The sequence below is a fragment of the Euzebyales bacterium genome, assembly GCA_036374135.1.
Classification (GTDB): Bacteria; Actinomycetota; Nitriliruptoria; order Euzebyales; family JAHELV01; genus JAHELV01.
The window spans coordinates 57,672-115,342 of record DASUUK010000113.1 but is presented as its reverse complement, the minus strand read 5'-3'; the positions used below and the strand labels follow the sequence as shown (position 1 = coordinate 115,342).

The window sequence follows — 57,671 nt, the reverse complement described above, 5'->3', positions numbered from 1 at the left end:
CCTGTTCTTCGTCGACTGGCTCCAGGTCGATCAGCCGTTCCAGGTGCTGACGGCCTTCGGCCTGGGTGCGAGCTCGATCGCGTTGTTCGCCCGCATCGGCGGCGGCATCTACACCAAGGCCGCCGACATGGGCGCGGACCTGGTCGGCAAGGTCGAGGCCGGCATCCCCGAGGACGACCCACGCAACCCTGCAACGATCGCCGACAACGTCGGCGACAACGTCGGTGACGTCGCCGGCATGGGCGCGGACCTGTTCGAGAGCTACGCGGGGTCGATCATCGCGCCGATCGCGCTGGCCGCGTTCGCGTTCGCCAACACCGGCGAGTTCCAGTCGCGCGCGCTGCTGTTCCCGCTGGCGATCGGCGCCCTCGGGATGATCGCATCCATCATCGGCGCCTTCCTCGTCAAGGCGTCGCCCGACGCCAGCGGCCGGCAGCTCGCCCATGCCCTGCACCGTGGGTCCAACGTCGCCCTCGGGCTGACCGTCGTGCTCTCGTTCGTGTTCGGCTTCGTGTTCTTCAACGGCGTCGAGGGCGTCGACAACTGGTGGGGCTTCCCGGTCGCGGTGACGGCGGGCCTGCTGGTCGGGACGGCGATCGGCTTCGTCAGCGAGTACTACACGTCGGACCACTACGGTCCGGTCAAGAACATCGCGCACGCGAGCGAGACGGGCGCCGCGACGAACATCGTGAGCGGGATCTCGTCGGGGATGCAGTCGGTCGCCGGCGCCGTGATCCTGATCGTCATCGCCGTCGGGGTGTCGTTCTACGCCGGTGAGCAGGCACTGCCCGGCGTCGACAACACCGGCGTCTACGGCATCGCGCTCGCCGCGATCGGCATGCTGGCCACCACCGGCGTGGTCGTGTCGGTCGACGCCTACGGTCCCATCGCCGACAACGCCGGCGGCATCGCCGAGATGGCCGAGCTGCCGCCAGAGGTCCGCGCGGTCACCGACGAGCTCGACTCGCTCGGCAACACCACCGCCGCCGTTGCGAAGGGCTTCGCGATCGGATCGGCCGCCGTCACCGCGCTCGCGCTGTTCAAGGCGTTCGAGCAGGCGATCCTCAGCGCCGGCGGAAGCATCTCGCTCGACATCGGCACGGTCGACGTGTTCGCCGGGCTGTTCATCGGCGCGATGCTGCCGTTCCTGTTCGCCGCCCTGACCATGCAGGCCGTCGGACGTGCCGCGAACAAGATGATCGAGGAGGTCCGCCGCCAGTTCAACGAGGTGCCGGGGCTGCGCGAGTCGTTGTCGGCTGGTCCAGGGGCCGTCGGCACCAAGACCGCCGTCAAGCCCGACTACGCGCGCTGCATCGACATCTCCACCGAGGCGTCGCTGCGCGAGATGGTCCTGCCCGGCGCGCTCGCCGTCATCATCCCGCTGGTCATCGGCCTCATCTCGACCGACGCGCTCGGCGGCTTCCTGGCAGGTGCCCTGGTCACCGGCTTCGCACTGGCGATCTTCATGGCCAACGCGGGCGGCGCCTGGGACAACGCCAAGAAGTACATCGAGGCCGGCCATCACGGCGGCAAGGGCTCGGAGCCGCACAAGGCGGCCGTCGTCGGCGATACCGTCGGCGACCCGTTCAAGGACACGTCCGGACCGGCGATGAACATCCTCATCAAGGTCATGACGATCGTGTCGCTGATCTTCGCCACGGCCTTCGTGTAGGAGCTGGCGCCGCACACTGTGCGGCCGGCCAGGTTGGACGGAACCCGCCTGCGTGGCGGGTTCTGTCGTGTCGGATCGGCCAATGTGGCGCACCCCGCCCGTGATGCACGATGCTTCTGCCGGCGGCCACGGACGCCGGTGTGACATCCGCAGCCGGGGGCACGGAGCACCGATGGCCACAGATCAGCGCAGCGACGCATTCCAGCTGTTCCGACAGGAGCAGGCGCCACTTCTCTTCGACCTGGCACTGCGCCACAGCGGTGACCACGTGACCGCGAGCGCCTGCGTCGACGCCGTCTTCTCCGAGCTCTCCGGGCACTGGAGCGACATCGACGACCCGCTGCGCTTCATCCGGCGGGCAGCCGTCCTGTTCGTCTGCCGCGCCCACAGGCGGGCGCTACGCCACGTCGTTCGGCGCCGGCGGGCGCCCGGGACGCGCGCCGTCGACCGCTGGTCCGCACGGACCGCTGTCGTCTAGCGACCGTGACGGCCTGCTGGACCCCACCGTCCGCGGGCGGCCACGGAGACGGTCGCGCGGGTTGTGCCTAGCACCGTCCCCAGCCGTACACCCAGGTGACCTCGGCCCGGCCCAGCGGATCTGGACGCTCCTGGATCTCGACCTGCTGGTAGCCCTGGTCGAGCAGCAGCGCCTTCAGTTCGTCGCCCGTCACGGTGGTCACGTGCACGGGACCGAGCTCCGGCTCGTCGACGAGCTGCAGGTCATCACGTCCCTCACGGAACGACACGAAGATCGGGCCCTTGCCGTGCACGCGGCGCAGTTCGCCCAGCGCCGCGCGCATCTCCCGACGTGGCAGGTGCTGCAGCGCCGCCGCCGCCCACACCCCTTCGAACACGTCATCGGCGAACGGCAACCGGCGGAGGTCCCAGCGCGCGAGCGGCCGTTTCGGGAACAGCATGTGCCCGATCCGCATCAGTGCCTCGCTGCGATCGCCCGCGAAGACGACCAGCCCCTGGTCGCGCAGCACACGCACGTCGAGCGCGGGGCCACAGGCCACGTCGATCACGCGGGCGTTGCGCCCCGCGAGGGTGCCGAACGTGCGCACCGCGTCGAGGGGCCGGCGCTCCTTCCACAGTTCGTGGTAGCGCTCGGCCGCACGGTCGTACGCCGCGATGCTCTCCTGGGTTCGCGGATCCACGCCATCCACCAGTCTGTGGGGATCAGTCCGAAGCGTCGATGATGCCAACTCATCGCACGGACCGCGACCGGCCCGTGGACAGCGTGCGCTAACCGACGCCGACCACGAAGCGCACGCGCATCGTGTCACCGTCGGGCTCGAAGCCGAACTCGTCGGTCAACCCCTCGATGAGGGTGAAGCCCAGCTTGGGGTCGAGCAGGTCGAGCAGGTCGAGCCGCATCGAGTCCTCGGCGTCGGCGGCCACGGCCGGCTCATCCAGCCCGACCACGGTGACCTCGAACCCCGCGTCCGTCACGCCGAAGTGCAGGGTGATGTGATCGGTCGCGCCCTCGGCACCCCTGCCGACGGTGGCCACTGCCAGTGCCTCGGCCACCGCGATCTTGACGTCCTCGACCCGATCCTGTGCGACCCCCGCCAGGCGCGCGCCATGCGCCACCACGAGCCGGGCCAGCCCGACGAAGGCGGGATCCCGGGGAATGCGCAGCTCGGCGCGCATGGGCGCGCTCGGGTCGACCGCTACGACAGCGCCTCCTCGAGGGTGTCGTGGATCGGGAAGACCTTCGTCAGTCCGGTGATGCGGAAGATCTTCAGGATCCGCTCCTGGTTGCACACGAGCTCGAGCGAGCCGTTGTGGGACCGCACCCGCTTGAGGCCACCGACGAGCACACCGAGACCGGTCGAGTCGAGGAACTCGACCTTCGTCATGTCGACGATGATGTCGTAGTGCCCGTCGCTGACGAGCTCCACGAGCTTCTCCCGCAGCTTGGGGGCGGTGTAGACATCGACCTCACCGGCGACGTCGAGGACGGTCTTGTCGCCCTCGGTACGGTGTTCAAGCGTCAACTCCACGTCGTACCCCTTGGTTGTTTCGAGCCGGGACGTGAGAAAGTCGTCCGGCGAGCGCTGTGTGGCGGGCACGAACCGCCGCGCCTTCTGCTGTGGTGGTCTATCCGCGCGCGAAGGGGCACAAACTTCGTGGGGCCTGGTTCCACGAACGACCGGCGGACCGGCTCCGCCGGACACCAACCCGACGTGGGGCCTGGTTCCACGAACGACCGGCGGACCGACCCGGGCCACGGAGTCCTAGCCTGGCTGCGTGGACAGCGACGCCCTGCTCAGACTGCTGGCCGCCGACGCCGCCGAGGCCCATCCCGACGCGCTCGAGCGGTCAAGGTTGGCCGCGCTCGAGGTCCTGCCCGCCAGAGCACCGCGCATGACCGACCTCCCGTCCTGGATCGGACCACTGCTCCGCTCACGACTCGAGCTGGCAGGGATCACCGCACTGTACGAACACCAGGCCGACGCAACCGAGCGCATCCGCGCAGGGCGGCACACCGTGGTCGCGACCGGCACGGCCAGTGGCAAGAGCCTCTGCTACCAGCTCCCGCTGCTGCAGGCCGTGCTCGACGACGATCGCTCGACGGCGCTGTACCTGTCCCCCACGAAGGCGCTCGCCCGTGACCAGGTCCGCGCGCTGCGCGAGTTCCGCCTGCCCCAGGTGCGCGCCGCCGCGTACGACGGCGACCTGTCCCGCGCCGAGCGCGACGCGATCCGGCGGACCGCCAACGTGATCCTCACCAACCCCGACATGCTGCACATCGGCATCCTGCCGAACCACCGGCGCTGGGGTGATTTCCTGCACCGGCTGCAACTGGTGATCGTCGACGAGTGCCACGTTGCGCGGGGCGTGTTCGGTTCACACGTGGCCGCGATCCTGCGGCGGCTCCGCCGGATCTGCTCGTACTACGGCGCCGACCCGGTGTTCGCGCTCGCCAGCGCGACCATCGGCAACCCGGCCGAGCACGCCGCGTCGTTGGTCGGCGCCCCGGTCGAGGCGGTCGCTGTCGACGGTTCGGCCCGGCCGCGATCGGTGATCGGCCTGTGGGAGCCGCCGCTCATGGACGACCAGCTGCGCACCCGCCGGTCGACCCTGGCGGAAGCGTCGGACCTGCTGGGTGCGGTGGCGGCCGCGGAGCGCTCGACGCTCGCGTTCGCCCGGTCACGCGCCGGGGTCGAGCTGCTCGCGTTGCACGCACGTCGTGTCGCGCCGGACCTGGAGGTCCGTGCCTACCGCGCCGGCCTGCTCGCCGACGAGCGACGCGCGGTCGAGCGCGGCCTGATCGACGGGACGATCCAGGCGGTCGCCGCGACCGACGCGCTGGAGCTCGGCGTCGACATCGGCCGACTCGACGCCGTCATCGTGGTCGGCTGGCCGGGCACGGCGGCGTCCTTCTGGCAGCAGGCCGGCAGGGCGGGACGTCGCGGCAACGAGGCACTCGTCATCTTCGTGGGTGACGACAACCCGCTCGACCACTACCTGCTCGCCCATCCCGAACGCCTCCTCGGCCGGCCGCTCGAGCACGCGCGCAGCGACGTCACGAACCCGTACATCCTCGGGCCGCACCTCGACTGCGCGGCGTGGGAGCTGCCGCTCGACGCCGACGACGCGTGGTTCGCGCCGGCGGACACGACCCCGCTGATCGAGGCCGGCATCGCCCAGGGCAGGTTGCGGCGACGCGCTGGACGCGTGTACTGGGCCGGTCGCGGATCACCGGCGGCCAGCGTGCACATCAGATCCACGGCGGGGGCACCGGTGACCATCGTCGAGGCCGCGACCGGCGTGGTGGTGGGTGACGTGGACGCGGCGCGCGCGCCGGCAACGGTGCATCCCGGCGCCAACTACCTCCACCAGGGCCGCAGCTGGCGTGTGTCGGAGCTTGATCTCGACCGTGGGGTCGCGGCGGTCGAGCGCGACGACGGCACCACCTACACCAGAGCGCGTAGCGACACCGACATCTACGTGCTGGCTGAGGAGCGACGCCGTCGGTGGGGCAGGTGCACGCTGTCGTCAGGTCGTGTCGAGGTGTCCACGCAGGTGCTGGCCTTCGAACGCCGGCACGTCTTCTCCGGCGAGTCGCTGGGCGTCACCGAGTTGGACCTGCCACGCCAGCGACTGGCGACGACCGCGGTGTGGCTGACCGTACCGCAAGCCGTCATGGATGCCGCAGCGCTGAGCACGCAGCGGTGGCCAGGATCCCTGCACGCCGCCGAGCACGCCGCGATCGGGCTGCTGCCGCTGTTCGCGATGTGCGACAGGTGGGACATCGGAGGAGTGTCGACGGCGTGGCACGCCGACACGGCGAACCCGACGATCTTCGTCTACGACGGCATCCCCGGTGGCGCGGGCATCACGGCCCGTGCCTTCGACACCGACGCGCTGTGGTGGCAGGCGACCCGCGATGCCATCGACGCGTGTCCGTGCGACGACGGCTGCCCGTCCTGCGTCCAGTCGCCCAAGTGTGGCAACGGCAACGAACCCCTCGACAAGCGCGGGGCGATCGCATTGCTCACGGCGGCGCTCGCCGACCACGACAGCGGCTGACGCCGACGCGAGAACGGCGATCGCGGTCCGCCGCCGGCGCGCACGGATCACAGCGCGCTTCAGGAGTCGGCGTCCGGGTGCAGTTGCGCAGCGATGGTCCTGAGCGCGTCAACGGCCTCTGGCTTTCGGTGCGCCGTGCTCAGTGACGCGATGACGATGTCGATGTGCTCAACGATCGACAGTCGTTCCCGGCGGCTCGCACCCTGCGCAGCCGCATCGCTGTACGCAGCGACGATCTCGTCCGTGCGGGCGGCGACCGAGTTCTCGACGAGGCACTGGAGCAGCAGCGCGTCACCGGCGGCGCTGCGCGTCCAGAAGTTGGAGCACGGCTGGGCATCCGCGTCGGCCCGGCACTCCTCGATGCGTGCGAGCAGATCCTCCGCATCGATCGGCTGGCTGCCGCGCACCGCCACCAGCCAGTCGAGGAGCGCCCCGTTGATCCCTGTGTAGAAGTCCAGTGACCCCCGCCGGTCGCGGTAGTGTTCGGCGGCCTCGTGGTAGGCGTCCCTGGCTTCCCGCAGCGCATGCGATGGGTCGTCGTGCACGACTGCGCGGCGCCGCCAGAAGCTGCCCTTCATGGCCAGCCGCTCGGGTGTCCCTCCGCCGACGACGAGCATGGCGTCGATGAGCTTCTCCGCATCGCGGTCGTAGCGCGCCGCGTCCGACCGCTTCATCGCCACCGTGGTGGCGTCATCCTCCACCACGCCGCGATCATCGGCGTCCCTGCGGTCCCCGTCGTCGGCACCGCCCTCGGTCCTGGCCCGCTGTTCCAGCGCATCGGCGTCCCGGCGGAGCTGGACCGCGTGCTTGGCGTAGGCGTTGGCGAGCTGTTCGACGGCCTGCAGCGGCAGCCTTCCGTCCCAACGGCTGCGTGCGATGTGGTACCGGTCGATGGCGTCCGCGTAGCGGCCGAGCGTGAAAGCGATCGCCGCCTCCGCGGCGACCTCAGCGCCCCCGCGCCAATGGTCCGGCACGACGGGGGCGAGGTCCGCGACCCGTCGCCACGTCTGCTCGACCGCGTCACCCGTCGCCTCGTCTGCGGCGCGCTGTATGGCCTTGAGCCGTTGCCCGTACTGCTTGCGGGACACGATCGTGGGGTCCTCACGCGCGCCGGCCTTCGCGGCGTGGATGCGCATGGCCGGCGGTCCGTAGACCTGGTACGCACCCCAGGTGTTGACGTGCGGATGATTGCGGTAGATCGCCGCCCGGGCTCCGTGCGTCGCGGTGCCCAGGTCATCGGTGCCCAGCAGGCGCCGGTAGAACTCGGTCGCGAAGGCCGAAGCAGCCGCATCGTCGACAGCCCAGCCGGCCGCCACGACGGCGCGCACGCCGTCATTGATCAGCTGCCGGGCGATGCTGGACGCCAGCCGGCCGGCGCGGTTGGTACGCGATGTCGCGGTGCCGTCGCCAGAGTCGCTGCGGGCGGTACGCGGCGTCACCGTGTCATCGTCCGACTCGCGCTGATCGGTGCGCGACGTTGCTGCTTCATCACCCGGTTCGCTGTCGGGGTCGAACTGCGACCGCAGCAGCATCGACCCGATGTGACAGGCGTTGAGGAACACGAGGTCCGGCGTGGAACGCATCTGACCGACCTCGGCCGCGGACAGGCGTACGCCGTCGCCGAGCAGCACGCCGTTGCGGGTCGGCGATTCGTACTCGCCGTGCGCCGCGATGTGGATGATCCGATAGTCGTGGGCGAACAGGGCGTTCATCACGCGCGTGACGGTGACCGACTGATCGTCGCCGTCGACCGAGATCAGCGCCGTCACGTCGTAACCGGCGGCGCGGAGCGTGTCCGCGACGCGCTGTGCCTCTTGGCGGGCGCCGGCCAACCGCGGCAACGGCGGCGCGACCGCCGGATCGCCGATCACCAGCGCGCGATGCCCCGCCGCGGGGCGGACGATCTGCCGGAACGTGCTGGTCTCGAGACGACGAAGCAACCCCGTTGTGACCGCCAGCGGCGTGGTGTTACCGGTCCACGCCCTCGTGCCGAGCAACTCGAGCGGCAGCGTCGAGGCATGTTGGTCGACGACGAACATCAGGTTGTCGTCCTCCGGCCCGTGGCTCTTCATCGACCGGGGGATCAACAGCTCATACAGCGTGTTGTACAGCTGTGGGTCCGGGCGCGGCTCGGCGACGCTCTGCTCGATCAGCGCGCTGATGATCTTCCGCTGGGTCGTTGTCACGAGCTGCTCTGCGCGCGCAGCCCGGCCGACACTGGTGAACGACAGGTCCACCAGGTCGTCCTGGGGGTCAGCGTCGGGGACGGCGACGACGCGCACGGTGCGCCACGCGTCGGACTGGTAGTCGGGCGGCGGCAGTCCTGGCCGACCGCCGCACCCGTCGAGCAGGATCTGCTCAGCCACCACGGTCGGACCGTCCGCGGACGGCTGCCTGGCCAGAGCGATGGCCGCCTCGGCCGCCTCGATCGCGCGGTCCTCGTACAGCTCGATGATCTGCAGCGTTTCCACGCGGATGTCGAGGTCGGCGTCCGCGAGCGACCGGTTCGCACGATGCACGCCGTTGACGACGCTCGTCAGCGAGACGGGTACGGGCAGTCCGCCGCTGCTGCCGGCACCGACCAGCACCGTCGACACGGTCAGCGCCTGCACATCGCTGTTCGCGTCGCGGAAGGCGAGAGCGAGGTTGACGATGCCGTTCGTGACACCGGCTGCAAGGCCGTTGGCCGACAGATCGCCAGGGTTGCCCATGCCGACGACGACGCCCGCGGCGCCCGAGCTGTCCGGTCCGATCACGTCAGCGGAGCCCAATGGACCCGCCAGCTGCCCCAGCGCCAGCCGATGGCTGATCGCACCACCGAACTGGCGGTCCAGCGCCTGCTCGGCGCCGCCGATCGGCGTACCGTCGTACACCCCCACCAGCACGGGGCCTTCGACCTGCTGCAGGTCGCCGTGCACGACAGCCAGCGACACCGCGTCCCGTTGACTGGCCGGCGCGAACACACTGAGATCGAGCGCCGCATCGGCGACGTCGGTGTCGGTCGGGAAGTCGACGCGATGGGCAGCCGGGCGGAACAGGCCGTTGCGGACCGCCGCGACCGGCGCCGACCGCAGCAGGCCGTCGGAAGTGCCGTCGCTCAACAGGCCAGAGACGAATGCCAACCCCCGAGGCTCGACCAACATGCTCGCGTACGGCATGGGGGCGTACCGGACGGTGGCTTCCGCGAGCCGCTCTGCGGCGACCGTCGCGTACCCGTCACCTGAGGTCGTGACGTACCGTTCGTCGTCCGTCGACCATCCACTGATCGTGGCGACGCCCGATCCGAACAGTACGACGCAGCCGCTCCCGTCGGTCGCCAACACGTCACGCAGCCGACGACCGGCGTCCAGAACCTCATCGTCAAAGGGTGCGCCCTCTGGCACGAGCTCGGCGAGGCCACGCGCGGCACCGAGCGTCGCGCCGATCTGTTCGGCGTCGCACGCCGGATCGACGAGCGCGAGCTGTGCGGCGAGCTCGTGGTGGCCGGACAGGACGCTGGCCATCCGCCACGACCCATCGACCGGCGGACTGAGGAGCAGCGTGCGTCCTCCGCTGGCCTTCACGCCGGCCGGGAGGCTCGGCAGCGACGCGTACGCCGCGAGCACACGAAGCCCGCCGCCACCCAGTGCCACGACATGCACCGGACCCGTCGCGCCGTCGAGGATCTCATGCAGACGCCCCGCCATTCGGGCGGCCGTGTCCTGAGCGCCCTCCCGCCAGTCATATGCGAGCGCCTGTACCGTGAACTGTGCGCTGAGCTGCTCGATCAACGGGTCGTGGACGCCCGCCAGCTCGGCGGTCGCCTGGGTCGTGGCTTCCAGCAGACGCGCAACCCCGCCGACGAGTGGTCGAACCGCCGGCCACACGGGCTCGTTGTTGCGTGCGAGCACCGTGCCGAAGACGTCGGGGACGACGACCACGGTGCCGCCGTCCGCCACGCCGGCGCTTCGCTGTCGCGCGCGGGAGACGATCGGTGGGCCGCCGGGCGCAACGAACTCGTCCACCTCGGCGCCGGCCTCGGCCTCAAGCCAGCGGATCACCGCGCGCCGCGTCGCCGCGCGCATGAAGTAGGCGGAGTGCACGACCTCCGGGCCCCGGTAGAACGCCTGACGGGCGGTCCTGCGTGGCACCCCGCCGGCCATCGCGGTGGTGTTGACCACGAAGTCGTGGTCCTCCCGATAGAAGAGATCGGCGCCGAAGACCTTCAGACGGTGGAAGATCCCACCCGCCTCGACGTCACCGGAGATCGCCGCCATGCCGTCATCGATCGACTGCGCGGTGTTGAGCAGCGCGACGAACGTCGACTCCGGCATCATCGCCTCGACGCCGGGCACCAGCCGTGGATCGGAACGCTTGTCGAGCAGTGCCAGCAGCAACTTCTTGACGACAGCGGCGACGCCCGCCGCACGCACGGCGGGAATCATGTTCAAGGCGTTGAAGAGATAGCTCGCGTAGCGGTCGAGGCGACGTGACGCCAGCGTCGTCCCGCGCGCGGGACACGCGACCCGCGCGAAGCGCGTGACTTCGATCCCCTTGCCCCCGACGAGTTCGCGCAGCCGACGAAGCGCCGCGACGTCGGGATGGCCGTGCTGATCACGCTGCTCGTACAGGGACGTCCCGGGCCACGCCTCCGCGGCTGCCAGCGAGAGCGCCTCACCGACCAGGCCTCCGCGGCTGTGGCTGACGATGTGCAGCGTCGCGCCGTCGGGCAACAGGTCGGCGGCCATCACGGCGTTCTCGGACGGTGTCAACCCCAGAGTGGCGTGCTCGAGCGCGATGATGCGATCGCCGTACGCGCGCGCGAACCGACCGAAGTCCACGCCCCGGATACCCCCGAACCCGGCTTCCGTGTGCGAGAACGTGCCATGGATCAGGAGCAGATACGGCTTGCGGGACGGCGGGAGGTCCCCCGCCTCGACGCGGTTCGACGCCGTCAGCCGTATGTCCGGTCCGATCCGGTAGATCCCGCGCGGCTTGGGCTTGTCGTGCCAGTGCTCGTCGCCCTCCTCCGCCGGTCGGTCCACCCACTTCGTGATCTCGCTGGCCGCCTTCTTCAGCGCCGGGTCGATGACCATGTCGACGAGGCGATCACGCGCCGCATCGGTCAGCAGCTCGTGAATCTTGTTGGCCGCCGCAACGATGTCGTCCGGCAACGACACCCGGGCACGTCGCACGCTGGCGACCCGGCCGAGTCCGTCGCGGGTCGCCGCACGATGTACCGCCGTCTCGGCTGCGCGAGCGTCGCCGTCGCCCGCATCCGCCAGCATCGAATCGGCACGCCGGAAGGTCGTGAAGCCATCCACATCCTGAATCTCGACGACGTCGTCAGGCGCGGGCTCGAACGACACCTCCTCGACGGCGTCGCGCGCAGACACCGACCGGATCTCGTCGACCACCTCGTAGTCGACGTCATCGAGCAGCCGATCAACGTCATTGTCGGCGCGCGGTTCCGTCCGCCGGCCCAGGAACCTGATCGTCTCAGACATTCGCACCATCTCCGAACGATGCCAACCCGCCACCGGAACGCCGAGAGGTCAACGAGCTCGTCACAACCTCAAACGGACACAGGTGCGTCCGATCATTCATCAGGGAACCCCGACAGTCAACATGCAACAAGGACCCAATCCGCACACGATCGCATAAATGGTGTATCGCTGACTGATTCTACCGATTTCTGAGTGCGATCTGCCTTCACGGGCGAAACGAGAAGGGTCGCCCTGCAATCAGGGCGCGGTGACGATGCCGGCTCCACGGTCGACGGCGTCATGTCCGTCTTCGAACACGTCGATGCGGGCGTTGGCGCGCAGCTTCGCCGCCACCGTCGGGGCGAACGTCCGCAATCCCAGCGACTGCACGGACTCCCACCAGAGCGCGGCAACACCTGCCACGTGTGGCGTGGCCATGCTCGTGCCGTTGAGGCTGCGCAACCCTCCTCCGGCATTCGCGGACAGCACATCGACGCCAGGAGCGCTCACGACCGGGAACGTGTTCGAGAACGGCGCGACCGAGAGCACGGAGCCGCTACGGCCCAGCGCACCGACAGACACCATTCCCTCCGCGGCGGCCGGCAGGGACGCGGCGATCTCGAAGTCAGCGCTCACGTCGCGGCGGCTCTCGTTGCCCGCCGCGGCCACCAGCACCGTGCCCGCCCCGAACGCCTCACGGGCCCTCACCATCGCCATGAGCGAGTCGAAGACCCGCAGGTTGCTGCGGTACGCCTCGAGCGCCTGTGACGTGGCGAGCTCGACCGGCATTCCCTGATCCGTCAGGAACTTGACGTACCCCGGGAAGTCGAAACCGAGCGACATGGAGATGATGTTCGCACCCTGGTCGACCGCCCAGGTGATGCCGCGGAAGATCATGTCAGAGTTCCCGCGGCCGTCGTCGCCCAGCACCTTGCCGATCAGCGCCTTCGTCACGCCACGCGCGATGCCGATCCTCGTGCCGTCGACGTCGCGCCCGAAGATCGTGCCGGCACAGTGCGTACCGTGCCCTTGGACATCGCCGTTCCCGCTTCCGCTGAAGTCTTTCTGGACCAGTTGCACGCCGTCGAAGGCGGGATGCGACGCGTCGATGCCCGTGTCGAGCACCGAGACCACGACACCATCGCCCGTGAACTCCGATCCGTCGGCCTTCACGGCGGAGATGCCCCACGCAGCGCCATTCTCGGCGGTACTGCCGCCGTCGCCGCTGGCTGTGCTGGCGAACGGCGCTATCAACCGGGTCGGCATCTGACGCGCGATTCCAGCAACCTCAGGATCACGCATCAGGTCGGCGCGCTCTCGGCGTTCGAGTGTCTCGACCTCGACCCGCGGTTCCGGTGGGGGTGCGGGCGCACCACGCGTACCTCCCGCCGGTCCGAGGAGAGGTCCGCCAGACGGGTCACCGGCGGGGGCACGCTCGAGGTTGCGCAGAATCACATAGCTGTCCATCATCCACTCCCATGTGGCCGGATGTCGGTGGCGAACAGCCGGCATTCACTGCGCGTGGAGGCGCGCGGTCAGCTGCATGCCCGGTCGACTCGATGAGATCGCAGACCCGTCGGGTGATACATGATCGGTCGAAACGTCTCAGCGGTGACCTGACCGCTGTGGCGGCGTCAGGGCAGCCAGGTGTGGGGGTCGGTGGGGCCGGCGGCGGTGCGGACCTCGAAGTGCAGGTGCGGCCCGGTTGACAGGCCGGTCGACCCGACCAGGCCGATGCCCTGCCCGGCGGCGACCCGTTGTCCGCCGCGCACCAGGATGCGCGACAGGTGCGCGTACCGGGTCGTCGTCCCGTCGGGGTGTCGGACATCGATGGCGTTGCCGTAGCCTCCCATCCACCCAGCGGACGCGACGACACCCGCCGCGGCCGCGGCCACCGGCGTGCCGGACGGCGCGCCGAGGTCCAGACCCGTGTGCAACCGCACCTCACCAGTGATCGGGTGCGTCCGCGTGCCGAACCCGCTGGTCACCGGCGCCGAGAGCGGCCACACCCGACCCCCGGTTGCCGCGCCCGCCCCGACGGGCGTCGCGCCCGACCGCGCCGCCGGCGCCGCGGCGACCGAAGGCGGCGCGACCAGCCCAGCGGCGGCCCGCGCCTCGATCCATGGCACGACCGCGGCGAGCAGCCGCGACGCTGACCTGACGGCAACGGTCACCTCCCGCCGGTCGGGCCGGTCGCCACAGCACGACACCAGACGCCCACCGTTGGCCTTCGCCAACTCCCGCGCCGCGCGGCGACCGCCGCCGAGCGGATCAGCCATCGCCGCGAGCGCGGCGGCATCCGCCGCCGTCTGCGCCCGCGCACGCGTCACCACCAGATCGCCGACGACCACCAACGGCACCAAGGCGACGAACAGGACCAGACCGCCTCCGAGCAGCGCCAGCAGCCCCACCGACCCGTCATCGGCGCCCTGCCGGCGGCGATCAGCCACCGCCGGCCTCCGCTCCGAAGGGCGTCTCCCGCCGGAACGTCGCCCGCGCGGGCAGCCACAGATCCACCCCGAACGCCGCGAACGCGCCGGTCGCCAGCTCGAGGCGGACCTCGACCGCGCCGCCGTCATCGTCGAGGTCAATGCGCACCCCGCGATCACCCGCCAGGCGTTCGGCGACCCTCCTCGCCTGCGCATCACCGTCGACCGCGGCCGTGCGTCCCACCTCGCGGGCGATGCCCTGCGCCACCACCACGTCCGTCAACAGCAACCCGGTCTGGATCACCAGACCCAGCAGCAGCCCCAGCAACGGCACCACCATGGCGAACTCCAACGCCTGGCTGCCCGACTCGCCTCCCGCCTGCGGCAACCGGCAGGAGGTGGGGGCATGGCCGAGACCGGCCACACCCCCGGGCGGCCTCGTCAGAACCATCCCTCGATGACCCTGCCGAGCGTGCCGATCACTGCATCGACCAACACCCGCAACGTCTCCCTGTTCTTGAACAGGGCGACGAGGCCTGTGCAGGCGGCAGCGCTGACGCCGCCGAGCATCGCGTACTCCGCGGCCTGCGCACCGCGCTCCGACCGGGCACGCAGCGCGGCGACGCGGCGTTCGAGCGCGGTGCCTGCGCCCGCAGCGCCGATCCGTGACGCGGCGTCGACGCGCCGCACGATCGTGGTCAGGCTCATGCTGTTCCTTTCATGTCGGGCCGACGCCTCACGGCGACAACGCGGCCCACACCAGCGGCGGGACGATCGCGATGACGAATGCCGGAAGCGTCAGCAGGGTGGTGGGGAAGACGAGAGCAAGTTGGACGCGCTCGGCGGCGGTCTCCGCGGCGGCGCGTTGACGGGCACGGAACGTCTCACCGAGCCGTCGCAGCGGTTCCCCGGCCGCCACGCCCCAGCGCTCGGAGATGGCCAGGACGGCACCGATCTCGGCGAGCCCGGAGGCGTCGAAGGAGGGTTCGACATCCTCTCCCGCCCGAAGGCGGCGCGCGACCGCGCGCAACCGGGCGTCGACGGGCGCCTGCACGACCGCGGCGAGGTCGTCGAGCGCAGCGGGCAGGGCGATGCCCACACCGAGCAGCATCCGCAGCAGTTCCACCATCTCGACGGCGCCGAGCGGTGACGGCGTGCCGGCGGTACGGGGCCGGCCACTGAGCGCGGCGATCGCCGCACCGACGGCGAGTCCCGCGACCGGCCCCGCCACGAGCACCGCCGTCACGAAGGCAGGGCCGGCGGCCACGGCCGCCCGCATGCGGTCGAACCCGGTCGGCGCGACGGCCAGCGGATCGGCCAGCGCCGCGGCGCGCTCGGCGCGTGCGACCAGTCGCCGCGACCACCACCTCGCCGCGACGGTCAACACGACGGTGGCGGTGGCGCACACCCAACCGGGCGGTGCCGCATAGAAGCGCAGCGCGCTGGGATCCAGCGCCACCAGCAGCGCCCAGGCGACGACCGGCAGCACAGCGAGCAGGCGTGCCGTGCCGGTGGCCTGCGCGGAGCGGGCCCGCAACCTCTGGTCATCGGCCACGGCGTCCTGCCGCGTGCCCAGGGCCACGTCGACCGCATCGACGGCACCGTGCCCGCAGCGCTCGGCCAGCGCCAGCGCGCGCAGCAACGGGCCGGCGCCCAGGGGGCCGGGTGCCTGCGTGGACGCGCGCGCCGCGTCCGCCAGCCCGCGGCCCAGGGCGACCTGACGCCCGACGTCAGCGAGCGCGGCACCGGTCGCGGCGCGCAACGCGTGCGATGGTGGGACCCCGACCGCCAACGCAGCACGGACGCGCAGCAGATCGGTCGTCGACACCGACGTCACCGCCCACCTCCGGCCACCGGCTGCCGACGCCAGACGTCCCGCCAGTCGAGTCGACCGTCGGCCGTCAGCCCCTCGACCTCAGCGATCTGACGGACCCCGCGGGCGCCATCGCTGTCACGGTCGAGGACGACCAGCAGGTCCAGGCTCACGGCCAGCTGGGCGCGGATGGCCGCCAGCGGCAACCCCGCGAGCAGCGCCATGCCCTCGAGACGCACCAACGCCTCGTCGGCGGCGCGCGCGTGCACCGTGGTCATGCACCCCTCGTGGCCGGTCGCGAGTGCGGCGAGCACGTCGACGACCTCGGTACCGCGCACCTCGCCGACCACGATGCGGTCGGGCCGCATCCGCAACGCCTGGCGCACCAGGTCGCGGAAGTCGATCGCTGCCGTACCCTCCCCGGTCGCCGGGCGCGTCTCGAGGCGGACCGCATGCGGGCAACGCAGCGCGAGCTCGGGCGCGTCCTCGACGACGACGACCCGCTCGGCCGCTGACACCTCTGAGAGCAGCACGCCGAGCAGCGTGGTCTTGCCCGTCCCGGTACGTCCGCAGCACACGATGGCGCGACGATCGGCGACTGCTTCCGTGAGCAGGCGGCGCGCTACGGGAGGCACGGCGTCGCCGGCCTCGAGGTCGTCCCACGAGTGGGCCACCGTCGCGAATCTGCGTACGGTCACAAGTGGGCCAGCCGACGTCAGCGGCGCTCCCACGGCGTGCAGGCGGCTACCGTCGGCGAGACGCGTGTCGACGGTCGGGTGGGCGCGGTCGAAGCGCAGACCCTGCGGGCCGACGACACGCAGGACGGCCGCGCGCACCGCGTCGGCGTCCGGATAGGTGACGTCGGTGCGTTCCAGCCGACCCGCACGCTCGATCCACACCTCACCGGGCCCGTTGATCATCACGTCGGTGACATCGGGTGCGCGGAGCAGGCGCTCGGCGGGACCCAGTCCGGTGAACAGATCGGTCACGTCCCGGACGACGGCGGCGAGCCCGCGGTCGTCGAGCAGCAGCTGCTCGGCACGCACCGCGCGGGCGATCGCCGCGCGCAGCGCAGGTCCGCGCGCCGCCGCCGGCCCCGCGGCCTGCAGGGCGGGATCGTCGGCCACCCGTCGGCGGATGCGATCGAGGTCGACGCTCATCGCGCCCACCCGTCCACCCGGCGCAGCCCGTCACCGAGGTCGCGAAGCCACCGGCCGGGCAGAGCCGACGGCACGCGTCCCGCGACGGCGGCCCGCGCCACGCGCGCCGACCACGGCAGGTGCGCGATGGGCGGCCTGCCGAGCAGACGGCGGACGTCGGCGGCCACGACCGGCCGGTCACCGTTGACGACCACAGGGTGGTCGCCGCGGGCGGCCCGACGCAGCGCGCCGTCCGGGCGTGCGACGACCAGGGTGGTCGACGGTGTCACCCGCGTGCCGGCGTCGACCACCACGACGTCGCCGCTCCACGCCGCCGGCGCGGTCGCGCCGTGGCGGCCGGCGACGGACAGCCGTGGCACGCCGTCGACAGCGACGTGGGTCCCGCCACCAGCACGTCGCCCCGCGTCGCCGACGAGCGCCAGCATGCCGTCACCGCCGACCACGAGCGCCGCGGCGCCACCCCACGCCAGCAACCCGCCCAACGCGAGTGCCAGGGTCGACGTGCCCACGCCACCGGCGACGCCGGCGATCTCCAGCCGGGCGCCCCGCGGCGCCACGCGGCGGTGCACGTCGATCCGCGTGGCGATCAGCGGGATCCGCTCGCGGTCGTCCGGCCAGCCGACGACATCCTCGGCGCCGGCCGTCAGCAACGCCGTGACCGCCACATCGCCCGGGACCCCGTCGACGATGGCGATCCACGGATCGCCACCCTGCGGCGCGTCGGCCAGCGCGAGCACCGGTGCCAGCGACCCGCCCGCATCGACGACCTGCCAGCCGAGGTCGCCCTCTACCCACGCGACCACCTCGGCGTCGAGCGGCGCGGGCAGCGCCACCGACACCGGAAGGTCGTCGATCATGCTGGCTCCTGCCGTGCAGTCCGTCGTGACGGCAGCGCACGGTAGGAGCGATCGGCGAGCTACGCCCGTCGACGGGCTGCCCGCCTGTGGATGACGACGTCAGGAGTGCGGGCGGTCGACCGTCAGCATTCGTGTGTCAGGACAGGCGCGTTCGCCGGGGCGACCCGGTCGCCTCGAGCGCCGGAGAGTCGAACCTCGGGACCTAGTAGTAGTCGCGGTGGTAGCGGATCCCACCCGAGTCGACCTCGATCCAACTGCTGCGTGGCAGGCTCGACCACCGTCGTCCCGCCGCCGTGTAGCTCATCTTCCACTCGACCGCGACCGTCGAGCCGTCCTCGGACTCGAGGATGCGCTCGACGGTGATGTCGAGATCCTCGCGGGCCTGCATCCAGGAGTTCAGATACGACCGGATGAGCGTGCGGCCCTCGTGCGGCGGGTTGTTGGGCTCGAGGAACATCGACTCGGTCGCGTAGAGCTCGGCGACGGCGGTGTCGTCATGCTTCTCCATCGCAGCGCTGAGCTGCTCCCACAGTTCCCGTGCTCGACCCATCGCATCTCCTCGGCGTGCCGCGTCCGCTGATGGTCGCGGCCGTTGGATTGCCAGCCCGCGCCGCCGTGGACCACGACACCGCGTCAGGCCGCAACGATATCCGCGGCACCGCGCCCGGCCAAAGGCCGTGCCCACCGACACCGTCGAACGCGCCGGACGCCCGCCTGGCGCGCTCGACCTCCCTACAGGTACTGACCCGTCGGGCTGTCGTCGCGCTGACCGGCCGCGCGTCCGGCCTGCATGCCGGGCGGCAGACCGCGCCGCATCCGCTCGAGCTGTTGGCGCGCGCTCATCTGCTGGCTGGCGATCGCAGCCTGGATGCCCTGGAACAGGCCCTCGAGCCAGCCGATGAGCTGCGCCTGCGCGATGCGGATCTCCGACTCGGTGGGCGTCTCGCTGTCGAACGGCAGGGTGAGCGCGTCCAGCTCCTCCTGCAGGCCACCGGTCAGCACGGACCGCATCTGGCTCAACGAGGTCTCGTGGATCTGGCGCAGCCGCTGCCGGCCCGCCTCGTCGGGATCGGCGCGGCGCACCTCCTCCTGCATCTCGCGCAGCATGAGGGCGATCCGCAGCAGCTTGCCCGGCTCTGTGATGGCGTCGGGCTGCTCCTCGTCGACGACCTCGACCTGTTGCGCATCGTCGTCGCCGGCGGTGTCGCCGTCCAGGCCGGGGTCGGCACCGGCGGACACCGCGTCCGGCTCGATCGGAGGGTGGGGCTGATCGGTCACGGTCTCATCCTTGTCGTCCGCGGTTCACGCTACCCCGGTGCCTGACATTGTGTGGCCGTCCGGGGGGCGTGCGCCCGCGCCGCGTAGCGTGCGGCGCGTGACGCTCAGGCGAACAGGGCGCTGGCCAGCCGCGGGCGTGTGCGCCGGGTGATGTCGTGCTGGTCGCCAAGTACCCGGAACAGGTCGAGCAGCAACGTGCGGGCCTCGTCACGCGTCTCGGGCACGGTCACGGCGTCGAGCAGGACGTCGGCGGCCTTGTCGTGGCGACCAGCGGCGACCAACGCGCGGCCGTAGGCCACCCGGTCCTGCGGGGAGCGGTCGGCGTGGGCGGCCAGCGCGTCGAGGTCGGACCCGTCTCCATTGTCCGCCAACCGCAGCTCCGCCAGCAGGCGCTGCGCCTCGTCATGCTCGGACGCCCGTGCCAGCAGCGCCCGCGCCTCGTCGAGGCTGCCCTGATCACGGCGCAGCCGCGCCAGGGCGATCAGCGCGCCGGGGTGCGCCGGCTCGGCGTCGAGCGCCTCACCGAGCAACGCCTCGGCTCGCTCCGGCTCCGCGGCCGCGCGGGTGACCAGCCGGTCCGCCGTGCTGGGCGCCAGCGCGGCGAAGAACTGCTCGATCGCCGGCGCCGGCTGCAACCCGACGAACTCGTCGACGACGCGCCCGTCGCGGAACGCCTTGACGGAGGGGATGCCCTGCACCCGGAACTGCTGCGCCAGGCGCGGCGCCTCGTCGACGTTCAGCTTGACGACCGCCACGTCGCCGGCGAAACGCTGCGCCATCTGCTCGAGCAAGGGGGACAGCTGCCGGCACGGGCCGCACCACGGCGCCCAGAAGTCGACGACGACGGGCCGTGTGGCGCTCGCCTCGACCACATCGCGCGTGAAGCTCGCCTCGGTGACGGCGGGGACGGTGACGGTGGACATTGGTTACCAGAACCTCGTTGCGTTGCGGTCAGTGGTCAATGTTCGCCAGGCGGAGCTGGCCCCGTGCGACCAGCTTCCCGTCAGGCCGTGTGATGCGGACCTCCCAGACCTGCTGGGTGCGGCCCTGGTGCACCGGCGCCGCCTCGACGTCGAGCGCACCGTCGACGACGGGCCGGAAGAACTCCGTGAGGTTGGAGACGCCGACGACCGTCTGGCCGTCCTCGCTGGCCTTGAGGTGTGCGCCGAGGCTGCCGACGGTCTCGACCACGGCCGCGTGCCAGCCGCCGTGGAGGATGCCGGCCTCCTGGTGGTGCTCCGGGCCGATCTCGGCCGTCGCGCGGGCTTTGGTCGGCGTCAGGTCGACCAGGGTGAGCCCAAGGCCGGTCGTGAAGCCGCGACCGTGCGGATGGCCGTCGAGCGCGACCGGCAGCATGTCGCCCAGGTCGCCGACCTCAGTCATCGCTGTTGGCCTCGAGGAACAACTCGATCTCGGCGGCGAGGTCGTCGCCGGTCGGCAGTTCCTCCTCGTCGTCGTCCGCGTCGACCATCTCCTCGAGCGCGCTGACCATCGACGCCGCCTCCTCGTGCTCGGCGACCGCCTCAGCGACCTGCTCGAGGTGCAGGGTGGCCGCGGCGCGCAGCTCGGTGGTATCGATGTCGACGCCGAGGGCGCCGGCGATGCGCTCGGCCAACGCCAGCGCCGCGGGCGGGTGGGGGTTGGTCGCGATGTAGTGCGGCACCTCCGCCCACAGTCCGACAGCCGGGATGTCGTGGTCGGTCAACGCCACCTGCAGCACGGTGCTGGCGTTGATCGGACCCGTGTAGCCACCCACGTCGGTGGCGTTGAACTCGAGCGCCTGGTCGACGCGGTTGCGCGCGCACGTCACCGACACCGGCCGGGTGTGGGGGGCAGCCGCGGGATACGACCCGAGCTGCACGACCTGCTCAACGCCGAGGTCCGCACACAGCCGTGCCACCTCGTCGGCGAAGGCGTGCCAGCGCATGTCGGGCTCAGGGCCCAGCAGCATGAGGACGTCGTGGGATGCGTCCTCGAGTGGTGCGGCCAGCAGTTCGAGCTCCGGCCAGTCGATGCGGCGGACCACGCCGGAGTCGACCACGGCGGTCGGCCGGCGCGCGCGGTAGTCGATCAGCTCGTCGCCGTCGAACCGTCCGATCAGCTCCGCCCGCCAGCGGTGGCGGAGGAAGGCCGAAGCGTTCGAGGCGGCCGAGCCGGTGTCGACGAAGCCGTCGAGCGCGACGATCAGGACCGCGCGGCGCACGGTCGGCGGTTGACGGACCCAATGCAGCAACTCGGACATGCCCGCCAGGCTAGCGGCGGTGACGACCGGTGGAGAGCGCCGGTCGTCACGACCGGCGGGCTCAGGCCCGGCGGGCCGCGACGCTCTCCACGGATGCACGGCCGCCGCGCAGGCCGGGCGTCATCCGGCGATCAGGCGTCGGTGTCCGAGGCCCCGGATGCCCCACGCCGTGCGGCGGCGCGGCCGCGCAGCGACGTGGCACGACGGGGCTGCTCCGGCGTGGAACCGCGTGCGAGGCGGCTTCCGGTCGTCCCGCTGTCGCTGCCGTTGCCACGCGCCTCATCGGCCTGCGCCGGCCGCACGTCGGCATCGGAGGCGTCCCGGCGCGCCGCCCGGCCGCGCCGGTTCGCGCGGCGCGACCGCCGCGACGTCCCGTCGCCGTCCGACGTGACCGCCTGCGGACGGTCAGACCCCTCCTGGTCGACCACCGGCTCGACGTCCGTCACACGCTCGTCGGGAGGTTCGGGCCGCACGGGCGGCGCGGGTTGTGACAGCGATGCCTGGAGGCTACGAAGAACACCGAGCGCGATCCCGGCGAGCAGCGCGTAGCCCAACACACCCACGAGCGTCGTGAGCACGTAGTCCTGGTCACCGAACATGCCCTGGAACGGCACCAGGAAGACGACTGAGAGCACTCGGACGACGGCGACGATGACATTGTCCTCGTTGGCCTCGAGCAGCCGGAAGAGCGCATCGAACGCGAGGACGCCGACAATGAAGACCAACAGGGTGTTGATCCAACGGCCCACACTGTCCCAATAGTTCATCGAAGCTCCTCGACCTGCCTTCCGCCGGCAGCCGGGTGATGCTGCGCGTACCCCGTGTGGCTGCGCGTCCCCAGGCTAGTCGGTTTGTGGTGCCAGCGGAACGCCCGATCCAGACCGATGTGACTGTGCGCCCTCGACCGGTCCGGACTACGTGTGCCGGGGGCGACGACGCATCGCGCGGCTCGGAACGTCAGCCGCCGGGTGCGTGGTGGCGGTCGGTCAACGGACCGCGGCCTGCGAGCTCGAACGCGACCTCGTCGACATAGCACCACCACCAGGCCTCACCCGGCTCGTAGGAGCGGACCAGCGGATGCCCGCCGTGCCGCGCGTGTGCGGACGCATGGCGGCTGGGCGACGAGTCGCAGCAGCCGACATGGCCACACACCGCACACATGCGCAGGTGCACCCATGTGCCGCCCGTCTCCTGACACTCCGCACAGCCGTCCGGAGGTCGTGGCGCCACGCCGTCCGCATCGACGTCGGCCAGATGCGTGCATACGATCTCGGCCACGGTGGCCCCCTGGTCGCCCTGCGCGAACGATAGCGGTGCGCTGGCCGCCTCACCGCACCGTGGTCGAGGAGGCGCGCGAGCTCGGCGCGGTAGGCGTCGAACGCGACGCCGCGGTACTCCACGTGTCCACACCGGCCGGATGCACCAGCGTGCAGGCGCTCGTCCCGGCCGCCTGCTCGTGGCAGCGGATCCGAGGTGCTCCGCCAGCGCGGCGACCACGCCCGCGAGGACGCGCACCGCGCGCCGACACGCTGTGTCAGCCGGCGGCGTAGTGCTCACCCGGCAGATCGCGGAGGCGGGCCGCGGCGTCCTCCGCCGTGAGGTCGCGCTGCGCCCCGCCGAGCATCTCGAAGCCGACCATGAACTTGCGCACCGTCGCCGGGCACCGGCGCCCCGCCGGCGTCGCGCAGCACCCACTCGGGGTGGTCGGCGTACAGCTGCGACGACTCTGCTCGTCACCGGACCCTCCGCACCGGTCGACGAGCTGGACCGGCTCGAGGCCCAGGGCCTGGCCGTCGACGTCGTGGAGGTCGCGGGATAGCGACGAACCCCTTGCGCACGCCACGCGGGTGGTGAAGGCTGCCCAATTGGGCCGGTCATGATCCACCGGCGTGGACGGCGCAAGAGGGAGCCCCACGATGCGGAGAACGCTGTTCGTCTGTTGTCTCGTGATCGCCATGCTCGCCGCACTGATGCCGGCGGCGGGCGCCAGTCACCACAAGGGCAAGGGACCCGCGCCGACGAAGGATCCGGTCGCGGAGGGAGGCGGTGGCGCGGTGTCGACCGTCGACCCCGTCGCGACCGAGGCCGGCCTGAAGGTCCTGCGCAACGGCGGCAACGCCGTCGACGCGGCGGTGGCCGCTGCCGCGACGCTCGGCGTGACCGAGCCGTACTCGGCGGGTATCGGCGGCGGCGGCTTCATGCTCGTCCGCCTGGCCGACTCCGGTGAGGTGGTCGTCATCGACGGTCGCGAGGAGGCGCCGGATGACCACCGGTTCGACCTCGACGTCTTCGCGCCGTTCACCGACGACTTCTTTGACGCCGTCAACAGCGGATTGTCGGTCGGCGTCCCCGGCACGCTCGACACGTGGGTCGAGGCGCTGGACCAGTACGGGACGATCTCGCTGCGACAGGCGCTGCAACCGGGGATCCGCGCCGCACAGCGCGGGTTCGTCGTCGATGAGACCTACGCAGCGCAGACCGCAGGCAACCTCGAACGCTTCCGCCAGATCACCTCGACCGCCGAGACGTACCTGGTCGACGGCGAGGTGCCGGAGGTCGGGTCGCGGGTGCGCAACCGCGACCTGGCGCGCACCTACCGCGAGCTGGCGCGCCGTGGGCCGGACTGGTTCTACGGGGGCGAGCTCGGCGAGGAGGTCGTGGCGACGGTCCAGGATCCACCAACCGCCGACGTCACGCTCGAGGAGTGGCAGCCCGGGTTCATGGACATCCGCGATCTGGCCGACTACGACGTGCAGGACCTCGCGCCGACCGAGAGCACGTTCGGCGGCTACGAGGTGTTCGGGATGCCCCCGCCGTCCAGCGGCGGCATCACCGTCGGCGAGACGCTCAACATCATGGAGGAGGGCTCGTGGTCGGGTGACATCGACTTCTACCACCTGTTCCTCGAGGCCACGGCCCACGCGTTCGCCGACCGCAACGCCTACATCGGCGACGACCGGTACGTGTACGTGCCGCAGGACGGGCTGCTGTCGCAGGAGTTCGCCGCGGAGCGCCTCGCGCAGATCGATCCGACGATGGCCAGCGACAAGCCGGTGGCGCCAGGCGATCCGTGCGACGAGGACGGTGGCGTCAACTGCGTGACCGACCCTGACGCCGTCGACGTGGCCGAGGGTGCGTCGACCACGCACCTGGTGACGGCCGACCGCTGGGGCAACGTCGTGAGCTACACGCTGACGATCGAGCAGACCGGCGGCAGCGCGCTCACGGTGCCCGGACGCGGGTTCCTGCTGAACAACGAGCTCACGGACTTCAACTTCACGGGGCCCAGCCCCAACCTGCCGGCACCGGGCAAGCGCCCGCGGTCGAGCATGAGCCCGACCATCGTGACCGAGGACGGCGCGCCCTTCCTGGCCGTCGGCACGCCGGGTGGATCGACGATCATCACGACGGTCGCGCAGATCCTGGCCAACCGCCTGGGACGTGACATGCCGCTGCCCGAGGCGATGGAGGAGCCGCGCGCGACGCAGCGCAACACGCCACAGGTGCGGGGCGAGGAGGCGTTCGTCGCGGCGTACGGCGCTGAGCTCGAAGCACTCGGCCATGTCTTCGAGGACCCGCCGACCGACGAGCTGGGCGCCGCGACGGCGATCGAACTGCTCGACGGTGGTCGCTTCCTCGCGGTCGCCGAGGCGGAGCGCCGCGGCGGCGGCGATGCCGGCGTCGTGCAGGGACACCGCTGAGCGAACGCCCACCGACCCCGCCACCCGCCGCGGTGGCGGGGTCGCCCCGCACCTCCCGCCGGCCGGTAGGGTTGCGCGCGGAGGCGTCTGGATTCCTGGTGGGTCCCACGGTCTTCAAAACCGATGAACCGGTGTCACACACCGGTTGGCGGGTTCGATTCCCGTTCGCCTCCGCGACACGGCGACCGCTGTCACCGACCACCGTCCCGACGGCGCGCGCCCGACCCGCCGCCGACCTGCCGGGGAGGACCACGGCCCTGCCGATCAGTGAGGTGTTCGCGCTGCCCGCTGTGCTCGCGGGCGGCGCCGGTGTGGTGTTGGGCACCGCCGCCCTGCTGTCGACCCGTGCGGCGGCCCGCCCCGACCTGCCCGCCGCACGGTGGTACCGCCAGCTGCCACCCACGCTGGCCGGACTGGTCGACAGCGCCACCACGCTGCGCCTGCTACGGACGTGCGCCGTCGTGGCACTGGTCGGTCTGGTCGGTGCGCTGGTCATGGCCACGGCGCCCGTCGACGCCCGCGTCGTCGTCCCAGCGGTGACGTCGGCGGCGCTGGTGGGCGGCACAGTGATCATCGGCACCGATCACCCGGCCACCGCGGCGACGGCGCCCGTTCCCGGGTCGGCCGTGCCCGGATGGACCGCAGTGGCCTGGTTCGTGGCACTCGCGTTGATCGCGCTGTCGACGAGCACCGGACCGGTGCTGGCGGGCGTGCTCGTCGCCCACGTCGCACTGCTGCTCGCGCTGGCGCGGCGGACGCCGCCCACGCCGGTCGCCCACCACGGGCCACTGGCGGCGTTGATGGCGATCGTCGGACACCTCGCGCCGCTCGGGCGTGACCAGCAGGGACGTCCGGCCTGGCGCAACCCCGTCGTCAACGCGGCACACGCGGCGCTGCCGCACCCGGCGCTGTGGCTGACCGCAGTCGTCGCCGGACTGGCGCTGGCCGGTCACGCGCCCACGCCACCCGGCCCGACGCTGGCGGCCGCGACCCTCGGCGCCGGGGCGGTCCTGCGCGTGGGGATCTTCCGCCCCTACTTCACGGGGGTTCTTGCCCCCGTCGCGGCGGCGTACGGCCTGATCGCGGCCGGCCGCTGGCTGGCTCCGGTGGATCTGCTGGCCTTCGTCGCCCTCCACGCGGTCGCGATCGCCGTGCTCCACCGGCAGGCGATCGCCCGGCACGATCCCCGGACCGCGCGTGCGGTGCAGTTCCTCCCACGGACCGCGGTGGTCATCTCGGTGCTCACGGGCCTGTGGGTGCTGGCGACCTGACGTCACGCCCCCCGACCCAGCAGCTACGCTGCTCCGCATGCAGCCGCCCGAGCGCCCCTATCCCGGCTACCTCGAACGGATCGCAGATCGCATCCGCCGCGCCGATCCACCGCCGATCACCTCTGACCACGAGGGCGCGGCACCGCAGATCGGTGACCGCATCGCCGAGCTCGTCGACGGGATGCGCGGGACGCTGCTCGAGCTGTCACACGACGTGCACGCCAACCCGGAGCTCGGCTTCGCCGAGCGGGGCGCGGTGGATGCCGTCAGCCGAACACTTGCCGGACACGGCGTCGAGGCAGAGGGCGGCGGATGGGGGCTCGACACCGCGCTGCGCGCGACCACCGGCGAGGGCGAGCCCACGATCGCGCTGATCGCGGAGTACGACGCGCTGCCCGAGATCGGGCACGCGTGTGGGCACAACGTCATCTGCGCCGCAGCCGTCGGCGCCTTCCTCGCCCTGCACCGCCTCGGCGACGAGTGCCCGGGGACGGTGGAGCTGATCGGGACGCCGGCCGAGGAGGGCGGTGGCGGCAAGGAGCTGATCGCCCGTGCCGGAGGCTTCGACGGCGTGACGGCCGCGCTGATGGTGCACCCGTTCGGGATGGACGTCGCCGACCACCCGTGGCTGGGTGTCCGCCAGGTCGAGGTGACCTACCACGGCCTGTCGGCGCACGCGTCGATGATGCCCTTCCTCGGTCGCAACGCCCTGGACGCCGCCGTGCTCGCCTACACCGGTGTCGGGCAGCTGCGCCAGCACATGCTCTCCGACGACCGCGTCCACGGGATCATCACCGACGGCGGCCAGGCACCCAACATCGTCCCGGAACGCGCGACGGCGCGCTTCTACGTGCGCTCCGCGGAGCCCGAGACCCTCATGACGCTGGCCGACCGGGTCGACGACGTGCTGCGGTCGGCGGCCACCGCGACAGGCACGACGGCGGAGGTGACATGGGACCCGTGCCCGGTGTACCTGCCGGTCCGCACCAACCACCCGTTGGCGGCGCGGTACGCCGTGAACCTGGTGGACCGTGGCAGACAGGTGCTGCCGCGGGGTGTCGCGCCGACCTCGCTGGCCGCGTCCACCGACATGGGCAACATCTCGGTGCGCGTGCCGTCCATCCACCCGCTGCTGGCGGTCGCGCCGGCCGACGTCACCATCCACACCGCCCAGTTCGCCGAGTGGGCCGCGTCCGAGCGCGCCGACGACGCAACGGTCGACGCCGCGATCGGCCTCGCGCGCACGGCCGCGGACATCTGCGTCGACGCCGATCTGCGCGCCGGGATGACCAGCGACTTCGACGCGGAAGGCGGCGTGATGGACGTCCTCGGACTGCTGTCGTAGCTGGTCATCCGGATATTTGACGTGCATGATCGACTGATTGTGGGCACAATGTCGCCGCTGGCGCTTCCCCGCCACCGCAGCTCGTGCTACACGGAACCGTGCGACACCTGGCACGAACTGGCCCACGCCGAGCACTGCAGTCGATGACCGACGAGCACGGCAAGCCAAGGAGTTGTTCACGTTGAATGGCGTCGCTTGACAGCGCGCGACCACACACCGCCGACCCCGCCGCGGGATGCATCCCACGGCTGAGGTCTCGGCCGCGTCGTTCACAGTGAGCCGTCCCGGGGAGGTTGCGCATGCCTGAGACCATCGCAGGCAGATATGCGTTGCTCACCAACATCGGCGCAGGCGGAAGCGCAGATGTGTGGCAGGCGAGGGACACCGTGCTGCAGCGGGACGTGGCGATCAAGCGCTTCGCCCGCGGGCACGAGATGGACGAGAACATGACGCGCGAGCTCGGCGCCCTGTCGAGCCTCGATCATCCGGGGATCGTCCGGCTGTATGACGCGGGGGTCGAGGACGAACGACCCTATCTCGTCGTCGAGCTGGTCTGCGGTCCGACCCTCCGCGAACGGCTGACCTACGGCCCGCTGACGCTGGAGCAGGCGCGCATCCTCGGGCGCGACATCGCCGAGGCGCTGGCCCACGCCCACGAGCACAACCTCGTGCACCAGGACGTCACGCCCACGAACATCCTGCTCGACGACGAGGACGGCCGGGCCAGACTGACCGACTTCGGCATCTGCACGCCACCACGCATCGATGCCGAGGCCGACACGTCACTGGTGACCACCTCGGGCTACACCGCCGTCGAGCAACTGCTGGGCGGGCCCATCTGCCCCGCCGCCGACGTGCACGCGCTGGGACTCGTGCTGCTCGAGGCGCTCACCGGTCACAAGGAGTTCGACGGCTCGCCGCTGGCTGCGGCCGTGGCACGGGTGCGTCGTCAGCCGACGATCCCGACCGACCTGCCCTCCCCCTGGCCGCAGCTGCTGTCGGCGATGACGGCACGGGATCCGGCCAAGCGGCCGAGCGCCGCGACGGTCGCCGCCTACCTCGACGCGTACCAGGCGATGGAGCTCCCGCCGCTCGAGCACACGGCCGACGAACAACAGCAGCAGGCCGACGACGACCAGGGCGCAGGGCTCGGCGGCTTCGTGCGCCGGCATCCACGCATCTCGGTGACGGTCGCCGCGGCCATCGCGGGATTCGTCGTGTCGTGGCCGATCGCGGCCATGTCGGAGCCACCGCAGGCCGAGATCACGCCAGGCGTCATGGCGTCCGAGATCCCCCCCGACCAGGCGGACGACGCGAATTAGGGTCGGTCTCCAGGACCGGTCGTGCACCGAGGGTGCAGCGGCGAGCGCGCGGCCCACGGCGCCGTCCTACAGCCTCGCCGACGGGTGCGCTCAGCGGTCGGCGTCGGCCAGCACGCGGCCGGACGGCAGGATCACGCCGTCGGCGCAGCGCGCCTCGACCTCGCCACCGCTGAACTGCTCCTCGTACAGTTGCGCGTAACGCCCTCCGCGAGCCAGCAACTCGGTGTGGGTGCCCTGCTCGACCAGCACACCGTCGACGAGCACGAAGATTACGTCGGCCGCCAGGATCGTCGACAGCCGGTGTGCGATGGCGAGCGTCGTCCGCTGGGCCATCAGCGGCTCGAGCGCCTGCTGGACCAGTCGCTCACTCGTCGTGTCGAGCGCCGAGGTCGCCTCGTCGAGGATCAGGATCTTCGGATCCGCAAGGATCACGCGTGCGATCGACAGGCGCTGCTTCTCGCCGCCGGACATGCGGTAGCCGCGTTCGCCGACCACCGTGTCGTACCCGTCGGCGAAGCGCATGATCGTGTCGTGGATGTTCGCCGCGCGGGCCGCCGCGATCAGTTCGTCGTCGGTCGCGTCCGGGTTCGCGTAGCGGAGGTTCTCGCGGACCGAGGCGTGGAACAGGTACGTGTCCTGGGTCACCATGCCGATCAGGCCTGCCAGCGACGCCAGCGTGACGTCGCGCACGTCGGTCCCGTCGACGGTCACGTGCCCGCGGGTGACGTCGTACAGCCGAGGGATCAGGTACGACGTGGTCGTCTTGCCCGATCCCGAGGGACCGACGAGCGCGGCCAGCTGTCCTGGCTGCACGCGCAGGCTCAGATCCCGCAGCACCCACGGGTCGGTCGGCGCCTGCCCACCCGCCTGACCGTCCTGCGTCCCGGCCTGACCGTCGCCGGCCACGCGCTGGCCGGTCGGCACGCCCGGTTGTGCGTCCGGCGCCTCGACGGCGACGCGTGGCGCCGCGGGGTAGCGGAACCACACCCGGTCGAAGCGCACGTCACCGGTCACCGCATCCGCGTCGAGCGCCACCGCGTCCTCACGGTCGACGATCTGCGGCTCCAGATCCAGGTACTCGAAGATCCGGCCGAACAGGGCGAACGACGTCTGCACCTCGACCGAGACCTGCAGCAGGCGGATCAACGGGAACAGCACACGGCTCTGCAGGGTCGTGAACGCCACGACCGTGCCGGGTGTCAGCGTCCCGGCGCTGCCCGACAGCGTGACCCCGGCCAGCACGAGGCCCGTGACGAGGTAGATGATGGCCGGCAGCAGCGAGAAGAACGAACGCACGACGGCGAAGAACCACTGCCCCGTCATCGTCTGACTGACCTGCAGATCCGCCTGCCGGGCGTTCTCCGCCCGGTAGCGCGCGATCTCGGCGGCCTGGCGGTTGAAGATCTTCGACAGCAGCATGCCCGAGATCGACAGCGACTCCTCGGTGATCGCCGTCATCTCGGCCAGCGAGGACTGCGTGTCCGAGGCCACGGCACGTCGCGCGCGGCCGACGCGCAGCTGCAGGTAGATGAACAACGGCAGCAGCACCAGTGACACGACCGTCAGCTGCCACGACAGCACGAACATCGTGACGAGCGCGCCCGCGACGATCACGATGTTGGACAGCACGGTCGATGCCGTGTCGGTGACGACGGTCTGCACGCCCCCGACGTCGTTGCCGAGCCGCGACTGGATCTGCCCGGTCCGCGTCGCCGTGAAGAATGCCAGGTCCATACCCTGCAGGTGCGCGAACAGGCGGTCGCGCAACTCCTGCATCACGCGATTGCCCAGCCGGTTGGCGATCAACGTCTGCCAGACGCCCAGCACGGCCGACGTCAGCGTGACCGTCGCCATCGCCGCCACCAGAGTGACCAGCAGACCGAGGTACGGGCCGCCGTCGACGAACAGCGCGCGGTCGAAGATCCACTTGGTCAGGATGGGGTTGACCAGCTCCATCGCCCCGGTGATGACGATGAGCACCGCGACCAGGGCGGCCTGCGCGCGGTGGGGTGCGAACAACCGGACGACCCGGCGCAGGGTTGCGCGGCGGTCGAGTTCGGTGTCTCGGGCGGGCACGTCACAAGCCTATGGCCGGAGGTGGACGATGGCGTCGGGTCCGACACCTCCGGCACCATCCCGATCGGGCGCTTGAACTCTCGGGCAGCCGTGTCAGACTCTCATTGGCCGGCCCGGACCGAGCCCGGGGTCGGCAGGCCTACGGATCGGGAGGCGTCCCTTTGTCGACGTACGTGCTGCACCGACCACGCCTGCGGGGCTGGCTGCACGCGATGGCCGTACCGGTCGCCCTCGTCGGGGCGGCGGTGCTGTGGCAGTCCGGCACGCACCTCGACACCGCCGGCAGGATCGCCGTCATGGTGTTCGGCGCGAGCATGGTGGGGCTGTACGTCGTCAGCTCGCTGTACCACGTGCCGTCGTGGAATGCGCGCGCCCGGCGGATCCTCTCGCGATGCGACGGCGCGATGATCCAGATCATGATCGCGGGGACCTTCACACCGATCGCGTTCCACACGCTGTCCGGGACGTGGCGGACCGTGAGCCTGGTGATCGCATGGGTGGTCGCGGCCACCGGCGCCGGCTTCGCCCTGTCACCGATGGAGCCGCCGCGCTGGCTCGGCACCGTGGCGGCAGCGTCGACCGGCTGGCTGCTCGTCGTGCCGCTGGTCAAGATCATGACGGTCCTGCCGTGGCAGGCCACCGGGCTGATCGTGCTCGGTGGCGTGCTGTACACGATCGGCGCCGTGATCTACGGCATGCGCCGCCCCAATCCGATCCCTGGCTGGTTCGGGTTCCACGAGGTGTTCCACGTCTTCGTGGTCGCCGCCTCGACCGCCCACTACCTGGCGATCTGGCGCTACATCCTGCCGCCCTGATCGTCGGCGGCGGGACCGCCCGTGTGCCGCCGTATCCACTCGTACATCGCGATGCCCGACGCGACCCCGGCATTGATCGACCGGGTGGAGCCGAACTGGGGGATCGACACCACGGTGCTGACGGCGTCGCGGGCCGCGGCTGACAGCCCCGGACCCTCCTGACCGAACAGCAGCACGCACGCCACCGGAATGTGCGCGGTGCGCAGGTCGACGGCTCCCGGCAGGTTGTCGATCCCGATCAGCGGGAGGCGTTGCGCGCCGGCCCAGGCCGCGAGCGCGTCGACATCGGCGTGGTGGCGCACGTGCTGGTACCGCTCGGTGACCATCGCTCCGCGACGGTTCCACCGGCGTCGCCCCACGATGTGGACCGCCGCCGCCAGGAACGCGTTCGCGTTGCGTACGACGGCGCCGATGTTGCGATCGTTCTGCCAGTTCTCCACAGCGACATGGAACGGGTGACGACGGCGGTCGAGATCAGCGACGATCGCCTCGACCCTCCAGTAGCGGTAGTCGTCGATCACGTTGCGGCGGTCGCCGTCGGCGAGCAGTCCGGGATCCAGGCGGGGGTCGTCGGGCCACGGCGTCGGGTGCGGCCCGACGCCGACGGGCGTGCTGGCGGACGGGTCCTCGGGCGGCACCATGGCCCGCATCGTAGGAGGACGACGGCGTCCTCGGCACACACGGCCACCGCCGTCGATCACACCGATGAGGGCCCACGCCGACGGGATGCCACAGAGGCCGTTCTGGATACCATCGGACCACGGGTCGACAACGACGCGTAACGGTTGTGCGCTGCGCGGTCGAACACCTCTGCGAACGGGAACGATGTCGACGACCGCGAGCACGATCGGTGGAGCGCCCAATGGCGGACAGGCAGCAGTTCGGAGCCAACCTCTGGCTCGTCGACGAGATGTATCAGCAGTACCTCGAGCAGCCGGAGTCGGTGAGCGACACCTGGCAGGAGTTCTTCAGCGACTACCGGCCGGCATGGGAGCCCCGCGAGGGTCGTGCGGCGCGCGACGGCGCTGCTGAAGGCCGCTACGACGGGCGGAGCGGGCTCGCGACGTCCGGCGGGAAGGCGCGGCCGTCCACCGCGGACGACACCGCCTCGTCGAGCGGGACCGACGACGGCGCGGCCGCGGTGCCCGACGATGCGTCGCCGTTGCGCGGTGTGGCGTCGACCATCGCCGAGAACATGAGCGAGAGCCTCTCGGTGCCCACCGCCACGTCGATCCGCGTGGTCCCCGCCAAGCTGCTCGAGGTCAACCGCAAGATCATCAACAACCAGTTGCGGCGGACCCGTGGCGGCAAGGTCAGCTTCACGCATCTGATCGGCTGGGCGATGGTGCAGGGGATGCGCCAGATGCCGGCCATGACATCCAGCTACCACGAGGACGCCGACGGCAAGGGCTACGTCCGACGACCGGACCAGATCAACCTGGGTCTGGCGATGGACCTCGAGCGCAAGGACGGCTCGCGGACCCTGCTCGTGCCGAACATCAAGGACGTCGGGACCCTGGATTTCGGCGGGTTCTTCCGTACGTACGAGGAGGTCGTGCGCAAGGTCCGGCGCAACGAGCTGTCGATGGAGCTGTTCGCGGACACGACGGCGACGCTGACCAACCCGGGCACCGTCGGCACGGTCGGCAGCGTGCCGCGGTTGATGTCGGGTCAGAGCATGATCCTCGGGGTCGGCGCGATCGGCCACCCCAGCGAGTACCAGGCCACCGACCCGCGCACACTGGCCGAGCTGGGCGTCGGCAAGGTCGTCACGTTGACGTCGACCTACGACCACCGCGTGATCCAGGGGGCCGAGTCCGGCCTGTTCCTGTCGTACATCGAGGAGCTGCTGCTCGGTGAGCACAAGTTCTACGACGAGATCTTCACGAGCCTGCGGATCCCCTACGAGCCGGCGCGATGGCGCACCGACGACAACCCCCGGGTCGCCGACCGCGGACACGACAACCTCGGCGCCAAGCAGATCGCGGTGCAGCAGCTGATCAACATGTACCGCGTGCGCGGGCACCTGATCGCCAACCTCAACCCGCTGATGCACGACTTCCAGCGCCTGCACCCGGAGCTGGACATCCTGACCTACGGGCTGACGATCTGGGACCTCGACCGCGAGTACCTGACCGGCCTGCCCGCCGGTGAACCACTGATGCGCCTGGGCGACCTGCTGGGTCTGCTGCGCGACGCCTACTGCCGGACCATCGGCATCGAGTACATGCACATCCAGGAGCCCGAGCAGAAGGCCTGGATCCAGGAGCGGGTCGAGGGTGTGTCGACCGAGCTCGACGTCGCCGGACAGCGTCACATCCTGGGCCGGTTGAACAACGCGGAAGCCTTCGAGAAGTTCCTCCACACCAAGTTCCTGGGACAGAAGCGGTTCTCGCTCGAGGGTGCCGAGTCGGTCATCCCCATGCTCGACGCGCTGTTCTCCGCCGCGGCCGACGTCGGGATCGGCGACGCGGTGATGGGCATGGCCCACCGTGGGCGGCTCAACGTGCTGACCAACATCCTGGGCAAGAGCTACGAGAAGATCTTCACCGAGTTCGAGGGTCACATCGATCCCGACACCGTGCAGGGCTCCGGCGACGTCAAGTACCACATGGGGACGCGGGGCCGGCACACGTCGCCGGCGGGCAACACCATCGATGTCTTCCTGTCGGGCAACCCGAGCCACCTCGAGGCCGTGGACCCCGTGGTCGTCGGCATGGCCCGCGCCAAGCTCGACGTGCTCGGGCACCACGACCAGTACCCGGTGCTACCCGTGCTCGTCCACGGTGACGCCGCGTTCGCCGGCCAGGGCGTGGTGTTCGAGACCATGTCGATGAGCCAGCTGCGTGGCTACCGGGTCGGCGGGACGGTGCACATCATCGTCAACAACCAGCTGGGCTTCACCACCGCACCCCACCAGAGCAGGTCCAGCCAGTACGCCACCGACGTGGCCAAGACCGTGCAGGCACCGATCTTCCACGTCAACGGGGACGACCCCGAGGCGTGCGTGCGTGTCATCCGGCTGGCGTTCGAGTTCCGCCAGGCGTTCGGCAAGGACGTCGTGGTCGACATGGTGTGCTACCGCCGTCACGGCCACAACGAGAGCGACGAGCCCAGCTACACGCAGCCGATCATGTACGAGGCCATCGAGAACCGGCGCAGCGTCCGCAAGCTGTACACCGAGGAACTGGTGACGCGCGGTGACCTCACGCTGGACGAGGCCGAGGAGGCGCTCGAGGACTTCCGCGCCCAGCTGGACACCGCGCTCGAGGAGACGCGCGAGTCCGCACCGCATGCGCCGGAGGTCTCGCTCGAGGTCGACGTGGACGGCGTGCTGCCGCACGTCGACACCGGTGTCGACAGGGAGCGCCTCGATCACATCGCCCGCACGATCACCTCGTGGCCGGACGACTTCTCCGCACACCCCAAGCTGGGCAGGCAACTGGAGAAGCGCCGCGACCTGCTCGACCGTGACGCGGTCGACTGGGCGATGGCCGAGGCGCTGGCGTTCGGGTCGCTGCTGATGGAGGGCACGCCGGTGCGCATGACCGGGCAGGACTCGCGGCGCGGCACCTTCAGCCAGCGACACGCCGTGCTGATCGACCACGAGACCGCGGCCGAGTACGTGCCGCTCGCGCACCTGTCGGACGATCAGGCGACCCTGAAGATCTACGACTCGCCGCTCAACGAGTTCGCCGCGCTCGGCTTCGAGTACGGCTATTCGGTCACGCGCAACGACACGCTGGTGATCTGGGAGGCACAGTTCGGCGACTTCGTCAACGGCGCACAGGTGATCATCGACCAGTTCATCACCGCCGCCCGGGACAAGTGGGGGCAGACCAGCGGGCTGGTGATGTTCCTCCCGCACGGTTACGAGGGGCAGGGTCCCGAGCACTCGTCGGCCCACATCGAGCGGTTCCTGCAGGCCGCGGCAGAGGACAACATCCAGATCGCCCAGCCGAGCACGGCCGCGCAGTTGTTCCACCTCTTGCGCCGCCAGATGCACCGCGACGTGCGCAGACCGCTCATCGTGTTCACGCCGAAGGGGATGCTGCGGGCCAGGCCGGCGACCAGCCCGGCCAAGGACTTCCTCGAAGGCAGCTTCGCGGAGGTGCTCGACGACGCCGACGCGCCCGAGGACGTGGGACGCGTCGTCCTGTGCTCGGGCAAGCTCGCGCACCAGCTGCGCGCCGAACGCACGTCCCGTGAGGCGCCGGCGGCCGTCGTGCGGGTCGAGCAGTTGTACCCGTGGCCGGCCGGGCAGCTCGCCGAGATCCTCGACCGCTACGACGCGCGCGAGGTGGTGTGGGTGCAGGACGAACCCGAGAACATGGGTCCGTGGCCGTTCGTCCAGGCGCGCCTGCACGAGCTCGTCAGCGACGCGGGCGGAGCAGCGCGCGTGCTGACGCACCGCACGCGCGCCGAGAGCGCGAGCCCGGCCGCCGGCGGCTCCCAGATCCACAAGCAGGAGGAGCAGCTGCTGCTGGACGCCGCATTCGCCGACCTGGACTAGCGAGCGGCGTCCAGCAACTGGGCGAAAGCGTCAGCGGCGGAGGGCCTCGATGAAGAGTCGGTCGAGCCTGGCCACCTGCGGTGACGAGATGACCCGTCCACCGACGACCTCGCTGATGTCGGCGAGCTTGTCCAGGTCGGGTCCCTCCCCGTATGCGATCGACACGACGTCGATCGGCTGACCGGGCTTGCCCATCGACTGCAACCGCCGCAGCATCTGCTCGTGGCCGATGCTGTTGTCATCGTCGTTGCGCCCGTCGGTGAGCAGCACGATGGTGTGCTGCGAACCCGGTTCGTACCGTCGCCGCATCGACCGGTACGCCGCGACCACCGTGTCGTTGAGTGCCGTGTCGTTCTCGGGGTCGAGCGCATCGAGCTCGTCGACGATCACGCGCTTGCGCTGGCGGCCGTCCACGATCTCGTTGAGCGGCCCCGGCGCCGCGAGCTCGCGATAGTCGCCGCCGTGCTGACCGCCCGGCAGGTCGGTCGAGAACTCCCACAGGCCGACGTCACTGCCGTTCGGGATGACGTCGAGGCTGCGCTGCGCCGCGCGCACGGTGGCTTCCAACCGCGTCTTCCTGCCGTCCGCGACCAGCACGTTCATCGAGCCGGACACGTCGACCAGGAACAGCGTGCGGCTGAAGCGCGGGACGGTCACCCACGACGAGCGCAGCTTGCGGAACGAATCGACGTCCGGCAGATCTCCCGGTGGCTCCGCGGCGATCTGATCCATCGCGCGCATGCAGTCCTCGTCGCGCAGGACGTCGCTGGCCTCGTTGTCACGGGTGCGGAACCCGGCGTCTGTGAACATCTTCACGCCGGCGTCGCTGAGGAGGTAGTCGCCGAACTCGTCGGCGACCTGCAGCACGTCGTTGCTCACCCACGACGTGTTGAGCAGCACGTAGGGATAGTTGGACTCCATCGCGATGTCGTCGCGGCCACTGTCGGGGTACATCGCCACGAGCTCGGGCAGCTCGGAGGACGCGCTCGGAGGACTCACGGAGCTCTCCGACGGCTCGTCGGGCGCAGGTGCACCACTCTGGTTGAAGCGCCAGACCTCGCGCTCCTCCAGCGGCGTCGCCGACAACGCGCTGAGGGGCGCGTCCGCCGAGGCGTATCGCTCGAGCGTCTCGACCGAGCTCGCGTCGATGTTCGACAGGACGCGTTGCACCCGGAACAGGCTGAGCGGCGTCGCCGACTGGGAACGCGAACCGCCGTTTGCGGCATCGAGCGCCAGCAGCGCCTGCAGCCCGGTGGTCGTGTAGCGGGGATCGGTCATCTCGAGTCGGAACGAACCCCACTCGCGCTTGCCGTACTCGCTCCACCCCGCGTCGGAATCGGCGAGGTCGAAGAACTGCTTCCAGTTCAACCGCTCGTCCGGCCAGCCGAGCTCCTCGGCCATCGGTCGAGGCACCGCGAGCACCGTGGGCGACCGCGCGAGCACCGTGGGATCGTCCGGGAGGATCGTCGGGTCGTCGAGCTGGAGTCGAGCCAGCTCCGTCCACAGCGTCGACTGCGGGATCCAGACGTCCGGCCGTGGGCCGTGCGTGTCCGAGCGCCATCCGTTGATCAGTCGGCCCACGACCGCCGACGAGCTGACCGGTCGGACCCTGATCGGGATGCAGTCCCGCCCGGAGGCGCGCAGGTCGGCCGTGTAGCCGTCGGCCAGCTCCCGGACGATCGGCACGACGGCGTCGTCGGCCGCGATGTCGATTGTCTCGTTGCCGGCGTCGCAGTCGGCCGCGACCTCGGATGGTTCGTCCTTCGGTGTCGGTTCGTCCCCCGTGATCACGTTGCCCAGCCCGACACCCAGTGCCATGCCGGTCAACAGGATGAGGACAGCGACGCCGGCCTTCGGCCACACGCCGACGAATCCTCGGGACCCCTCTCGCGATGATGACAAAGCTACGCCCGCCATAGTAGATACGCCGTCGCGCAACGGCCCCCAACGGTACCCCACCGCGCACCCTGCGCAGCGGCCCGTCCCAAACGGCTCGCGCGATCCGGCCGGTTTGCGAATGGGCATGGACTCTACAAACCGAATCGGCGACCCGCGAATCGGCGACCCGCGATGTGGGGACGACCGCCGTGACCGGCTCCGTTCTATCCTGCTCCGTCATGGATCCAGCCGATGACCTGTTGGCCTTCATCGCCGCCGCGCCGTCGCCCTACCACGCGGTCGCCGAGATGGCCCGCCGCCTCGACCGTGCAGGCTTCGCCCCGCTGTCCGAGACCACGCCGTGGAACCTCGCGCCCGGCGACCGACGGTACGTGGTCCGCGACGGCGGCAGCCTGATCGCCCTGCGCGTGGGTGGCCAACCCCTCGCCGACGCCGGCGTGCGACTGATCGGCACCCACACCGACAGCCCGACGTTGAAGGTCCGGCCGATCGAGGACGTCAGGCGTCACGGGTACGCGCAGGTGGGCGTCGAACCGTACGGCGGACTGCTCGCCCACACCTGGCTGGACCGCGACCTGACGCTTGCCGGGCGCCTGGCGGTGCTCGACGACGACGGCGTCGTGTCGACCCGACTCGTGCACCTCGAGCGTCCCGTCCTGCGGGTGCCCTCACTGGCGATCCATCTGTTTCGCGAGTTGCGCGACACCGGCCTGCGCCTCGACCCACAGAAGCACCTGGTGCCGGTGCTCGGTCCCCCCAGCGCGCCCGCGCTGCGCAGCGTCGTCGCGGAGTCCGCCGGCGTCGACGCCGACGCCGTGGTCGGTCACGACCTGGTGACCGCCGACACCCAGCCGCCGGCCCGGGGCGGGATCGACGGCACCGCGATCCACGCGCCGCGGCTGGACAACCTGGCGTCGTGCCACGCGGCGCTGTTGGCGCTGTGCAACGCCGACGACGGGGATGCGACGCAGGTGCTCGTGGCCAACGACCACGAGGAGGTCGGGAGCACGACCGCCGAGGGCGCGCGCGGGTCGTTCCTCGACGACACGATCATGCGCCTCGTCCAGGTCGTCGACGGACCGGATCCACAGGCGCGGGCGCGCGCGCTCGCGCGATCCCTGCTGGTGTCGTGCGACATGGCCCACGCGGTGCACCCCAACTACGCGGACCGCCACGAGACCGAGCACCGGCCCCGCCTCGGAGGCGGTCCCGTGATCAAGCTCAACGCCAACCAGTCGTACGCCTCCGACGCTGGGTCGATCGGCTGGTTCACGGCCCGGGCGCGCGACGTCGGCGTCGACGTCCAGCACTTCGTCGTGCGCGCCGACCTGCCCTGCGGCTCGACGATCGGACCGCTGACCGCGGCGCGCCTGGGCGTGCAGACCGTCGACGTGGGCAACCCGATGCTGTCGATGCACTCGTGCCGCGAGCAGGCGAGCACAGCGGACGTCGCCCCGCTCGTCCGCGTGCTCGGCGCACACCTCGAGGCGTCGGTGCCCTAGGCTGCACCGACAGTGCGTGCCGCACGTGACCGCGTAGCGGTCGGGGTGGCTGCGCGTGGACCGCACGGCGGTGGGGGTACGTTGCAGCGGTCCAAACGCCGCCGACCCGTGACGGCGACCGACCCGACGGGGAGATCGAAGCCGTGCAGTTCCGACGACGCGAGCGCACCGCTGCCGCCGGTCGTGAGGCCGACGGAGACGTGGTCGACGCCGACCACGGTCCCGATGGCGGTGACGAGGCCGAGCAGGACGGGAACGCCGCCGGCAGGGGTGGCGACGCGGTGCACCGTCGGTCGAGGTCGCGCGAGACCCCCGTCCCATTGAGCCAACGCGCGACCGTCCGCGTCGGCGCGTACGCGTGGGCGGTCGTCGGCGTGGTGGTCGTCCTGATCATCCTCGGGCAGATCATCGGCCGCGTGTCTATCGTCGCGATCCCCCTCGTCCTCGCGTTGTTCCCGGCCGCGGTGCTGACGCCGCTGGCGGACCGGCTGAAGGAACGCGGGATGCGCGATGCGCTCGTCGCGACGCTGCTGGTGGTCGGCACGGTGCTGGTGATCAGCGGCATCATCACGGTGCTCGTGCCCGTGGTGGCCGATCAGATCGATGACATCACGGAGGATTTCCGCGAAGGCGTCGACGAGCTGCGCAACTACCTCGCGCGCGGCCCGTTCGGGCTCGACCCGTTCGACCTCGACGAGCTCATCGATCGTGCCCGCGAGCAGGTGCAGTCGGCCGACGTGGTCAGCTCCGGCACCGTCGGCAGCGTGGCGGGTCAGGCCGGCCGGTTCCTGGCAGGGCTCATCGCGTTCATCATCGCCCTGTTCTTCTACCTGAAGGACGGACCGGCCCTCGCCGCCTGGCTACGCCGCCTGTTCCCGTCCGGCGCGCGCGACGACGCGTCCGCCATCGGTGGGCTGGTGTGGACGACCATCGGCTCATACTTCCGCGGGCAGCTGCTCGTGGCGTTGATCGACGCGGTCGGCATCACGATCGGCCTGCTCGTGCTCCGTGTGCCGCTCGCACTGCCGATCGGCGTCCTCGTCCTGTTCGGCAGCCTGTTCCCGGTCGTCGGTGCCTTCGTCAGCGGGCTGCTGGCCGTGCTGGTCGCGCTGGCCACGCAGGGGTTGGTCACCGCGCTGATCGTGCTGGCCATCGTGCTCGGCGTGCAGCAGCTCGAGGGCAACCTGCTGCAACCGCTCATCCTCGGCCGCGCGACACAACTGCACCCCCTGGCGGTCGTCGCGGCGCTGCTCGCAGGTGGTTCGCTGCTCGGCATCCTGGGCGCGTTCATCGCGGTCCCGGTCGCCGCCAGCGCCTGGCGGGCGATCTCCTACCTGCGGTGGGGATCGGTGGCCTGACCCACGCCTGCACGCAGGCGTGTCGTCGTGTCGAGGAGCACGGCGAGGCGGGCTGACTCGGGCAGCCGCAGCCAGTCCCGCGCGCGGCCGTGATCGGCGACCAGCGCCGTGAGGTGGCGGAGCCGCCCCTGCCCCAGGTCGTCGAGCGCCGCATGGGCGTCGATCACCGCCACGAGCACATCGCGGTGGTCGGGATGGCGGGGTGCGAGCGCCGCCAGCAGCAGACAGAAGGCGCGGTCACGGATGTCGTCCGGGTCATCGCTGCGCCGCCACGATGGTGCGGCGACGTCGAGGCGTGAGCCGGTCTGCTGGGCGATCGCGCGCAACCAGCCGGCCATCGCCGCGTCCGGGGCACCGGCGCGGATCGCCGTCTCCGTCGCGTCGGCGGGCGCAGCGGCGTCGCTGCGTCCACCGGGATCGTCCCCGGCGGGCTCGAGCTCCGCGCTGCTGACCACCACGGTCCCCGCGACCCGGTCGTGCGGGCCGCGCCGCTCCGGTCCCGCCAGCAGCGACGGCCGCACGGCGAGCGCGACGGCGACAGCGGCACGGACACACGAACGGATCGCGGCCGCCCGCCGGCCCGGCAGTCCACCTCCGACGTCACGGACCTCGATCCCCATGACGCGTCGACCCGCCGTGCCGCCCCAGGCCGCGATGCTCAACGCGTCATACGCCAGCCAGCCGACCAGCACGACCACCGCCCACACCAGCGCCCGGGGCGCCCACGGCCGGGGCGCCGTCCCGAGCTCTCCGGACTCGACCAGCCAGATCACGCCGCCCATCCAGACGACCCAGAAGATCGCGGCGTCGATCACGAAGGCGACCGCCCGGTCGGACACGCCCGCGATCGCGAACAGCGTCCAGCGCGCCTTCCTGGTCCTCATCCGACGCTCCGACCGGGAAAGGTCGAGGACCTACCTCGCGACATCTGACGGGTCGATCGACACGAGCAGGTCTCCCTCGAGCACGGTGTCACCGACCTGTACGCCGACCTTCGCGATGCGTCCGGCGACCACCGCCAGCACGGGAATCTCCATCTTCATCGACTCGAGCACGACCAGCGGCTGCTCGACGGTGACCTGCTCACCCTCGGCGACGGCGATCCGCACGACGCTGGCGGCGATGTCCGCGGTGACGTGGCGCGTCACGGGCCGTCCCCACGGCCACGGCGCCAGTGGTCGAGCGCCGCGGCGAGGCGGTTCGTGACGGGCGTCGCGGTCGGCAGCTCGCAGCGGTCGATGCTCGCGAGCGGATGTACGGGGCGCACCGACGAACAGGTGAGCACCTCGTCGGCCGACAGGACCGCGTCACGCTCGTAGTCGCCCGTGTGGCAGACGGTCCCGTCGGCCACCGCGAGCTCGACGATGCTGCGCCTGCTGATCGAGTCGACGAGCCCCAGGTCGAGCGCGGGCGCGTACAGTTCGCCGTCACGGATCCACAGCACCGTGAACGTGGGGCCCTCCAGCACCAGGTGCTCGAGCGAGATCAGCAGGGCGTCGTCCCCACCGGCCGCCTGCGCCGCTCGTGACGCGGCCATGTTGGGACCGTACGACATCGTCTTCGCCGACGCGGGCCCGTAGCTGCCGAGCGGTCGGATCCACGGTGCCGGCTGACTGACCAGACGTCGCAGCGTGGCCCGCGCCGGCGGCTCGGTGACCGTCACGATGCGTGTGCCGGTCGCGGTCACGAACAGGCGTAGCGCGCCGTCGCCCCGCTGCCCGTCGAGCACGCGTGCGATGTCGTCACGTAGCACCGCGGACGGTGCGGGGGAAAGACCGATCGAGCGCAATGACCGGTCCAGCCGTTCGAGGTGGTCGTCGAGGCGGAACGGTGCCCCGTCCCAGATGCCGACCGTCTCGAACGCGCCGTCACCGCGCGCGACGCCGGCGTCAGTGATCGCCAGCGATGCCCGCTCGAGCGGCGATGAGGCGCCATCGACCAGCGCGATCTGCGTGACCATCGGTCGCGTTAGCTTAGACCAGCGCGGTCCAGGACCGACGCCTCAGTCCGGGAGTCTGATCCCGCTCGCACTCGTCGGTGGGGTGACGGGACCCGCATCCGAGGAGAACCCCTCCCACCAGACCGCGCGGCGCGGGTGGAACGTCAGGCTGGGATCCACATGGCCCCGTAGCAGCACGCCCACCTTGCTCGACGGCCGCGCGTCGTCGTGCGCGTCGATGACCACGCAGGCCGGCGTCGGTGCCTCGGGGACCGCGCTGGCGCCGACGTCGAGTGCGAAGCCGGCGTTCCACACGGCGGGCTGCACCGACAACGCGTCGCCGCGCTGGAGCGCCAGAGTCACCAGCCGTGCCCCCGTGACGGCGCGCCGCACCGCCGCGGGCAGTTCGGAGGGCAGCAGCGGCCCGACACCGCTGCGGCGCTGTGGCGCCAGCCGGCTGCGCGCACGGTCGACGCGGACCCGGATGAGCACCCGGCTGTGCGGACGCCACCGTCCCGGCAGCTGGGACAGGTCGCGCACGTAACCCGTCAGCGCTGTCCGGTGGGTCACGGCCATGGCCGCGAGGGCCGCGGAGATGGTCGGTGCGTGCAGCGCGAGCCCGAGCGGATCGGACAGGTCGTGGACGCGTGCGGTGCCGTCCACCGCGACGCCAGGATCCGACGGGTCGTCGGGTTCGATCCACAGCGCACATCGCGGGTCACGGCGCAGCGCCGCCACCTTGGCCGCGTGGCGGGACGTGGTCATCCACAACCCACCGCCGTCGGACCAGCAGGCCATCGGCGTCATCGCCGGCCCGTCACTGACCCGGTACGCGATCAGGCAGCGGGTGGCCCGGGCGAGCAGGGTGTGGGAGGCAGCCATCCCGGGGTACGTGCCCAGCGCACCGACCACCCATGCACCCGACGACGCCGGGCTGGACACCGGCGCGGGCTACGGTGGCCGCCGGGCAGTGACCGCGGTGGCCGCTGTGTGACGGATGCCGACGTCGCCCGATCACCGCCGACACCGTGCGCCCCGGTGCCCGCGACGTGGCACGATCGTCGGTGTCCCCCCACGAGCTGCAGGAGCGCTGCCATGGCCTTCGTCGCGATCAACGTCCTCACCGTCCCAGCCGAGCGCCGGGACGTGTTGGAGCAGCGGTTCGCGAGCCGCGCCGGTGAGGTCGACCGCACGCCCGGCTTCCAGGCGTTCGAGCTGCTGCGTCCGGTCGACGGCGAGGACCGCTATCTGGTCTACACGCGCTGGGACTCCAGAGAGGCGTTCACCGCATGGACCGAGTCGCAGGCGTTCGGGCGGGGGCACGCACGGCAGCAGGCCGACGGACCAGCGGCGACCGGCGCCGAGCTGTGGACGTTCGAGGTCGCCGAGCGCAGCGAGCGGGCGTAGCGGGCCGCCGGTGGGCGTAGCGCGTGACGGCGTGGGGCACTGGGTGCTCCACCTCGACGGTGACCTCGACGAGGTGGACCGCCACTGGGCGGCGCTGACGGCGGCCGGCATGATCGGCACGGCGGAGGTCGACGGACGCGCCGGCGTCTACTTCCCCCACCGGCTCGACGACCTCGCTGTGCCCGGGACGTGGGAGCACATACCCGACCGCGACTGGCACGAACAGTGGCGTGACGGCCTCACGCCGGTGCGTGCGGGGCGCTGGACCGTGACGCCTTCGTGGCTGGCGACTGGGACGGCGGACGAGTTGGTGCTCGACCCCGGACAGGCGTTCGGCACCGGCCATCACGAGACGACGCAGGCGTGCCTCGATGCGCTCGCCACGATCGCGTTGGACGGTCGCACAGTGCTCGACGTCGGCACCGGCAGCGGCGTGCTGGCGATCGCCGCCGCCGACGCCGGCGCGACGGTCACAGCGGTCGACACCGATCCGTTGGCGGTGGCTGCCGCGTCCGCCAACGCCGTCCGCAACGGTGCGGAGGTGACGGTGGCACACGGCAGCATCGACGCCGTCCGCGGCCGCACGTTCGACGTGGTGGTGGCCAACCTCGACACCGCCACCCTCGTCGCGTCGGCCGCTGACCTCGCGCGGGCCGTCGCAGCCGGGGGGACGTTGCTGGCCAGCGGCGTCGGCAACGAGCGCAGCGACCAGGTGGGCGCCGCCCTGACCCGTGTCGGCATGGACGTGACCGTGGCACCCGGGGCCGAGTGGACGCTGGTCAGAGCGCGGCGGCGGCCCGCATGACCGCTGGGGCGGATCGGACCGGGCCGGTCGAGATGACGCTCGACGGGTTCGCCCACGGGGGCCGCGCCGTCGGGCGACTGCCCGATGGACGCGCCTGCTTCGTGGCCTACGGCATCCCGGGAGAGCGGGTGATGGTGGAGGTCACCGACGTACGCCGCCGCTGGGCGCGCGGGACCGTCGTGGAGGTGCTGGACGCGTCACCCGACCGCGTGGCACCTCCGTGCCCGCTGTTCGGCCCGGGGCGCTGTGGGGGCTGCACCATGCAGCACATCGCGGTCGACCGCCAGGCCGCGCTGCTTGGCGAGGTGATCTCCGATCAGGTGCAGCGCATCGCGCGGCTCGAGGTCCCGGGTGGCGTGGTCGACGTGCTGACGCCCCACACCGGGGATGGTCTGGGCTACCGCAACCGCGCGCGCTTCACCGTCACCGACGATGGTCGCCTGGCGTTCCGCCGGGCACGCAGCCACGACCCGATCGTGGTCGAGGATTGTCCGCTGCTGACCGCGCGGGCGCGCGAGTTGCAGGCCGTGATGACGCAGGGATGGCGCGACGTCACCGAGGTGCAGCTGCAGGTCGGTTCGGACGGATCCGGCACCCTGGCCGTCACCGCGACCGGCCGCGACCCTGTCGTGCCGTCGACGCTGCCGGTGCACGTGGCGCGCCGCGGCCGCCGCCGGCGGGTGTCGCGTGACGCGCGCGTGCGTCACGCGGTCGGCGGCCGCACGTTCGTTGCGGGTGCCACCAGCTTCTTCCAGGCCAGCGTCGCCGCGGCTGAGGTGCTCGTCGACCGGGTCGTGCGCATCGCGGACGTCTCGCACGGGGATCGGGTGATCGACTGCTACGCGGGTGTCGGGCTGTTCTCGGTGGCCCTGGCCGCACGGGGCGCGCGGGTGACGGCCATCGAGAGCGACGCCGAGGCCTGCGCCGACGCGCGCCGCAACACACAGGGCATGCCGGTCGACGTCGTGTGCGCGCGCGTGGGTGACGTCCCGGTGACGCCGACCGGTGTCGCGGCCGTGGTGCTCGACCCACCACGGACCGGCGCAGGTGCCGACGCCATCGCGTGGATCGTCGACCGGTCGCCGGCACGCATCGCGTACGTGTCATGTGATCCGGCCACGTTCGCACGCGACGCGCGGCAGCTCGACGCCTCGGGCTACCGCCTGACGAGCCTCGTCGGCGTCGACCAGTTCACCCACACCGGCCACGTCGAGCTCGTCGGCGGCTTCACCCGGTCCGCATGAGGGTGCGTCGCTCCGCCATCGCACGGACGCTCGCGGGTGTCATGACCGCGGTGGTCCTCGCCACGGCCGGGGCACCGTCGGCCGGAGCCGCCGACGACGTGGAACCGCTGGATCTGCCTCCCCCTCCGCCGGCGCGTGTGGCGCCGTCTCCACCCGAGCAGCCGACGCCGACCGGTCTGGTCACCTTGCTCGACCGGTTGCACGGCTTCGGTCAGACGTCACCGGATGGCACGACCGGCGTGGCGGTCATCGACGCCACCGGCCGGTCGTTGAACTCGGTGCGCGCGCAGCGACCACTGCTGCCGGCGTCGACGATGAAGCTGCTCACGGCCGCGGCCGCCCTGCGCATACTCGGTCCCGACCACCGCTTCGTCACACGGGTGTACGCGACGGGCCCGATCGACGATGCGGGCACCCTCGACGGTGATCTGGTCCTGGTCGGCGGTGGTGACCCGGTACTCGCGACGCCGGCGTTCCGGCGCCGGGTCGACATGGCACGCCCGGCAACGTCGTTGCAGCGCCTGGCCCGCCGTGTCGCCGACGCGAGGGTGACGCGCGTGCGTGGACGGATCGTGGGTGACGGATCGATCCTCGCACGGCAGCCGCTGGCCACCGGTTGGCTGCCGGCCTACCTGACGAGTCGCGATGCGACCCGCAGCTCTGGCCTGACAGTCGACGCCGGCCTGCGGCTGTTCCGCCGCTCCGGCCAGCTCAACGGCGCCGCGGCCGCCGACCCGACGGCACGCGCCGCCGCCGAACTGCGCCGGCTGCTCGACGGGACGGACGTCGTGATCACCGGCACCCACCGGACGGGCCTCCTCCCCGACGACGCCACGGAGGTGGCGCGGGTCGCGAGTCCACCACTGACCGTGCTGCTGGCGCACATGCTGCGCGAGAGCGACAACCACCTCGCCGACGGCGTGTTCCGCATGCTCGGCGCCGCCACCGGCGACCCGACCTGGCGTGGCGGCGAGCGGGCCGTCCGCGCTGCGCTCGCCGACGTCGACGCCACGTGGCGCGGCACCCGCCTGGCCGACGGGTCCGGGCTGTCACGCGCCAATCGCCTGACCGCCGACGTGCTCGTCGAACTGCTGCGGACGATGGCGAACGGTCCTCAACGCGAGCCGTGGCTCCGCCTGCTCCCGGTCACGGGACGCTCGGGAACCGTCGCGTCACGACTGAGCGGCACGCAGGCCGTCGGCCGTGTGCGCGCCAAGACGGGCACGCTGCGCGACGTCCGCGCGCTGGCCGGCACGGTCCCCGGCACCGGCGGCGTCGATCACCACCTCGCCGTCCTCGCCAACGGGTTGCACAGCTACACGGGCGTGCTCGCAGCGCGGCGGTTGGCCGATGTCCTCGCCCTGGCGTTGGTGACGGCGCAGGACGGCTGCCGCGGTTCCATCGCCCCGCCCCATGACGAGCGCCCGCGCAGGTCTCCGGAACGGCGGATCTGCGGCGCTCCACGGCCATCGGCGCCGCCGGCGTAGTGGTCAGCTCGAGCCCGGGTCGCGTCCGCAGTCCGGACACGAATGAGCCGCAGATGATGCGGCGGAGGGGTCGTTCGTTGGCACCATCTGCGGCTGGCCCGCTCACGCGGACTCGCCCAAGTATGTACCCCATCGCCACTGTTATCAATCATTAGTTCCTCCCACGGTACAGTTGTCTGTAGACCGCTTTACGGCTGCCGTCGTGGGCGGTTGAATAGGTCCAACGGCAGAGGAGCCCAGCCGGTAGATGGCGCAACAGCCGCAGGACATGGCTCACCGCGCGGAAGGGCCGTCGGTCGGTCCGGGCGGCGGGCGACTCCTGACGCTCCATGAGGCGGCGGAGCACCTCAACGTGCACTACATGACGGCGTACCGGTGGGTGCGGCGCGGCGAGCTTCCGGCCTTCAAGACCGGCGGTCGCCTGCGCGTCCGCGCCAGCGACGTCGACCGGTTCCTCGCCGCTCGGCGGGTCGACGTGGCGGTCGACACCGATGCCGCCACCGACACCGACTGGGACCGGCACGTCGATCGGCTGACCCAGACGCTGCTGGGTGGGGACGCGACCTCGGCCCGCAACGAGGTGCGCAGCGTCATCTCCGACGGCGCGACGGCCGGCAACGCGTACGTCCGCCTGATCACGCCGTCGCTGCACCGCGTCGGCCACGCGTGGGAGCGGGGCGACATCAACGTCGCCGTCGAGCACCGCGCGCACCAGATCTGCGTCGCAATCGTCAGCCAGCTCGGCGACATGTTCCGCCGGCACGGTCCGGCCCGCGGCATTGCGATCACCGTGACCCCGCCGGGCGAGCAGCACGACCTCGCGTCAGCCATGGTGTCGGACTTCCTGCGGGCCGCCGGGTACATGGTGCACCACCTCGGCGGCGACGTGCCGATCACCGACCTGCAGATGTTCATCAACGTCGTGCCCGCCGACCTCGTCTGCTTCTCGGTCACCCAGGCGATGGTCGCCGAGGACTACGTCGCGCTTGTCACCGCGTGCCGCGAGGTCGAGCCCGGAACCGACGTCGTCTTCGGTGGTCAGGGCGTCGACAGTGACGCGGTGGCCAACGCCGGCGCGATCGCGATCACCGACCTGGCGGACCTGATGGATCACGTGTCCGTCGGTTGAGGGACGCCCTCCCTCGACAGCACGCCGCCGGTGACGCCGGATCGACCGTGGGCGTCCGGCACGTTTCGCGGTCGGCGGACGACGCAACCATGTCGGTGACGGGCGCCCCACGCACGTGCGGTCACCGGCGACGACCTCGACGAGGACGGACGGTGTGTAGTGCAACGAATCGCAGTCCTGACCAGCGGTGGCGACTCGCCGGGCATGAACGCCGCCATCCGTTCGGTCGTGCGCTCCGCCGACGCGCGCGACGTCGACGTCTACGGGGTGCACCGCGGGTACGAGGGACTGATCGACGGTCGGATGTCGTACCTCAGCCCGCGTAGCGTCTCGGGGATCCTGCACCAGGGCGGCACGATGCTCGGCTCCGCACGGTCGGAACGCTTCGAGACCTTCGACGGACGCCGGCAGGCCATCAGCCAGCTCGAACGTCACGAGATCGAAGGACTGGTCGTGATCGGTGGCGACGGTTCGTTCCGCGGCGCCGACGCACTGTCGCGCGAGAGCGACGTGGCCGTCGTGGGCGTACCCGGCACGATCGACAACGACCTGTCCGGATGCGACTACACGCTCGGGTTCGACACCGCGGTCAACACCGCGCTCGAGGCGATCGACCGCATCCGCGACACCGCCGCCAGCCACCAGCGGGCCTTCTTCATCGAGGTGATGGGCCGAGCCAGCGGATGGATCGCGTTGTGCTCGGCGATCGCCGGTGGCGCCACCGAGGTGCTGGTCCCCGAGCGACCGACAGATGTCGAGGTTCTCCAGGAACGCATCCACAAGGCCTTCGAGATCGGCAAGCGCTACTGCCTCGTGGTCGTCGCCGAGGGAAACGACGCGGGCGGCGCCTTCGAGGTCGCCCGTCAGTGTGGCGAGAAGCTGTCGAGCCTCAGCCACCGCGTCACGACACTGGGCCACGTTCAGCGTGGCGGTCCACCATCGATGCGCGACCGCATCCTCGCCGCGCGCCTCGGCGACGCGGCCGTCACCGCGCTGCTCGACGGCGATGATCGGGTCATGGTCGGGGAGATCCACCAGAGCGTCGTGCGGACCGATCTGGAGGAGGCGTGGAGCACGGTGCACAGCACGCCTCCGGAACTGCTCGACCTGATGGACCGCCTCGCGCGCTAGGCGGGCATCGGGTCCGCACCGACCCCCACCTCAGCGCCTGCGTGACGCCCCCAGCTCGGGCTTGCCGCAGATGTCTGAGAGCTTCGGGGCGGAGCGAGGTCGTCCGTTCCGCGCTGGAACGTGGCGTCAGCTCGACAGCGCGTCGAGCCGCTGCTCCAGGTCCTCGCGGGACAGCGCACCGAGCACCCGCTCCCCCTCGCCGGTCTCCGCGTCGAGGAACACCCACGCGGGCTGGGCCACCACGCCGAACCGCTGCCAGATCTCGCCCTCGACGTCGGCCACGTTGACCATGTCCTCGAGCCCGTGGCGGGCCACGAACTCCTGCATGGCCGGCACCTGGTCACGGCTGGCGACGCCGATGATGTCGATCTTGCCGTCGTACTGCTGCACCACCTGTGCAACCTCGGGAGCCTCCCGATTGCACGTCGTTCACCAGGGGGCCCAGAACCACAGCGCAAGGCTCTCGCCCGCGTACACCGACCCGTCGAGGTTCTCACCGGCGACGGTCGTGACGGTCCCGAACGGCGCTCGGGCCTCGGCCGTGTCGGACCCCTGGCCGGAATCGGACTCCTCGCCGCGATCGGATTCCTCCTGAGCCGCCGCCGGCGTCGACACCTCATCACCGGCCGGGGCGGAGGGGGCGTCGTCGGTGTCACCCACATCGACGGCCGCGGTGTCCGATGTGGCGGATCCCCCGCAGCCCACGAGGACGAAACCGACGACCGTGAGCAGCAGCAGTCGTCGCACGGTCGGAAGGATACCGGCGCGGTCATCGAGCGTTCCGGACTGATCGCAACGCATGTGACAGTGTGACGGTCGCCGGGGCCGTGTCAGGTCTCCCAGGCGCGGCCCGCCACGACCGCACCGATCTCGTCGAGAGGATCGTCGCCGCTCACCGGCACGATCACCGGAACCGCGCCTGCGGAACGGTACGCGGCGCAGCGGGCAGCGAGGCCGTCGGGATCGACGTAGAAGGCGTCGACCATCCCGTCGGGCAGCGTGGCGGGCGCCTCGCGCAACCGGCCCTCGGTGTGGAGCGCGAGCACGCGGTCGACCGCGTCGCCGTAGCCCTGCCGGCGGTAGTGACGGGCGTACGGCGGCGCCATGATGTACGACGTCAGATCGCGCCGGGCCCTGGCGGGACCGTCCGCGGTCGTCGTGACCCAGACGAACGCGAGGACCTCGGCACCGGGCAGCGCGGCCGGCACCAGGTCGGCCGGCACGTGGTTGACCACGACGCCGTCGGCCGCCTCGAACGCGAGCTCCGTCATTCTCGGACCGAGCGCCGCCAACAGCACCCTCGCCTGCGAAGCCGCCGGGACCGGCAGGCGGAAGGCACCGCGACGTCCTCCGTCGAGCATCGCGCGCAGTGTCACGAGCCGGCGCCTGGTCGTGTCGATGGTCGCGTCGTGTGGACGACCGTGCCAGTCGCGCAGGATCCGCGGCGACGACGTGCCGACCCCCAACAGGAACGGCGCGCCCGAGATCTGCGACACGGTCGTCGCGGCCATGGCCATCGTCGCCGACGTGCGCGAGCCCAGGGGCAGGATCGCGGTGCCGAGCCGGTGGCCGGGGCGGCGCGCCGCCAGCGCCGAGGCCAGTGCAGGAGCGTGGAAGCCGCAGACCTCCGTGAACAGCACGGGATCGAAGCCGGCGTCCACCACATGCTCCAGCAGTCCGAGCGCGGTGCCGGCGTCGAGACGCAACACCCCGGGCAGCGCGAAACCGACCGAGCCTGCGTCGAGGGTGGTCGTGGCTGTCATCCGCACCTCCGGGGACGAGTTGCGGGCCGATCAACCCTATCCGGCCGCCCGACCGGCCAGGCGCGCGTTGGCGTGTCCGCGTGCCCAGCCCCGAACAGCCACGCCGGAGGCGCGCAACCCGCGCGACCACCCCGTCCTGCTGGCGGCGTCGTCAGGTGGCGGTCAAGCGGGCGGCGATCAGACCGATGACACCGCCGAGCAGGATCAGCAGGCCGATGAACACGAACCGCGGGCGGCGCTGCTCGGCCTCGCCCACGGGGCCCTCGACGCGCACGCCCTTGCGGCGCGCCCACGGTTCGATCGCCGCGGTGACCGAGCCGCCGTCCGCGCGCCAGAACGGGTTGATGGGTATTGGTCGATCGTCGCGCACACGGAGGTACGGACTCCGGAGCCCGGACTTCGACGTCACACCGACCAGCGCCTCGATCCCCGACCACGGGACCTGCCGGGTCGCCAGGAACGTGAAGGCCACGCCGTCGCTGTCGACGACCAGGCGCGAGCGCCAGATCAGCACGACGACGAGCACCGGCCAGATGCCCAGCAGGATCATCCCCGGCCCGCCCTGTCCGGTGACGACCGCGGCGACCGGCGGCCACACCAGCAGCACCACCAGACCGATCGAACCGAAGAGCATCCACCGCGGCGGCCGCGCGATCACCGGGTCGGGCTCCGGCTTCCGCCTGCGACGTGCCATCGGCTGCACCTCCTGTCGGCCTGCGCGTGCCACCGCCGGCAATGTACCAACGGAGAGGTGCCACGATCGTGCCCGTGCCGAACACCCCGGTCGTGACGGACTTCACCCCCATGTGCCCGCGCTGCGGCGCCGCGGCGTCAGGCGCGCATGCGCGAGCCCGAGGGATCGAACAGGCAGGCGTCCCGGCGGATCGCCTGCCGGCGCACGCCGACGACCTCGATCGAGAAGCCGTCGTCGGCGTCGGCGAGGGCGGACGGCACGTAGCCCAGCGCGACGGACGCCTCAGACGGATGCGCGTAGCCGCCCGAGGTCACCCAGCCGACGACCTCCTCGTCGTGCCAGATCGGTTCGTCGCCGATGACGTCAGCGTCGTCGGCGTCGACGGCGAACGTGACCAGCCGCCGCTGCGGTCCCTCGTCCCGGATCCGCTTGGCGGCGTCGCGCCCGACGAACGGCCCCTTGTCCACCTTGACGAACACGCCGAGGCCGGCTTCGTACGGGTCGAAGATCGGCCGGAACTCCGTCGCCCAGGCACCGAACGACTTCTCCAGCCGCAACGCGTCGAGCGCCCGCAGACCGAACAGGCGCAGGCCATGGCGTTCACCGGCCCGCGTGAGGATGTCGTACAACCGCGGCTGGTAGGCCGGCTCGACCCAGAACTCGTAGCCGAGGTCGCCGGTGAACGTCAGGCGGCCGCACAGCACAGGCACGTCCTCGATGTGCAGGCGACGTATGTCGAACAACCGGAAGGCCGTGCCGGAGACGTCGGCGGTGGTCACGTCCGCGAGCAGGTCGCGTGCCGACGGGCCGGCGATCGACAGGCCGCACAGGTTGGGGCCCAGGGTCGTGTAGCGCACCGAACCGTCGCCGGGCAGGTGGGCGTCGAACCAGCGCTCGTAGTAGCGCTCGGCCGCACCGGTGCCGAACACCATGAACCGCTCGGTCGCCCCGTCCGCGGCGTCGGCGGGCGTGGCAGGCAGCGCCGCGACGGTCAGATCCCCGGCGAGCTTGCCGTGCGGGCCGAGCAGCGGCGCGAGTGCGACGCGACCCACGGCGGGCACACGGTTGGTCACGAGGCCGTCGAGGAACGTCCGCGCGCCGAACCCGGTGAACAGGAACTTGGCGAAGCCGGTGGTCTCGGTCAGCCCTACCCCGTCGCGCACGGCGCGGCTCTCCTCGGCGACGTGGTCCCACGCGTTCGACCGCCGCAGCGTGGGTGTCTCGTAGCGCTGCTCACCGTCGCGCTGGAACCACAACGCGTACTCCAGGCCGTACGCGGCGCCCCACACGGCGTTGGCGTCGTCGAGGCGACCGTGGATCGGCGACGTCAGCAGCGGCCGACCGGCGGGCAGTTCCTCGTTCGGGTACGCGATGCGGAAGCGCCGCCCGTAGTTCTCGCGGACCTTCGCGTTGGTGTAGGCCGGTGTGGCGAAGTCGCCGAACCGTGCGACGTCCATCCCCCACACGTCGAAGCCCGGATCGCCGTCGGCGATCCAGTTCGCCAGCGCCAGCCCGACCCCGCCACCCTGCGACAGGCCCGCCATCACCCCGCACGCGACCCAGTGGCCGCGCTGCCCGCGGACAGGACCGATCAGCGGGTTGCCGTCGGGCGCGAACGTGAACGGCCCGTTGATCACGGTCTTGATGCCGACCTCGTAGAAGATCGGGAAGTGTGAGAAGGCGGTCTCGAGGTTGTCGGCGATGCGGTCCAGGTCGGGCGCCAGCAGCTGGTGGCCGAAGTCCCACGGCGTGGTCTGCGGGGACCACGGCACGCCGTGCGGTTCGTACGTGCCGAGCAGGAGGCCCGTGCCCTCCTTGCGCATGTAGACCTCGCCGGCGAAGTCCATGGCATGCAGGCCGCTGGCGCGCCCGGTGCCGCGCCAGTCCTCCAGCTCGGGCACCGACTCGGTCAGCAGGTACATGTGCTCCATCGCGAGCACCGGTAGCTCGATGCCGCACATGCGGCCGACCTCACGCGCCCACAGGCCGCCCGCATTGACGAAGTGCTCGCAGGTGACGACGCCCGCTTGCCCGCAGTCGAGCTCCCACTCGCCGTCAGGCAGCCGTCGGATCGCCCCGACGCGGGTGTGCTGGGCGACCTCGGCACCGGCCAGCTGCGCGGCGCGGGCGTACGCCCACGTCACGCCCGAGGGGTCCACATGGCCTTCCATCGGGTCGTACAGCGCCCCGACGAAGTGGCGCTCGTCCATGAACGGCAGGATCCGCTTGGCCTCGCCGACGCTGATCACCTCGGTGTCCATGCCGAGGTACCGGCCGCGGGCATGGGCCATGCGCAGCCAGTCGAGGCGCTCCTCGGTGTCGGCGAGCATCAGCCCGCCTGTGAGGTGGATGCCGCAGTCGTGCCCGGAGATCCGCTCGATCTCCTCGTAGAGCCCGACCGTGTACTGCTGCAGCGCCGCGACGTTGGGATCGCCGTTGAGCGTGTGCATGCCACCGGCGGCGTGCCAGGTCGAGCCCGACGTCAGCTCGGAGCGCTCCAGCAGCAGCGCGTCGGTGATCCCCACCTTCGTCAGGTGGTACAGCACGCTCGCGCCGACCACACCGCCCCCGATGACCACGACCTGCGCGCTGGACCTCATGACGCCCCTCAGTAGTCGGTCGGTACGCCTCCCTCGGCGACCCGCCGCTCGACGAACGCGTCGAGCTCGGCGACGACGTCGGGGTCGAGCGTCGGCGGCACATGGCCGTCGAGCAGTGCGCGGACCCGCGCGCCGGCGTGGTCCTGCGCCGTCGGGCCACCGGCCTCCTCCCACGTCTCGTAGTTGCGCCAGTCGGAGATCGTCGGGCGGAAGAACGCGTCGCGGAAGCGCTCCTGGGTGTGCGGCGCCCCGAAGAAGTGCCCTCCGGGACCGACGCCGGCGATCGCGTCGACGGCCAGCGCGGCGTCGTCGACCTCGAGCGGTTCCATGAAGGCCGACACCATCGCCAGCAGGTCGGCGTCGAGCGCGAACTTCTCGAACGACGCGCGCAGGCCGCCCTCCATCCAGCCCGCGCCGTGCAGCACGATGTGTGCCCCGCCCATCACGGCGCCCCACAGCGAGAACACGGTCTCGTACCCGGCCTGCGCGTCGACCGCGTTCGCCGTGCACACGCCTGACGAACGGTAGGGCACACCGGTGCGTCTGGCGAGCTGGCCGCCGACGAGCGCCGCGCGCATGAACTCGGGCGTCCCGAACGCCGGGGCACCGGACTGCATGTCCACGTTGGAGGTGAACCCCCCGTAGACGACGGGTGCGCCCGGACGGACCAGCTGGGTGAAGGCGATGCCCGCCAGCGCCTCCGCGTGCTGCTGGACCAGTGCGCCCGCGACCGTGACCGGCGCCATCGCCCCGGCGAGCGTGAACGGGGTGATGATCACCACCTGGTTGCGCGCGGAGAACTCCATGACGCCCTCCAGCATCGGCGCGTCGTAGCGCAACGGCGAGCTCGCGTTGATCACCGTGTGGATCGACGGCTGGGCCTCCAGCGTCGCGTCGTCGACCTGGCGGACGATGCGGGCCATCTCCAGGCAGTCGCGGTTGCGCTGGGCGCCCAGGCTGTAGGCGTGCGGCACCTTGTCGGTGATCGTGAGCATCGCCCGCGTGGCATGCAGGTGCCGCACCGAGGGGTGCCAGTCGACGGGCTCCACCGGGTAGCCGCCGTGCAGGTGGACGGCGTTGACCGCCTGGGTCAGCCGCAGCAGGTCGACGTAGTCGCGCGCGTTGCCCTGCCGCCGCCCACCGGCGACATCACTGACGTAGGGCGCGCTGGCGACTGCCGTGAAGGCGACGGCGTCGCCGCCGACCTGCAGGTCGCGTGACGGCGCAGGCGCGTGGAGGGTGAACTGTTCGGGCGCGTGGCCGACGAGATCGGTGACGAGGCCGGCATCCAGGCGAACCCGCGCGCCGTCGACGTCGGCCCCCGCGTCCGCCCACTGCGCGCGCGCATCGGGGTGGAGGAAGTCCAGGCCCGTCTCGGCGAGGACACGCAGCGCCGCGCGGTGGATCGCCTCGAGCTCATCGTCGGACACACCGGCGACGGGTGCGAACGTGCGCCGTGGCTGCCCCCACGGCGGCTGCGGCGGTCCGGTCGGGCGCTGCCCGCGCTGGCGACGTCGTCCGGAACGCCGCTCTCGCCGCCGCGCGGTGGATGCGCCGACCGCGGTCGTGTCGGCGGTGTGCTCGTCGGTGTTCACTGGTCCCCACCCGGTCGCGGCGCGCCGGTCCAGGCGCGCGAGATGCGGTCCGCGACATCGCGGACGTGGTGCTCGACCCTGCGCCGGTCCGCCGCGGACGACAGCCGGTACGACGGCCCGTACACGTACACTGCGGCGATCGCCCGCCCCGACGCATCGAGGATCGGGCTGGCCACGCTCGACAGTTCGTCCACGTAGTCGCCGTCGCTCCAGGACACGCCGTGGGCCCGCGCCCCCCCGACGCCCGCCCGGACGCGATCGGGATCGGGCGCGCGCTGCGCGACCCGCTCGACCTCCGACTCGGGCCACGTCGACATGAGCGCGTAGCCCGAGCCCCCGCCCAGGATCGACCACCGCGTGCCGTACCAGTCCTCGGCCTGGACGGGCCGTGGCGCGTCGACCTGCGCGATCGTGACCGTCCTGTCACCGACGGGGATCGACAGGCCCACGGCCTCGTCCACCTCGGCGACCAGTTCGAGCATGTAGGGGTGCGCGACGTCCCGAAGCACCGGTTCGATGTCGCCCGTCGTCACCAGGGCCGCGATGGACGGGCCGATGCGGTAGACCCCGTCCGCGTCGCGCGACAACGCGTCGAGGTCGCTGAGCGTCCCGAGCAGGCG

At 71.4% G+C, this 57,671-nt stretch carries 51 protein-coding genes and 1 tRNA gene (2 of these 52 cut by a window edge); 19 read left to right on the top strand and 33 right to left on the bottom strand.

Features of this window, described 5'->3' with window-relative positions:
* Together VFZ70_18465 and VFZ70_18460 are read left to right on the top strand one after the other, a co-directional pair.
* Nucleotides 1-1,672, top strand: the 3' portion of a protein-coding gene (locus VFZ70_18465; protein HEX6257799.1) for a sodium-translocating pyrophosphatase. The gene continues 440 nt to the left of window position 1, outside the view; only the last 1,672 of its 2,112 coding nucleotides appear in the window; its start codon lies beyond the left edge, outside the window; the stop codon is at nucleotides 1,670-1,672.
* A gap of 172 nt (nucleotides 1,673-1,844) precedes the next feature.
* Nucleotides 1,845-2,150: a hypothetical protein gene (locus tag VFZ70_18460; protein ID HEX6257798.1), complete on the top strand. Its 306-nt coding sequence runs from the start codon at nucleotides 1,845-1,847 to the stop codon at nucleotides 2,148-2,150.
* Nucleotides 2,151-2,217: 67 nt separating this feature from the next.
* Here VFZ70_18460 and VFZ70_18455 read toward each other — a convergent pair whose 3' ends face one another.
* The 3 genes from VFZ70_18455 to VFZ70_18445 all read right to left on the bottom strand — a co-directional run bounded on the left by VFZ70_18455 (nucleotide 2,218) and on the right by VFZ70_18445 (nucleotide 3,747).
* Complete coding sequence (locus VFZ70_18455) at nucleotides 2,218-2,829, bottom strand: class I SAM-dependent methyltransferase (protein ID HEX6257797.1); 612 nt, start codon at nucleotides 2,827-2,829, stop codon at nucleotides 2,218-2,220.
* Between the two features lie 88 nt (nucleotides 2,830-2,917).
* Nucleotides 2,918-3,325 (bottom strand): ATP-binding protein, encoded by a 408-nt coding sequence (locus VFZ70_18450; GenBank protein ID HEX6257796.1) that lies wholly within the window; start codon nucleotides 3,323-3,325, stop codon nucleotides 2,918-2,920.
* A gap of 20 nt (nucleotides 3,326-3,345) precedes the next feature.
* Entirely contained in the window at nucleotides 3,346-3,747 is a 402-nt protein-coding gene (locus VFZ70_18445; protein ID HEX6257795.1) for an STAS domain-containing protein, read from the bottom strand.
* Nucleotides 3,748-3,925: 178 nt separating this feature from the next.
* Between VFZ70_18445 and VFZ70_18440 the strand changes: the two genes are divergently transcribed.
* Nucleotides 3,926-6,211, top strand: coding sequence for a DEAD/DEAH box helicase (locus VFZ70_18440; protein ID HEX6257794.1), 2,286 nt, complete (start codon nucleotides 3,926-3,928; stop codon nucleotides 6,209-6,211).
* A 59-nt stretch (nucleotides 6,212-6,270) separates the two neighbouring features.
* Here the strand turns inward: VFZ70_18440 and VFZ70_18435 are convergent, their stop codons facing one another.
* The 16 genes from VFZ70_18435 to VFZ70_18360 all read right to left on the bottom strand — a co-directional run bounded on the left by VFZ70_18435 (nucleotide 6,271) and on the right by VFZ70_18360 (nucleotide 23,106).
* Nucleotides 6,271-11,697 carry a CHAT domain-containing protein gene (locus VFZ70_18435; GenBank protein ID HEX6257793.1) on the bottom strand — a complete coding sequence of 1,809 codons (5,427 nt, stop codon included), beginning with the start codon at nucleotides 11,695-11,697 and terminating at the stop codon, nucleotides 6,271-6,273.
* Between the two features lie 237 nt (nucleotides 11,698-11,934).
* On the bottom strand, nucleotides 11,935-12,942 hold the full coding sequence (locus VFZ70_18430; protein HEX6257792.1) for a S8 family serine peptidase: 1,008 nt from the start codon (nucleotides 12,940-12,942) through the stop codon (nucleotides 11,935-11,937).
* Between the two features lie 368 nt (nucleotides 12,943-13,310).
* Nucleotides 13,311-14,126, bottom strand: a complete 816-nt coding sequence (locus VFZ70_18425) for a M23 family metallopeptidase (GenBank protein HEX6257791.1) — start codon at nucleotides 14,124-14,126, stop codon at nucleotides 13,311-13,313.
* On the bottom strand, nucleotides 14,119-14,556 hold the full coding sequence (locus VFZ70_18420) for a TadE/TadG family type IV pilus assembly protein (protein ID HEX6257790.1): 438 nt from the start codon (nucleotides 14,554-14,556) through the stop codon (nucleotides 14,119-14,121). Before VFZ70_18420 ends, VFZ70_18425 begins: the two co-directional genes overlap by 8 nt.
* On the bottom strand, nucleotides 14,547-14,813 hold the full coding sequence (locus VFZ70_18415) for a hypothetical protein (protein HEX6257789.1): 267 nt from the start codon (nucleotides 14,811-14,813) through the stop codon (nucleotides 14,547-14,549). The genes VFZ70_18420 and VFZ70_18415 overlap by 10 nt, the downstream gene beginning before the upstream one ends.
* 28 nt (nucleotides 14,814-14,841) lie before the next feature.
* Entirely contained in the window at nucleotides 14,842-15,942 is a 1,101-nt protein-coding gene (locus VFZ70_18410) for a type II secretion system F family protein (protein HEX6257788.1), read from the bottom strand.
* On the bottom strand, nucleotides 15,939-17,078 hold the full coding sequence (locus VFZ70_18405) for an ATPase, T2SS/T4P/T4SS family (protein ID HEX6257787.1): 1,140 nt from the start codon (nucleotides 17,076-17,078) through the stop codon (nucleotides 15,939-15,941). The genes VFZ70_18410 and VFZ70_18405 overlap by 4 nt, the downstream gene beginning before the upstream one ends.
* The gene (locus VFZ70_18400; protein ID HEX6257786.1) at nucleotides 17,075-17,935 is read right to left on the bottom strand and encodes a hypothetical protein; all 861 of its coding nucleotides are present in this window, start codon (nucleotides 17,933-17,935) and stop codon (nucleotides 17,075-17,077) included. The genes VFZ70_18405 and VFZ70_18400 overlap by 4 nt, the downstream gene beginning before the upstream one ends.
* A 202-nt stretch (nucleotides 17,936-18,137) precedes the next feature.
* A complete protein-coding gene (locus tag VFZ70_18395) occupies nucleotides 18,138-18,485 on the bottom strand; it encodes a nuclear transport factor 2 family protein (GenBank protein HEX6257785.1) in 348 nt (115 codons plus the stop codon).
* A 182-nt stretch (nucleotides 18,486-18,667) separates the two neighbouring features.
* Nucleotides 18,668-19,213 carry a proteasome activator gene (locus tag VFZ70_18390; protein HEX6257784.1) on the bottom strand — a complete coding sequence of 182 codons (546 nt, stop codon included), beginning with the start codon at nucleotides 19,211-19,213 and terminating at the stop codon, nucleotides 18,668-18,670.
* Nucleotides 19,214-19,317: 104 nt separating this feature from the next.
* A complete protein-coding gene (gene trxA, locus VFZ70_18385) occupies nucleotides 19,318-20,136 on the bottom strand; it encodes a thioredoxin (protein ID HEX6257783.1) in 819 nt (272 codons plus the stop codon).
* Nucleotides 20,137-20,164: 28 nt separating this feature from the next.
* Entirely contained in the window at nucleotides 20,165-20,596 is a 432-nt protein-coding gene (locus tag VFZ70_18380; GenBank protein HEX6257782.1) for a PaaI family thioesterase, read from the bottom strand.
* Entirely contained in the window at nucleotides 20,589-21,455 is an 867-nt protein-coding gene (locus tag VFZ70_18375) for a PAC2 family protein (protein ID HEX6257781.1), read from the bottom strand. Before VFZ70_18375 ends, VFZ70_18380 begins: the two co-directional genes overlap by 8 nt.
* Before the next feature lie 131 nt (nucleotides 21,456-21,586).
* On the bottom strand, nucleotides 21,587-22,222 hold the full coding sequence (locus tag VFZ70_18370) for a hypothetical protein (protein HEX6257780.1): 636 nt from the start codon (nucleotides 22,220-22,222) through the stop codon (nucleotides 21,587-21,589).
* A gap of 190 nt (nucleotides 22,223-22,412) precedes the next feature.
* Complete coding sequence (locus VFZ70_18365; GenBank protein HEX6257779.1) at nucleotides 22,413-22,733, bottom strand: UBP-type zinc finger domain-containing protein; 321 nt, start codon at nucleotides 22,731-22,733, stop codon at nucleotides 22,413-22,415.
* A gap of 256 nt (nucleotides 22,734-22,989) precedes the next feature.
* On the bottom strand, nucleotides 22,990-23,106 hold the full coding sequence (locus VFZ70_18360) for a hypothetical protein (protein HEX6257778.1): 117 nt from the start codon (nucleotides 23,104-23,106) through the stop codon (nucleotides 22,990-22,992).
* Between the two features lie 265 nt (nucleotides 23,107-23,371).
* Between VFZ70_18360 and ggt the strand changes: the two genes are divergently transcribed.
* From ggt to VFZ70_18335, 5 genes are all read left to right on the top strand, one after another.
* Nucleotides 23,372-25,156 (top strand): gamma-glutamyltransferase, encoded by a 1,785-nt coding sequence (gene ggt, locus VFZ70_18355; protein ID HEX6257777.1) that lies wholly within the window; start codon nucleotides 23,372-23,374, stop codon nucleotides 25,154-25,156.
* A 79-nt stretch (nucleotides 25,157-25,235) separates the two neighbouring features.
* Nucleotides 25,236-25,330, top strand: a tRNA-Sec gene (locus VFZ70_18350).
* On the top strand, nucleotides 25,288-26,427 hold the full coding sequence (locus VFZ70_18345) for a hypothetical protein (GenBank protein ID HEX6257776.1): 1,140 nt from the start codon (nucleotides 25,288-25,290) through the stop codon (nucleotides 26,425-26,427). The genes VFZ70_18350 and VFZ70_18345 overlap by 43 nt, the downstream gene beginning before the upstream one ends.
* A 37-nt stretch (nucleotides 26,428-26,464) precedes the next feature.
* Nucleotides 26,465-27,772 (top strand): M20 family metallopeptidase, encoded by a 1,308-nt coding sequence (locus VFZ70_18340; protein ID HEX6257775.1) that lies wholly within the window; start codon nucleotides 26,465-26,467, stop codon nucleotides 27,770-27,772.
* Nucleotides 27,773-28,071: 299 nt separating this feature from the next.
* Nucleotides 28,072-29,094 carry a serine/threonine-protein kinase gene (locus tag VFZ70_18335; GenBank protein HEX6257774.1) on the top strand — a complete coding sequence of 341 codons (1,023 nt, stop codon included), beginning with the start codon at nucleotides 28,072-28,074 and terminating at the stop codon, nucleotides 29,092-29,094.
* Between the two features lie 90 nt (nucleotides 29,095-29,184).
* Here VFZ70_18335 and VFZ70_18330 read toward each other — a convergent pair whose 3' ends face one another.
* Complete coding sequence (locus VFZ70_18330; GenBank protein HEX6257773.1) at nucleotides 29,185-31,170, bottom strand: ABC transporter ATP-binding protein; 1,986 nt, start codon at nucleotides 31,168-31,170, stop codon at nucleotides 29,185-29,187.
* A 161-nt stretch (nucleotides 31,171-31,331) separates the two neighbouring features.
* Here VFZ70_18330 and VFZ70_18325 point away from each other — a divergent pair, with 161 nt between their 5' ends.
* The gene (locus VFZ70_18325; GenBank protein HEX6257772.1) at nucleotides 31,332-31,985 is read left to right on the top strand and encodes a hemolysin III family protein; all 654 of its coding nucleotides are present in this window, start codon (nucleotides 31,332-31,334) and stop codon (nucleotides 31,983-31,985) included.
* On the opposite strand, the gene VFZ70_18320 is transcribed toward VFZ70_18325, so the two are convergent.
* A complete protein-coding gene (locus tag VFZ70_18320; protein ID HEX6257771.1) occupies nucleotides 31,967-32,626 on the bottom strand; it encodes a TrmH family RNA methyltransferase in 660 nt (219 codons plus the stop codon). The two genes, VFZ70_18325 and VFZ70_18320, sit on opposite strands and share 19 nt — an antisense overlap.
* Before the next feature lie 221 nt (nucleotides 32,627-32,847).
* On the opposite strand from VFZ70_18320, the gene VFZ70_18315 reads away from it, so the two are divergent.
* Nucleotides 32,848-36,498 (top strand): multifunctional oxoglutarate decarboxylase/oxoglutarate dehydrogenase thiamine pyrophosphate-binding subunit/dihydrolipoyllysine-residue succinyltransferase subunit, encoded by a 3,651-nt coding sequence (locus tag VFZ70_18315; protein HEX6257770.1) that lies wholly within the window; start codon nucleotides 32,848-32,850, stop codon nucleotides 36,496-36,498.
* A gap of 30 nt (nucleotides 36,499-36,528) precedes the next feature.
* Here the strand turns inward: VFZ70_18315 and VFZ70_18310 are convergent, their stop codons facing one another.
* Complete coding sequence (locus tag VFZ70_18310) at nucleotides 36,529-38,361, bottom strand: substrate-binding domain-containing protein (protein HEX6257769.1); 1,833 nt, start codon at nucleotides 38,359-38,361, stop codon at nucleotides 36,529-36,531.
* A gap of 254 nt (nucleotides 38,362-38,615) precedes the next feature.
* Between VFZ70_18310 and VFZ70_18305 the strand changes: the two genes are divergently transcribed.
* Together VFZ70_18305 and VFZ70_18300 are read left to right on the top strand one after the other, a co-directional pair.
* On the top strand, nucleotides 38,616-39,899 hold the full coding sequence (locus tag VFZ70_18305; protein HEX6257768.1) for a M18 family aminopeptidase: 1,284 nt from the start codon (nucleotides 38,616-38,618) through the stop codon (nucleotides 39,897-39,899).
* Between the two features lie 143 nt (nucleotides 39,900-40,042).
* Nucleotides 40,043-41,257: an AI-2E family transporter gene (locus tag VFZ70_18300; protein HEX6257767.1), complete on the top strand. Its 1,215-nt coding sequence runs from the start codon at nucleotides 40,043-40,045 to the stop codon at nucleotides 41,255-41,257.
* Here VFZ70_18300 and VFZ70_18295 read toward each other — a convergent pair.
* The 4 genes from VFZ70_18295 to VFZ70_18280 are packed head-to-tail and all read right to left on the bottom strand — an operon-like array spanning nucleotide 41,230 to nucleotide 43,994.
* The gene (locus VFZ70_18295; GenBank protein HEX6257766.1) at nucleotides 41,230-42,141 is read right to left on the bottom strand and encodes an RDD family protein; all 912 of its coding nucleotides are present in this window, start codon (nucleotides 42,139-42,141) and stop codon (nucleotides 41,230-41,232) included. The two genes, VFZ70_18300 and VFZ70_18295, sit on opposite strands and share 28 nt — an antisense overlap.
* A gap of 30 nt (nucleotides 42,142-42,171) precedes the next feature.
* Nucleotides 42,172-42,405 (bottom strand): biotin/lipoyl-binding carrier protein, encoded by a 234-nt coding sequence (locus VFZ70_18290; GenBank protein ID HEX6257765.1) that lies wholly within the window; start codon nucleotides 42,403-42,405, stop codon nucleotides 42,172-42,174.
* Nucleotides 42,402-43,217, bottom strand: coding sequence for an aminotransferase class IV (locus VFZ70_18285; protein ID HEX6257764.1), 816 nt, complete (start codon nucleotides 43,215-43,217; stop codon nucleotides 42,402-42,404). The genes VFZ70_18290 and VFZ70_18285 overlap by 4 nt, the downstream gene beginning before the upstream one ends.
* Nucleotides 43,218-43,259: 42 nt before the next feature.
* Nucleotides 43,260-43,994, bottom strand: coding sequence for a pyridoxamine 5'-phosphate oxidase family protein (locus VFZ70_18280; GenBank protein HEX6257763.1), 735 nt, complete (start codon nucleotides 43,992-43,994; stop codon nucleotides 43,260-43,262).
* Here VFZ70_18280 and VFZ70_18275 point away from each other — a divergent pair.
* From VFZ70_18275 to pfkA, 7 genes are all read left to right on the top strand, one after another.
* Nucleotides 43,954-44,190 carry a hypothetical protein gene (locus VFZ70_18275; protein ID HEX6257762.1) on the top strand — a complete coding sequence of 79 codons (237 nt, stop codon included), beginning with the start codon at nucleotides 43,954-43,956 and terminating at the stop codon, nucleotides 44,188-44,190. The two genes, VFZ70_18280 and VFZ70_18275, sit on opposite strands and share 41 nt — an antisense overlap.
* Nucleotides 44,191-44,291: 101 nt before the next feature.
* Nucleotides 44,292-44,603, top strand: a complete 312-nt coding sequence (locus VFZ70_18270; protein ID HEX6257761.1) for an antibiotic biosynthesis monooxygenase — start codon at nucleotides 44,292-44,294, stop codon at nucleotides 44,601-44,603.
* 10 nt (nucleotides 44,604-44,613) lie between these two features.
* Nucleotides 44,614-45,408 (top strand): 50S ribosomal protein L11 methyltransferase, encoded by a 795-nt coding sequence (locus VFZ70_18265; GenBank protein ID HEX6257760.1) that lies wholly within the window; start codon nucleotides 44,614-44,616, stop codon nucleotides 45,406-45,408.
* A complete protein-coding gene (locus VFZ70_18260; protein ID HEX6257759.1) occupies nucleotides 45,405-46,652 on the top strand; it encodes a TRAM domain-containing protein in 1,248 nt (415 codons plus the stop codon). The genes VFZ70_18265 and VFZ70_18260 overlap by 4 nt, the downstream gene beginning before the upstream one ends.
* 41 nt (nucleotides 46,653-46,693) lie before the next feature.
* Nucleotides 46,694-48,139 carry a D-alanyl-D-alanine carboxypeptidase/D-alanyl-D-alanine-endopeptidase gene (gene dacB / locus VFZ70_18255; protein ID HEX6257758.1) on the top strand — a complete coding sequence of 482 codons (1,446 nt, stop codon included), beginning with the start codon at nucleotides 46,694-46,696 and terminating at the stop codon, nucleotides 48,137-48,139.
* A gap of 247 nt (nucleotides 48,140-48,386) precedes the next feature.
* Complete coding sequence (locus VFZ70_18250; protein HEX6257757.1) at nucleotides 48,387-49,268, top strand: helix-turn-helix domain-containing protein; 882 nt, start codon at nucleotides 48,387-48,389, stop codon at nucleotides 49,266-49,268.
* A gap of 159 nt (nucleotides 49,269-49,427) precedes the next feature.
* A complete protein-coding gene (gene pfkA / locus VFZ70_18245) occupies nucleotides 49,428-50,399 on the top strand; it encodes a 6-phosphofructokinase (protein ID HEX6257756.1) in 972 nt (323 codons plus the stop codon).
* 126 nt (nucleotides 50,400-50,525) lie between these two features.
* Here the strand turns inward: pfkA and VFZ70_18240 are convergent, their stop codons facing one another.
* The 7 genes from VFZ70_18240 to VFZ70_18210 all read right to left on the bottom strand — a co-directional run.
* The gene (locus tag VFZ70_18240; GenBank protein HEX6257755.1) at nucleotides 50,526-50,792 is read right to left on the bottom strand and encodes a hypothetical protein; all 267 of its coding nucleotides are present in this window, start codon (nucleotides 50,790-50,792) and stop codon (nucleotides 50,526-50,528) included.
* 36 nt (nucleotides 50,793-50,828) lie between these two features.
* A complete protein-coding gene (locus tag VFZ70_18235) occupies nucleotides 50,829-51,146 on the bottom strand; it encodes a hypothetical protein (GenBank protein HEX6257754.1) in 318 nt (105 codons plus the stop codon).
* Nucleotides 51,147-51,229: 83 nt separating this feature from the next.
* Complete coding sequence (locus VFZ70_18230) at nucleotides 51,230-52,162, bottom strand: LLM class flavin-dependent oxidoreductase (GenBank protein HEX6257753.1); 933 nt, start codon at nucleotides 52,160-52,162, stop codon at nucleotides 51,230-51,232.
* A gap of 151 nt (nucleotides 52,163-52,313) precedes the next feature.
* Entirely contained in the window at nucleotides 52,314-52,856 is a 543-nt protein-coding gene (locus VFZ70_18225; GenBank protein HEX6257752.1) for a hypothetical protein, read from the bottom strand.
* A gap of 137 nt (nucleotides 52,857-52,993) precedes the next feature.
* Entirely contained in the window at nucleotides 52,994-55,456 is a 2,463-nt protein-coding gene (locus VFZ70_18220) for an FAD-dependent oxidoreductase (GenBank protein ID HEX6257751.1), read from the bottom strand.
* An 8-nt stretch (nucleotides 55,457-55,464) separates the two neighbouring features.
* A complete protein-coding gene (locus VFZ70_18215) occupies nucleotides 55,465-57,051 on the bottom strand; it encodes a trimethylamine methyltransferase family protein (GenBank protein ID HEX6257750.1) in 1,587 nt (528 codons plus the stop codon).
* Nucleotides 57,048-57,671, bottom strand: the 3' portion of a protein-coding gene (locus tag VFZ70_18210) for an IclR family transcriptional regulator (protein ID HEX6257749.1). It continues 117 nt past the right edge of the window; the window shows 624 of its 741 coding nt (coding positions 118-741); its start codon lies off the right edge, out of view; its stop codon occupies nucleotides 57,048-57,050. Before VFZ70_18210 ends, VFZ70_18215 begins: the two co-directional genes overlap by 4 nt.

Coding starts and splice junctions, on each gene's coding strand:
- VFZ70_18400 (HEX6257786.1), bottom strand. CDS start 17,935: ATGATCGACGACCTTCCGGTGTCGGTGGCGCTGCCCGCGCCGCTCGAC.
- VFZ70_18435 (HEX6257793.1), bottom strand. CDS start 11,697: ATGTCTGAGACGATCAGGTTCCTGGGCCGGCGGACGGAACCGCGCGCC.
- VFZ70_18315 (HEX6257770.1), top strand. CDS start 32,848: ATGGCGGACAGGCAGCAGTTCGGAGCCAACCTCTGGCTCGTCGACGAG.
- VFZ70_18340 (HEX6257775.1), top strand. CDS start 26,465: ATGCAGCCGCCCGAGCGCCCCTATCCCGGCTACCTCGAACGGATCGCA.
- VFZ70_18220 (HEX6257751.1), bottom strand. CDS start 55,456: ATGAGGTCCAGCGCGCAGGTCGTGGTCATCGGGGGCGGTGTGGTCGGC.
- VFZ70_18380 (HEX6257782.1), bottom strand. CDS start 20,596: ATGACTGAGGTCGGCGACCTGGGCGACATGCTGCCGGTCGCGCTCGAC.
- VFZ70_18270 (HEX6257761.1), top strand. CDS start 44,292: ATGGCCTTCGTCGCGATCAACGTCCTCACCGTCCCAGCCGAGCGCCGG.
- VFZ70_18405 (HEX6257787.1), bottom strand. CDS start 17,078: ATGAGCGTCGACCTCGATCGCATCCGCCGACGGGTGGCCGACGATCCC.
- VFZ70_18375 (HEX6257781.1), bottom strand. CDS start 21,455: ATGTCCGAGTTGCTGCATTGGGTCCGTCAACCGCCGACCGTGCGCCGC.
- VFZ70_18395 (HEX6257785.1), bottom strand. CDS start 18,485: ATGGGTCGAGCACGGGAACTGTGGGAGCAGCTCAGCGCTGCGATGGAG.
- VFZ70_18230 (HEX6257753.1), bottom strand. CDS start 52,162: ATGACAGCCACGACCACCCTCGACGCAGGCTCGGTCGGTTTCGCGCTG.
- VFZ70_18420 (HEX6257790.1), bottom strand. CDS start 14,556: ATGGTTCTGACGAGGCCGCCCGGGGGTGTGGCCGGTCTCGGCCATGCC.
- VFZ70_18280 (HEX6257763.1), bottom strand. CDS start 43,994: ATGGCCTGCTGGTCCGACGGCGGTGGGTTGTGGATGACCACGTCCCGC.
- ggt (HEX6257777.1), top strand. CDS start 23,372: ATGCGGAGAACGCTGTTCGTCTGTTGTCTCGTGATCGCCATGCTCGCC.
- VFZ70_18460 (HEX6257798.1), top strand. CDS start 1,845: ATGGCCACAGATCAGCGCAGCGACGCATTCCAGCTGTTCCGACAGGAG.
- VFZ70_18320 (HEX6257771.1), bottom strand. CDS start 32,626: ATGGTGCCGCCCGAGGACCCGTCCGCCAGCACGCCCGTCGGCGTCGGG.
- VFZ70_18450 (HEX6257796.1), bottom strand. CDS start 3,325: ATGCGCGCCGAGCTGCGCATTCCCCGGGATCCCGCCTTCGTCGGGCTG.
- VFZ70_18335 (HEX6257774.1), top strand. CDS start 28,072: ATGCCTGAGACCATCGCAGGCAGATATGCGTTGCTCACCAACATCGGC.
- VFZ70_18295 (HEX6257766.1), bottom strand. CDS start 42,141: ATGAGGACCAGGAAGGCGCGCTGGACGCTGTTCGCGATCGCGGGCGTG.
- trxA (HEX6257783.1), bottom strand. CDS start 20,136: ATGTCCACCGTCACCGTCCCCGCCGTCACCGAGGCGAGCTTCACGCGC.
- VFZ70_18260 (HEX6257759.1), top strand. CDS start 45,405: ATGACCGCTGGGGCGGATCGGACCGGGCCGGTCGAGATGACGCTCGAC.
- VFZ70_18225 (HEX6257752.1), bottom strand. CDS start 52,856: ATGGCACGTCGCAGGCGGAAGCCGGAGCCCGACCCGGTGATCGCGCGG.
- VFZ70_18305 (HEX6257768.1), top strand. CDS start 38,616: ATGGATCCAGCCGATGACCTGTTGGCCTTCATCGCCGCCGCGCCGTCG.
- VFZ70_18430 (HEX6257792.1), bottom strand. CDS start 12,942: ATGCCGACCCGGTTGATAGCGCCGTTCGCCAGCACAGCCAGCGGCGAC.
- VFZ70_18415 (HEX6257789.1), bottom strand. CDS start 14,813: ATGAGCCTGACCACGATCGTGCGGCGCGTCGACGCCGCGTCACGGATC.
- VFZ70_18370 (HEX6257780.1), bottom strand. CDS start 22,222: ATGAACTATTGGGACAGTGTGGGCCGTTGGATCAACACCCTGTTGGTC.
- dacB (HEX6257758.1), top strand. CDS start 46,694: ATGACCGCGGTGGTCCTCGCCACGGCCGGGGCACCGTCGGCCGGAGCC.
- VFZ70_18285 (HEX6257764.1), bottom strand. CDS start 43,217: ATGGTCACGCAGATCGCGCTGGTCGATGGCGCCTCATCGCCGCTCGAG.
- VFZ70_18250 (HEX6257757.1), top strand. CDS start 48,387: ATGGCGCAACAGCCGCAGGACATGGCTCACCGCGCGGAAGGGCCGTCG.